This window comes from Marinobacter sp. SS8-8 (assembly GCF_030540945.1).
Lineage (GTDB): Bacteria > Pseudomonadota > Gammaproteobacteria > Pseudomonadales > Oleiphilaceae > Marinobacter.
The window spans coordinates 1-42,425 of the sequence record NZ_JASSVN010000025.1; the positions used below are offsets into that span (position 1 = coordinate 1).

50 protein-coding genes, 5 tRNA genes and 1 pseudogene are annotated in these 42,425 nt (G+C 55.9%); 55 read left to right on the top strand and 1 reads right to left on the bottom strand.

The window, feature by feature from the left end:
* Positions 1-203 precede the first annotated feature (203 nt).
* The 49 genes from QPL96_RS17685 (at position 204) to rplQ (ending at position 34,650) form a co-directional block, all read left to right on the top strand.
* Entirely contained in the window at positions 204-1,169 is a 966-nt protein-coding gene (locus QPL96_RS17685; protein ID WP_303288640.1) for a biotin--[acetyl-CoA-carboxylase] ligase, read from the top strand.
* Positions 1,166-1,897: a type III pantothenate kinase gene (locus QPL96_RS17690; RefSeq protein WP_303288641.1), complete on the top strand. Its 732-nt coding sequence runs from the start codon at positions 1,166-1,168 to the stop codon at positions 1,895-1,897. Before QPL96_RS17685 ends, QPL96_RS17690 begins: the two co-directional genes overlap by 4 nt.
* On the top strand, positions 1,897-2,571 hold the full coding sequence (locus QPL96_RS17695; RefSeq protein ID WP_303288642.1) for a hypothetical protein: 675 nt from the start codon (positions 1,897-1,899) through the stop codon (positions 2,569-2,571). Before QPL96_RS17690 ends, QPL96_RS17695 begins: the two co-directional genes overlap by 1 nt.
* A gap of 31 nt (positions 2,572-2,602) precedes the next feature.
* Positions 2,603-2,678, top strand: a tRNA-Thr gene (locus QPL96_RS17700).
* Between the two features lie 40 nt (positions 2,679-2,718).
* Positions 2,719-2,803: transfer RNA gene (locus QPL96_RS17705), tRNA-Tyr, on the top strand.
* A gap of 10 nt (positions 2,804-2,813) precedes the next feature.
* Positions 2,814-2,888: transfer RNA gene (locus QPL96_RS17710), tRNA-Gly, on the top strand.
* A 13-nt stretch (positions 2,889-2,901) separates the two neighbouring features.
* Positions 2,902-2,977, top strand: a tRNA-Thr gene (locus QPL96_RS17715).
* Between the two features lie 51 nt (positions 2,978-3,028).
* Positions 3,029-4,225 carry an elongation factor Tu gene (tuf, locus tag QPL96_RS17720; RefSeq protein WP_303288643.1) on the top strand — a complete coding sequence of 399 codons (1,197 nt, stop codon included), beginning with the start codon at positions 3,029-3,031 and terminating at the stop codon, positions 4,223-4,225.
* 37 nt (positions 4,226-4,262) lie between these two features.
* Positions 4,263-4,338 (top strand) — tRNA-Trp (locus QPL96_RS17725).
* 34 nt (positions 4,339-4,372) lie between these two features.
* A complete protein-coding gene (gene secE / locus QPL96_RS17730) occupies positions 4,373-4,741 on the top strand; it encodes a preprotein translocase subunit SecE (RefSeq protein WP_303288644.1) in 369 nt (122 codons plus the stop codon).
* Positions 4,742-4,753: 12 nt separating this feature from the next.
* Positions 4,754-5,287, top strand: coding sequence for a transcription termination/antitermination protein NusG (nusG, locus tag QPL96_RS17735; protein ID WP_303288645.1), 534 nt, complete (start codon positions 4,754-4,756; stop codon positions 5,285-5,287).
* Positions 5,288-5,427: 140 nt separating this feature from the next.
* Positions 5,428-5,859, top strand: a complete 432-nt coding sequence (gene rplK, locus QPL96_RS17740; RefSeq protein ID WP_048497730.1) for a 50S ribosomal protein L11 — start codon at positions 5,428-5,430, stop codon at positions 5,857-5,859.
* A 1-nt stretch (position 5,860) separates the two neighbouring features.
* Positions 5,861-6,559, top strand: coding sequence for a 50S ribosomal protein L1 (gene rplA / locus QPL96_RS17745; RefSeq protein WP_303288646.1), 699 nt, complete (start codon positions 5,861-5,863; stop codon positions 6,557-6,559).
* 225 nt (positions 6,560-6,784) lie between these two features.
* A complete protein-coding gene (gene rplJ, locus QPL96_RS17750) occupies positions 6,785-7,315 on the top strand; it encodes a 50S ribosomal protein L10 (RefSeq protein ID WP_064228578.1) in 531 nt (176 codons plus the stop codon).
* A gap of 40 nt (positions 7,316-7,355) precedes the next feature.
* Complete coding sequence (gene rplL / locus QPL96_RS17755) at positions 7,356-7,733, top strand: 50S ribosomal protein L7/L12 (protein WP_303288647.1); 378 nt, start codon at positions 7,356-7,358, stop codon at positions 7,731-7,733.
* A gap of 241 nt (positions 7,734-7,974) precedes the next feature.
* Complete coding sequence (rpoB, locus tag QPL96_RS17760) at positions 7,975-12,054, top strand: DNA-directed RNA polymerase subunit beta (protein WP_303288648.1); 4,080 nt, start codon at positions 7,975-7,977, stop codon at positions 12,052-12,054.
* Between the two features lie 76 nt (positions 12,055-12,130).
* A complete protein-coding gene (rpoC, locus tag QPL96_RS17765) occupies positions 12,131-16,345 on the top strand; it encodes a DNA-directed RNA polymerase subunit beta' (protein WP_303288649.1) in 4,215 nt (1,404 codons plus the stop codon).
* A 167-nt stretch (positions 16,346-16,512) separates the two neighbouring features.
* On the top strand, positions 16,513-16,887 hold the full coding sequence (rpsL, locus tag QPL96_RS17770) for a 30S ribosomal protein S12 (RefSeq protein WP_012139854.1): 375 nt from the start codon (positions 16,513-16,515) through the stop codon (positions 16,885-16,887).
* A gap of 114 nt (positions 16,888-17,001) precedes the next feature.
* On the top strand, positions 17,002-17,472 hold the full coding sequence (rpsG, locus tag QPL96_RS17775; protein WP_303288650.1) for a 30S ribosomal protein S7: 471 nt from the start codon (positions 17,002-17,004) through the stop codon (positions 17,470-17,472).
* A gap of 18 nt (positions 17,473-17,490) precedes the next feature.
* Positions 17,491-19,596: an elongation factor G gene (fusA, locus tag QPL96_RS17780; RefSeq protein ID WP_303288651.1), complete on the top strand. Its 2,106-nt coding sequence runs from the start codon at positions 17,491-17,493 to the stop codon at positions 19,594-19,596.
* 35 nt (positions 19,597-19,631) lie between these two features.
* Positions 19,632-20,828, top strand: a complete 1,197-nt coding sequence (gene tuf, locus QPL96_RS17785) for an elongation factor Tu (protein WP_303288643.1) — start codon at positions 19,632-19,634, stop codon at positions 20,826-20,828.
* Between the two features lie 184 nt (positions 20,829-21,012).
* Positions 21,013-21,324 carry a 30S ribosomal protein S10 gene (gene rpsJ / locus QPL96_RS17790; RefSeq protein ID WP_041341420.1) on the top strand — a complete coding sequence of 104 codons (312 nt, stop codon included), beginning with the start codon at positions 21,013-21,015 and terminating at the stop codon, positions 21,322-21,324.
* A gap of 77 nt (positions 21,325-21,401) precedes the next feature.
* Entirely contained in the window at positions 21,402-22,040 is a 639-nt protein-coding gene (gene rplC, locus QPL96_RS17795) for a 50S ribosomal protein L3 (protein ID WP_303288652.1), read from the top strand.
* Between the two features lie 11 nt (positions 22,041-22,051).
* Positions 22,052-22,657: a 50S ribosomal protein L4 gene (rplD, locus tag QPL96_RS17800; RefSeq protein ID WP_303288653.1), complete on the top strand. Its 606-nt coding sequence runs from the start codon at positions 22,052-22,054 to the stop codon at positions 22,655-22,657.
* On the top strand, positions 22,654-22,947 hold the full coding sequence (rplW, locus tag QPL96_RS17805) for a 50S ribosomal protein L23 (protein WP_117619470.1): 294 nt from the start codon (positions 22,654-22,656) through the stop codon (positions 22,945-22,947). Before rplD ends, rplW begins: the two co-directional genes overlap by 4 nt.
* A 17-nt stretch (positions 22,948-22,964) precedes the next feature.
* On the top strand, positions 22,965-23,792 hold the full coding sequence (gene rplB / locus QPL96_RS17810) for a 50S ribosomal protein L2 (RefSeq protein ID WP_303288654.1): 828 nt from the start codon (positions 22,965-22,967) through the stop codon (positions 23,790-23,792).
* Positions 23,793-23,815: 23 nt separating this feature from the next.
* Complete coding sequence (rpsS, locus tag QPL96_RS17815; protein ID WP_007154011.1) at positions 23,816-24,091, top strand: 30S ribosomal protein S19; 276 nt, start codon at positions 23,816-23,818, stop codon at positions 24,089-24,091.
* Between the two features lie 16 nt (positions 24,092-24,107).
* The gene (gene rplV, locus QPL96_RS17820) at positions 24,108-24,440 is read left to right on the top strand and encodes a 50S ribosomal protein L22 (RefSeq protein WP_048497742.1); all 333 of its coding nucleotides are present in this window, start codon (positions 24,108-24,110) and stop codon (positions 24,438-24,440) included.
* An 11-nt stretch (positions 24,441-24,451) separates the two neighbouring features.
* Complete coding sequence (gene rpsC, locus QPL96_RS17825) at positions 24,452-25,135, top strand: 30S ribosomal protein S3 (protein WP_048497743.1); 684 nt, start codon at positions 24,452-24,454, stop codon at positions 25,133-25,135.
* A 12-nt stretch (positions 25,136-25,147) separates the two neighbouring features.
* Positions 25,148-25,561 carry a 50S ribosomal protein L16 gene (gene rplP / locus QPL96_RS17830; protein WP_303288655.1) on the top strand — a complete coding sequence of 138 codons (414 nt, stop codon included), beginning with the start codon at positions 25,148-25,150 and terminating at the stop codon, positions 25,559-25,561.
* Positions 25,561-25,752: a 50S ribosomal protein L29 gene (gene rpmC, locus QPL96_RS17835; protein ID WP_048497745.1), complete on the top strand. Its 192-nt coding sequence runs from the start codon at positions 25,561-25,563 to the stop codon at positions 25,750-25,752. The genes rplP and rpmC overlap by 1 nt, the downstream gene beginning before the upstream one ends.
* A gap of 1 nt (position 25,753) precedes the next feature.
* Positions 25,754-26,020 carry a 30S ribosomal protein S17 gene (gene rpsQ, locus QPL96_RS17840; protein ID WP_008174879.1) on the top strand — a complete coding sequence of 89 codons (267 nt, stop codon included), beginning with the start codon at positions 25,754-25,756 and terminating at the stop codon, positions 26,018-26,020.
* 18 nt (positions 26,021-26,038) lie between these two features.
* Positions 26,039-26,407, top strand: a complete 369-nt coding sequence (gene rplN / locus QPL96_RS17845) for a 50S ribosomal protein L14 (protein WP_007154005.1) — start codon at positions 26,039-26,041, stop codon at positions 26,405-26,407.
* 17 nt (positions 26,408-26,424) lie between these two features.
* A complete protein-coding gene (gene rplX / locus QPL96_RS17850; protein ID WP_303288656.1) occupies positions 26,425-26,745 on the top strand; it encodes a 50S ribosomal protein L24 in 321 nt (106 codons plus the stop codon).
* 15 nt (positions 26,746-26,760) lie between these two features.
* Positions 26,761-27,300 carry a 50S ribosomal protein L5 gene (gene rplE, locus QPL96_RS17855; RefSeq protein ID WP_303288657.1) on the top strand — a complete coding sequence of 180 codons (540 nt, stop codon included), beginning with the start codon at positions 26,761-26,763 and terminating at the stop codon, positions 27,298-27,300.
* Positions 27,301-27,312: 12 nt separating this feature from the next.
* Complete coding sequence (rpsN, locus tag QPL96_RS17860) at positions 27,313-27,618, top strand: 30S ribosomal protein S14 (RefSeq protein WP_303288658.1); 306 nt, start codon at positions 27,313-27,315, stop codon at positions 27,616-27,618.
* 88 nt (positions 27,619-27,706) lie between these two features.
* Positions 27,707-28,099: a 30S ribosomal protein S8 gene (rpsH, locus tag QPL96_RS17865; RefSeq protein ID WP_117619474.1), complete on the top strand. Its 393-nt coding sequence runs from the start codon at positions 27,707-27,709 to the stop codon at positions 28,097-28,099.
* Positions 28,100-28,108: 9 nt separating this feature from the next.
* Entirely contained in the window at positions 28,109-28,642 is a 534-nt protein-coding gene (rplF, locus tag QPL96_RS17870) for a 50S ribosomal protein L6 (protein ID WP_303288659.1), read from the top strand.
* A 9-nt stretch (positions 28,643-28,651) separates the two neighbouring features.
* Positions 28,652-28,999, top strand: a complete 348-nt coding sequence (rplR, locus tag QPL96_RS17875) for a 50S ribosomal protein L18 (protein ID WP_303288660.1) — start codon at positions 28,652-28,654, stop codon at positions 28,997-28,999.
* Positions 29,000-29,011: 12 nt separating this feature from the next.
* The gene (rpsE, locus tag QPL96_RS17880; protein ID WP_303288661.1) at positions 29,012-29,512 is read left to right on the top strand and encodes a 30S ribosomal protein S5; all 501 of its coding nucleotides are present in this window, start codon (positions 29,012-29,014) and stop codon (positions 29,510-29,512) included.
* A gap of 4 nt (positions 29,513-29,516) precedes the next feature.
* The gene (gene rpmD, locus QPL96_RS17885; RefSeq protein ID WP_303288662.1) at positions 29,517-29,705 is read left to right on the top strand and encodes a 50S ribosomal protein L30; all 189 of its coding nucleotides are present in this window, start codon (positions 29,517-29,519) and stop codon (positions 29,703-29,705) included.
* A 1-nt stretch (position 29,706) separates the two neighbouring features.
* Positions 29,707-30,141 carry a 50S ribosomal protein L15 gene (rplO, locus tag QPL96_RS17890; protein ID WP_099619750.1) on the top strand — a complete coding sequence of 145 codons (435 nt, stop codon included), beginning with the start codon at positions 29,707-29,709 and terminating at the stop codon, positions 30,139-30,141.
* Positions 30,142-30,158: 17 nt separating this feature from the next.
* Entirely contained in the window at positions 30,159-31,481 is a 1,323-nt protein-coding gene (gene secY / locus QPL96_RS17895; protein ID WP_303288663.1) for a preprotein translocase subunit SecY, read from the top strand.
* A 30-nt stretch (positions 31,482-31,511) separates the two neighbouring features.
* Entirely contained in the window at positions 31,512-31,625 is a 114-nt protein-coding gene (gene rpmJ, locus QPL96_RS17900; RefSeq protein ID WP_008174902.1) for a 50S ribosomal protein L36, read from the top strand.
* 142 nt (positions 31,626-31,767) lie between these two features.
* On the top strand, positions 31,768-32,124 hold the full coding sequence (gene rpsM, locus QPL96_RS17905; RefSeq protein WP_048497755.1) for a 30S ribosomal protein S13: 357 nt from the start codon (positions 31,768-31,770) through the stop codon (positions 32,122-32,124).
* A gap of 13 nt (positions 32,125-32,137) precedes the next feature.
* Positions 32,138-32,527: a 30S ribosomal protein S11 gene (gene rpsK, locus QPL96_RS17910; RefSeq protein ID WP_007153992.1), complete on the top strand. Its 390-nt coding sequence runs from the start codon at positions 32,138-32,140 to the stop codon at positions 32,525-32,527.
* Positions 32,528-32,545: 18 nt separating this feature from the next.
* Complete coding sequence (rpsD, locus tag QPL96_RS17915) at positions 32,546-33,166, top strand: 30S ribosomal protein S4 (protein ID WP_099619753.1); 621 nt, start codon at positions 32,546-32,548, stop codon at positions 33,164-33,166.
* A gap of 47 nt (positions 33,167-33,213) precedes the next feature.
* Positions 33,214-34,218, top strand: coding sequence for a DNA-directed RNA polymerase subunit alpha (gene rpoA, locus QPL96_RS17920; protein WP_022989799.1), 1,005 nt, complete (start codon positions 33,214-33,216; stop codon positions 34,216-34,218).
* A 33-nt stretch (positions 34,219-34,251) separates the two neighbouring features.
* Positions 34,252-34,650 carry a 50S ribosomal protein L17 gene (gene rplQ, locus QPL96_RS17925; protein WP_117619479.1) on the top strand — a complete coding sequence of 133 codons (399 nt, stop codon included), beginning with the start codon at positions 34,252-34,254 and terminating at the stop codon, positions 34,648-34,650.
* A 131-nt stretch (positions 34,651-34,781) separates the two neighbouring features.
* Here the strand turns inward: rplQ and uvrA are convergent, their stop codons facing one another.
* A complete protein-coding gene (gene uvrA, locus QPL96_RS17930; RefSeq protein ID WP_303288664.1) occupies positions 34,782-37,604 on the bottom strand; it encodes an excinuclease ABC subunit UvrA in 2,823 nt (940 codons plus the stop codon).
* A gap of 187 nt (positions 37,605-37,791) precedes the next feature.
* Here uvrA and QPL96_RS17935 point away from each other — a divergent pair, with 187 nt between their 5' ends.
* The 6 genes and pseudogenes from QPL96_RS17935 to QPL96_RS17955 all read left to right on the top strand — a co-directional run bounded on the left by QPL96_RS17935 (position 37,792) and on the right by QPL96_RS17955 (position 42,319).
* Positions 37,792-39,162 carry an MFS transporter gene (locus tag QPL96_RS17935; protein WP_303288665.1) on the top strand — a complete coding sequence of 457 codons (1,371 nt, stop codon included), beginning with the start codon at positions 37,792-37,794 and terminating at the stop codon, positions 39,160-39,162.
* Positions 39,163-39,497: 335 nt separating this feature from the next.
* Positions 39,498-39,701: pseudogene (locus QPL96_RS19505) on the top strand (DUF6444 domain-containing protein); the annotation flags it as partial.
* A gap of 16 nt (positions 39,702-39,717) precedes the next feature.
* Positions 39,718-40,197: a transposase gene (locus QPL96_RS19510; RefSeq protein ID WP_368388923.1), complete on the top strand. Its 480-nt coding sequence runs from the start codon at positions 39,718-39,720 to the stop codon at positions 40,195-40,197.
* A 223-nt stretch (positions 40,198-40,420) separates the two neighbouring features.
* On the top strand, positions 40,421-40,906 hold the full coding sequence (locus QPL96_RS17945) for a DUF3592 domain-containing protein (RefSeq protein WP_303288666.1): 486 nt from the start codon (positions 40,421-40,423) through the stop codon (positions 40,904-40,906).
* Positions 40,907-41,701: 795 nt separating this feature from the next.
* Positions 41,702-41,869, top strand: coding sequence for a hypothetical protein (locus tag QPL96_RS17950; protein WP_303288667.1), 168 nt, complete (start codon positions 41,702-41,704; stop codon positions 41,867-41,869).
* Positions 41,870-41,887: 18 nt separating this feature from the next.
* On the top strand, positions 41,888-42,319 hold the full coding sequence (locus QPL96_RS17955; RefSeq protein ID WP_303288668.1) for a type II toxin-antitoxin system death-on-curing family toxin: 432 nt from the start codon (positions 41,888-41,890) through the stop codon (positions 42,317-42,319).
* Positions 42,320-42,425 lie beyond the last annotated feature (106 nt).

Below are 42,425 nucleotides of genomic sequence, written 5' to 3' on the forward strand. Positions count from 1 at the left end.
GAACTCAGAAGTGAAACAGACCAGCGCCGATGGTAGTGTGGCGTTGCCCATGTGAGAGTAGGTCATCGTCAGGCGCCTAATACCCAAACCCCAGTACCAACAGGTGCTGGGGTTTTTTATTGGCTGCGGGAAAGTGATTTTGTTTTTTCCGCCTCCCTGGTGTTTAATCCGGCCTTACCCAATCTTATGGCTGGATGCGTCCTATGAAATCCAAGGCACTTTTAGAACTTCTCGGTGACGGTCAGGTTCACTCGGGCGAGTCCCTGGCCACTCACCTTGGTGTCAGTCGCACCGCGATCTGGAAACAGATACGTCGCGCCATGGCCGACGGCGTTGAAATTGCCACGATTCGCGGGCGCGGATATCAACTGGTTTCCCGGGTTGACCTTCTTGACCGGGATTCAGTGCTCCAGTGTCTCGATCCGTGGCGCAGGGAAGCGCTATCTTTGAATCTGCTCGATGAAGTGGATTCAACCAATGCCGAGGTGATCAGACAGGCCGGGATGGGGAGCGGGAAAATCCCGGTAGTCATCGCCGATTGTCAGACTGCCGGACGCGGACGCAGAGGGCGAGTCTGGCAGAGCCCCCGGGGAGAAAATCTTTACTTGAGCATGGGGCTTACTTTCCATGGTGGGTTTCGCGTTCTCGATGGTTTGAGTCTGGTGTTGGGTGTTGCCGTGGCCAACGCGCTTGAGCAGCTTGGCGTGCCAGAGGTTGGGCTCAAATGGCCCAATGACATCTTTCTTCCGGGCGGCAAACTCGGCGGCATTCTTGTAGAGTTGCAGGGCGAACTTGAGGAAGGGGTTGTTCAGGTGATCGCTGGTATCGGGCTCAATGTTCACATGTCCCGGGCAGAAGGTGTTGATCAGCCGTGGAGCAGTCTCGCTAGCGCGTGTCCCGAGATTGCGTGGTCACGGAATCAGATTGCTGGCGCCATTATCGATGCAGTACTGGATGTGGTTCCAGTTTTTTCGGACCTGGGTTTCGGGGACTTTCGTGAGCCCTGGCAGCGTCGCGATATTTTTATGGGGAAGCCGCTTCGGGCGCGAGGTGGTGATGTTGAAGGCGTTGGTTGCGGTATTGATGACAATGGTAATTACCAGATACGGACTGTTGACGGAATCGTTCCGGTACGAGCCGGAGAGATCAGCTTGCGGGTAATGCAATGAAGCTCTACGTTGACGCCGGTAATACCCGGCTCAAATGGTGTCTCGAGGAAGCAGGGGAGACAGTAGCCAGCGGTGCCGGAGCCCTGGATGGGGAAAGCCCGTTAGCGGGCATTGCCGGCTTTGCATCCCGTATTCGCCGGATTGCAGTTTCAACGGTTGCCTCGGAGGAGAATCGCGAGAGACTGCTCGGCTATCTGGCGGGGCTGAGCAACGTGCCTGCCCGTTGTTATTGGTCGGAACCGGAGCGGGCTGGGCTTCAAAATGCCTATTCCGACTACCACAGGATGGGCGCTGATCGCTGGCATGCGATGTATGGCGCGTGGCTTGGCCACAAGCAGGGATTTGTTGTTGTGGACGCGGGTAGTGCGGTCACTGTGGATTTTGTGGATCAGTGCGGCCGGCACCTCGGGGGGTATATTCTCCCGGGCCTGCAGATGATGTTCCGGAGCCTCAAAACCGATGCGGCGCGTATCGGCTTCGATCCTGGGCAGGTTTGGGCTACCGGGCCTGGAAAGAGTACCGGCGAATGCGTTAACCATGGACTTGCGTGGCTGTCGGACGCCATGATTGTCCGTATCCTTCAGGATGCACAGGTGTTTGGCCTTGCCGATATTCTGGTTACCGGTGGCGATGCGGATCGACTCATCGGGCTCGGCCTGTGCGGAATTCATCGTCCTGATCTGGTGTTGGCGGGCCTCCGTGCCATTGCTGATGAGGAGGCGTCCTGATGCGATGGGTGGCGCTACTCCTGCTGCTTTTGAGCCTGGGGCTTTATTATCTTCCGGATTATCTTGGGCCCTCCGGTGGTATGGCAAACGTCGCCAGTGGGAGTCTCCCCAGGGTGGTCAGCCTGAAGTCACCAGATCCGGAGAGGGGGGAGATCAAGGTGGTTCCGCCTCAAGGGGCGCCTGTGTTGTCCTGCGTACGCCTTGGCTGGATAGACACCGCTGAGCGTGCCCGGGCACTGATCAACAGCCAGTCTTTTGTTGGCGAGGCCGTTTTCACCGTTGAAGAGGAAGGCCGGAACCTCCCTCCCTTATACTGGGTGCTTATCCCGCCTCAGCCCCGGGAGGTGGCGTTGCGCCAGTTTCGGGATATTCAGCGACAGGGTATGGATTCCTACCTGGTAACCGGAGGGGAGAACCGCAACGCCATTTCCCTCGGCCTGTTCGAGCATCGGGAATCTGCAATATCCATGCTGGAAGAAAAAAAACGTCAGAATCTTAATGCGGTACTGGTCAACTTCCCCCGAAATCAGATAAGCTACGCGCTCACTTTTGAGGCTGAGCCGAACCTCGCAGAGGAGCTGGTTCAGGCGGTGAAAACGGATTACGGCAACGATTTTGATTTCGTCGAGATCAGGCCTTGTGAAGGTGTTGCAACACCAGAAAAAAATCCGTAGTATACCGCCCTCGCTGAAGAGGCGATTGTGAGCTGGCGTAGCTCAGTTGGTAGAGCAGCTGACTTGTAATCAGCAGGTCGGGGGTTCGATTCCGTCCGCCAGCTCCATTTTTAAGTTTTGACGGATTTGCAGAGGTGAATCCGACTCGGAGGGGTTCCCGAGTGGCCAAAGGGATCAGACTGTAAATCTGACGGCATCGCCTTCGCAGGTTCGAATCCTGCCCCCTCCACCACTAATTGCTCGCGGGCATCGTATAGTGGCTATTACCTCAGCCTTCCAAGCTGATGACGCGGGTTCGATTCCCGCTGCCCGCTCCAATTTGCTTGCAGTGCTCATGTAGCTCAGTCGGTAGAGCACATCCTTGGTAAGGATGAGGTCACCGGTTCAATTCCGGTCATGAGCTCCATTATTTATCCGGTCAACGTTACGGTCCTGGTTGATTAGGGAGATTGGTCGAATGTCTAAGTCTAAGTTTGAACGTAATAAGCCGCACTTGAACGTGGGCACCATTGGTCACGTTGATCATGGCAAGACCACTCTGACAGCAGCCCTGACGCGCGTGTGTCACGAAGTCTGGGGTACGGGCGAGAGCCGTGCGTTTGACCAGATTGACAACGCCCCGGAAGAGCGTGCGCGTGGTATTACCATTGCGACCTCTCACGTGGAGTACGATTCCCCGGCCCGTCACTACGCTCACGTAGACTGCCCGGGCCACGCGGATTATGTTAAGAACATGATCACCGGTGCGGCCCAGATGGACGGCGCTATCCTGGTTTGCTCGGCAGCGGACGGTCCCATGCCGCAGACTCGTGAGCATATCCTGCTGTCCCGTCAGGTGGGCGTGCCTTACATCGTTGTGTTCCTGAACAAGGCGGACATGGTTGACGATGAAGAGCTGCTTGAGCTGGTCGAGATGGAAGTTCGTGATCTGCTGAGCCAGTACGACTTCCCGGGTGACGACACGCCGATCATTACCGGTTCTGCGCTGATGGCGCTGGAAGGCAAAGACGACAACGAGATGGGTACGACTGCGGTCAGGAAGCTGGTGGAAGCCCTGGACGAGTACATCCCTGAGCCGGAGCGTGCGATTGATCAGCCGTTCCTGATGCCGATTGAGGACGTCTTCTCCATCTCCGGTCGTGGTACGGTGGTAACCGGTCGTGTTGAGCGTGGCATCGTCAAGGTGGGTGACGAAGTGGAAATCGTGGGTATCAAGGATACCGTGAAGACCACCTGTACCGGCGTTGAAATGTTCCGCAAGCTGCTGGACGAAGGTCGTGCTGGTGAGAATGTGGGTGTTCTGCTGCGTGGAACCAAGCGTGACGACGTTGAGCGTGGTCAGGTTCTGTGTGTGCCGGGCTCCATCAAGCCGCACACCAAGTTCGAGTGTGAAGTGTACGTGTTGTCCAAGGAAGAGGGGGGGCGTCATACGCCGTTCTTCAAGGGTTACCGTCCGCAGTTCTACTTCCGTACCACCGACGTAACGGGTTCCTGTGAACTGCCGGAAGGTGTGGAAATGGTTATGCCGGGTGACAACGTGAAGATGAGTGTTACCCTGATTGCTCCGATCGCCATGGAAGATGGTCTGCGCTTCGCGATTCGCGAAGGCGGCCGTACCGTTGGTGCCGGCGTGGTCTCCAAGATCATCGAGTAAGTTACTCGAGAGTAAGTGCGCTGAGTTGTTTCGGTGCAGGCCAGTAGCTCAATTGGCAGAGCAGCGGTCTCCAAAACCGCAGGTTGGGGGTTCGATTCCCTCCTGGCCTGCCATTTTTTTAACATCCGGATACATAAGTTGATTCCTATGGAGTCAAAAGCCGTTCAGTCAACCAGCCGTTTCGATTCCCTGAAGTGGCTGGTTGTTTTCGTTCTGATCGCCATCGGTGTGGTGGGGAATCAGTATTATAGTGCCGAGTCTCTGCTGTATCGGGTTCTGGCTCTTGTAGGTCTCGCGATTGTTGCGGCGCTTGTCGCCCTTCAAACGGATCGTGGTCGTCGTTTTGCGACGCTGCTGAAGGAAGCGAGGGTGGAGATCCGGAAAGTGGTATGGCCCACCAGGCCCGAATTGGTTCAGACAACTGCAATTGTTGTGGTGTTTGTGCTGGTCGTTGCGCTGTTGTTGTGGGGTATGGATTCGCTGATCAGCTTGCTGGTCGCCGGGTTTATCGGTTAACAGGAGTGGGCAATGGCTAAGCGCTGGTACGTCGTTCATGCGTATTCTGGCTTTGAAAAGCAGGTAATGCGCACCCTGAAAGAGCGTGTTTCTCTTGAAGGCATGGAAGACAGGTTCGGCGAAATCCTGGTTCCGACCGAGGAAGTTGTCGAGATGCGTGAAGGGAAGAAGCGCAAAAGTGAGCGCAAATTCTATCCCGGGTACGTACTGGTCCAGATGGAAATGGATGACGCAACGTGGCACCTTGTAAAAAATACGCCACGGGTTCTGGGTTTTATTGGTGGTACCAAGGATAAACCGGCACCCATCACCGAGAAAGAGGCGGAGGCAATTCTGCGTCGTGTCGAGAGTGGTGCGGACAAGCCCAAGCCCAAGACTTTGTTTGAGCCAGGTGAGGTTGTTCGTGTTGTTGAAGGGCCTTTCGCTGACTTCAATGGTGTTGTAGAGGAAGTTGATTACGACAAGAGTCGTGTCAAGGTTGCCGTTTTGATCTTCGGCCGTTCAACTCCGGTAGAGCTGGAGTTTGGGCAGGTTGAGAAAGACTGATCGGCAATACGAAAGCTGAAAGCTCGCGCGCTGTGGCGACGCGGGCTTTTTGTGTCTGCCTTTTGCGGTTGTTTTTTCAGTGGTTATTAATTGTTGCTAAAGGGGAGCCGAAAGGCGTCTGAACCCACAGGAGATGTATCATGGCTAAGAAGATCGAAGCCTATATCAAGCTTCAGGTTGCTGCCGGTAAGGCCAATCCAAGTCCCCCCGTTGGCCCCGCACTGGGTCAGCGTGGCGTAAACATCATGGAGTTCTGTAAGGCGTTTAACGCAAAGACCCAGGATATGGAGCCGGGCCTGCCGATTCCTACTGTTATCACGGTCTACAGTGACCGCAGCTTTACCTTTATCACCAAGACTCCGCCTGCTCCGGTTCTTCTCAAGAAGGCCGCTGGCATCAAGAGTGGCTCTGGTCGTCCGAATACCGACAAGGTGGGTACCGTGACCCGTGAGCAGCTTGAAGAAATTGCCAAGACCAAAGAGCCGGATCTGACTGCTGCCGATATGGACGCAGCGGTACGTACCATTGCAGGAACAGCCCGCAGCATGGGCCTGAACGTGGAGGGCCTGTAACATGGCAAAGCTGAGCAAGCGTCAGAAGCTTATTCGTGAAAAGGTAGACTCTACCCGCTCCTACTCTGTTGACGAAGCAGTTGCGCTGCTGGTCGAGCTGGGTCAGAGCGTGAAGTTCAAAGAGTCACTAGACGTGGCTGTAAACCTGGGCGTTGATGCACGTAAATCCGATCAGGTGGTTCGTAGCAGCACTGTTCTGCCACACGGCACCGGTAAGACTGTCCGGGTGGCCGTCTTTACCCAGGGCGCCAATGCCGAGAAAGCGACAGCTGCCGGTGCAGACATTGTCGGTATGGACGATCTGGCGGACGAAGTTAAAAAGGGCAACATGGACTTCGACGTGGTTATCGCCACTCCGGACGCCATGCGTGTCGTTGGTCAGCTTGGCCAGATTCTCGGCCCCCGTGGCCTGATGCCGAACCCGAAGGTGGGTACTGTGACTCCTGACGTTGAGACTGCGGTCAAAAACGCCAAGGCCGGTCAGGTTCGTTACCGCACCGACAAGAACGGCATTATCCATGCTCCGCTGGGTAACGTTGAATTCTCTGCCCAGAATATCAAGGAAAACCTTGAAGCTCTGGTGGCAGATCTGAAAAAGGCCAAGCCCTCGTCGGCGAAAGGCGTGTATCTCAAGAAGATCACCATTTCCTCGACTATGGGTCCTGGCCTGACTATCGATCAGAGCGGTCTCGCTATTTGATCCTTTGATCGGTGGTTACTTTGTAGTCTGGGCGGAAGCCAAGGCTGTCAAAGACCGCAGGCCCCCGAAGCACTTCCGGTCTGACTGGAAGTGCTGGAAGGGTTAAAGCAACGCCTGCGCAGACGGTGTGAAGACGTTCTCTCTGAACCCAAACACCGTTAGGAGCCCCGTGAGGGGTATATGTGGGTTTGCCGGGAATGCCCGGCGAAATCGAGGAGAAATCCAGTGGCAATTAGACTCGAAGACAAGAAAGCGATCGTCGCTGAAGTCAACGAGACTGCCGGTGGTGCTCTGTCTGTGGTGATGGCTGACTACCGTGGTGTGACCTCTGGTGACATGACGGCGCTTCGTGCCAAGGCTCGTGCCGAAAACGTGCGTCTGAAGGTTGTTCGTAACAACCTGGCGAAGATCGCGATTCGCGGTACCGAGTTCGAGTGCATTGACGAAGCCCTGGTCGGCCCGACCATTCTGGCATTCTCTATGGAAGATCCGGGCGCGGCAGCGCGTCTGCTGAAGGATTTTGCCAAAGAGAAAGAAGCGTTCGAGATTAAGGGACTGGCCGTCGGCGGAGAGCTGATGGGTGCAGACCAGATCGACCGTCTTGCCAAGCTGCCAACACGTCACGAAGCGCTGACAATGCTGGCCGCTGTAACACAGGCACCGATCACCAAGCTGGCACGGACACTGAACGAAGTTCCTTCGAAGGTGACTCGTGCTGTAGCGGCAGTTCGCGACCAGAAGCAAGAAGCTGCTTGATTCTGTTGAACACCATTTTTTATATTTTTGGGAGAAAGTCATGGCTCTGTCTAACGAAGACATTTTGAACGCAATCGCTGAAATGAGCGTAATGGACGTTGTTGCGCTGGTTGAAGCAATGGAAGAAAAATTCGGTGTGTCTGCCGCTGCTGCAGTTGCTGCTGCGCCGGCCGCTGCTGCTGGTGGCGAAGCCGCCGCGGAAGAGCAGACCGAGTTTGACGTTGTACTTACCGGTCCTGGTGAGAAGAAAGTAAACGTAATCAAGGCCGTTCGTGAACTGACCGGCCTGGGTCTGAAAGAAGCCAAGGAAATGGTTGACAGCGCGCCTTCCGTTATCAAGGAAGCAGCTAGCAAAGGCGACGCTGAAGCAGCCAAGAAGAAGCTCGAGGAAGCAGGCGCTTCTGTTGAGCTCAAGTAAGAGCCGGCTGTTGATCGAAACCGTGCGATAAGCATGGACAGGCTGGTGGCTTTGGGCCACCGGCCTTTTTCTGTTGTATATGCTATAGAGTCTGGTGAGCAATTGCAGGTTGATGTCAGATCGATAACCTACAGCCAGAGTCTTGTTCAAGACGGCGCGATAAGCCGAGCAATTCGGCCCCGAAGCAGAACATTGGTTGCTTCTTGATACCAGGTATCAGGTCTAAAGCTGGGGAATGCAGATGACTTACTCCTACACTGAGAAAAAGCGGATTCGCAAAGATTTTAGTAAATTGCCTTCCGTGATGGACGTCCCCTATTTGCTGTCTATTCAGCTGGATTCGTTCCGGGACTTCCTGCAAATGGAAGCCGCTCCTGAAGACCGCCGGGAAACCGGTCTTCACGCAGCATTCAAATCCGTATTTCCGATTGTCAGTTACTCTGGCAATGCCGCGCTCGAATACGTGAGCTACCGTATTGGCGAGCCGGTTTTTGATGTCAAGGAATGCCAGCTTAGGGGCGTAACCTATGCAGCGCCGCTGCGGGTGAAGGTCCGCCTTATCATTTACGATAAGGAATCCTCCAACAAGGCGATCAAGGACATTAAGGAGCAGGAAGTCTACATGGGCGAAATGCCCCTGATGACCGAGAACGGTACCTTCGTTATCAACGGTACCGAGCGCGTTATTGTTTCCCAGCTCCACCGGTCTCCGGGTGTGTTCTTCGATCACGACAAGGGCAAAACCCATTCCTCAGGCAAGCTGCTGTATTCTGCCAGGGTGATTCCTTACCGTGGTTCTTGGCTGGACTTCGAGTTCGATCCGAAGGACTCTGTGTTCGTTCGTATCGACCGCCGTCGCAAACTGCCGGCATCTATTCTGCTGCGGGCACTTGGCTATACCTCCGAGCAGATGCTCGAGATGTTCTTCGAGACCAGCAAGTTCAGCCTGGGCGCGGAAGTGTGCAAGCTGGAGCTGGTGCCGAGCCGTCTGCGTGGCGACATTGCGACCTTCGATATCAAGGGCAATGACGGCAACGTGATTGTCGAGGAAGGCCGCCGGATTACCGCCCGTCACATTAAGCAACTGGAAAAAGCCGGCATCAACGAGCTCGAGGTACCGACTGAGTACCTTTACGGCCGAGTACTGGCCAAGGATATGATCGATCAGGCGTCCGGTGAAGTCCTGGTGGAATGTAACTCCGAGCTGACCGAAGAACTGGTTGCCAAGATTCTCGACGCCGGCGTGAAGGATATCGAAACCCTTTACACCAACGACCTGGATTGCGGTCCGTTCATGTCCGACACCCTGCGCATCGATCCGACCCGCACGCCGCTGGAAGCGCTGGTCGAGATATACCGGATGATGCGCCCGGGCGAGCCGCCCACCAAAGAGTCGGCTGAGAACCTGTTCAATAACCTGTTCTTCTCCGAAGAGCGATATGACCTGTCAGCGGTTGGCCGCATGAAGCTCAACCGTCGTCTGCGCCGCGAGGAAAGCACCGGTGAAGGCACCCTGACCCACGAAGACATCATCGATGTCCTCAAGACCCTGATCGATATCCGTAACGGCCAGGGCAATGTGGATGACATCGATAACCTGGGTAACCGTCGTGTTCGCTGCGTCGGTGAAATGGCCGAGAACCAGTTCCGTGTGGGTCTCGTTCGGGTTGAGCGCGCGGTTCGCGAGCGTCTGAGTCTGGCGGAAAGTGAGGGCCTGATGCCTCAGGACCTGATCAATGCCAAGCCAGTGGCGGCAGCGGTTAAGGAGTTTTTTGGTTCCAGCCAGTTGTCCCAGTTCATGGACCAGAACAACCCGCTTTCGGAAGTAACCCACAAGCGGCGTATCTCGGCTCTTGGGCCAGGTGGTCTGACCCGTGAGCGTGCGGGCTTTGAAGTTCGTGACGTACACCCGACCCATTATGGCCGCGTGTGCCCGATCGAGACACCGGAAGGTCCCAACATCGGCCTGATCAACTCGCTGGCGACTTACGCTCGTTCCAACTCCTACGGCTTCCTGGAGAGTCCGTACCGGAAGGTCGAGAACGGCGTGGTTACCGACGAGGTGGTGTATCTGTCCGCCATCGAGGAAAGCAACTACGTCATCGCCCAGGCCAGCGCGGCCATGGATGAGAAGACCAAGCGCCTGACCGATGAGCTGGTTACCGTGCGTCACCAGAACGAGTTCACCGTCACCCCGCCGGAAAGCGTCAACTTCATGGACGTGTCTCCGCGCCAAGTGGTGTCGGTGGCGGCGTCACTGATTCCGTTCCTGGAGCACGACGACGCCAACCGCGCACTGATGGGTGCAAACATGCAGCGTCAGGCGGTCCCGACCCTGCGTTCACAGGTGCCGCTGGTTGGTACCGGTGTTGAGCGCACGGTGGCCCAGGATTCCGGTGTCTGTGTAACGGCCCGTCGCGGTGGCGTTATCGAGAGTGTTGACGCGGCCCGTATCGTGGTCCGTGTTAACAACGAGGAAACCGAAGCGGGTGATGCCGGTGTGGATATCTACAATCTCACCAAGTACACCCGTTCGAACCAGAACACCTGCATTAACCAGCGCTCCATCGTGCGTCAGGGTGATGTCATTGCCCGCGGTGACGTGTTGGCTGATGGTCCGTCCGTGGATCTGGGTGAGCTGGCGCTGGGGCAGAACATGCGCATCGCGTTCATGCCCTGGAACGGTTACAACTTCGAGGACTCCATCCTCATCTCCGAGAAAGTGGTTCAGGAAGACCGCCTGACCACCATTCACATTCAGGAACTGACCTGTGTGGCCCGGGACACCAAGTTGGGCAGCGAAGAAATCACCGCGGATATTCCGAACGTTGGTGAGAGTGCGCTGTCGAAGCTCGACGAGTCCGGCATTGTGTACATCGGTGCGGAAGTAGGGCCGGGCGATATCCTGGTTGGCAAGGTGACACCGAAGGGTGAAACCCAACTGACGCCAGAGGAAAAGCTGCTGCGTGCCATCTTCGGTGAGAAGGCGTCCGATGTTAAGGACACTTCCTCACGGGTGCCGACCGGTACCCGCGGTACGGTCATTGATGTTCAGGTATTTACCCGCGACGGTATCGAGAAGGACCAGCGTGCCCAGTCCATTGAGAAAGAGCAACTGGACCAGTACCGCAAGGATCTGAAAGACGAATACCGCATTGTTGAGGGGGCTACTTTCGAGCGTCTCATGAGCGCCCTGAAAGGCCAGGTAGTGATCAGTGGTCCGGGCCTGAAAAAAGGCGCAACTCTTGATGAGGGCTACCTGGCTGAGCTGCCGCGTTCCGACTGGTTCAAGCTCCGGATGAAAGACGAGAGCCTGAACGAGCTGTTGGAGAAATCCGAGCAGGGCCTGGAAGATCGCAAAAAAGAGCACGAAGCTCGCTTTGATGACAAGAAAGGCAAGCTCCAGCAGGGTGATGACCTTGCCCCGGGCGTGCTGAAAATTGTCAAGGTGTACCTGGCGATCAAGCGCCGCATCCAGCCGGGTGACAAGATGGCCGGCCGTCACGGTAACAAGGGTGTTATTTCTTCGGTTATGCCGATTGAAGACATGCCTTACGACGAACACGGCAATACGGTTGATGTTGTTCTGAATCCGCTGGGTGTCCCTTCGCGGATGAACGTAGGCCAGGTGCTTGAGACCCATCTGGGGGCGGCGGCCAAGGGTCTGGGTGAGCGAATCAGCCAAATGTTGGATGAGCAGCGCAAGGTGGCGGAATTACGCAAGCTGCTGGATGAGATCTACAATCATTCGGACGAAGTGTTCAAGGTGGACCTGGATTCCCTGTCTGACAAGGAAATCCTGGAGATGTGCCATAACCTCCGTGGCGGCGTTCCCATGGCAACGCCGGTGTTCGACGGTGCCAAGGAGGCCGAGGTCAAGCGCATGCTTGAGTTGGCGGGAATGAGCACCACCGGCCAGACCAGGCTTTACGATGGTCGTACCGGTGATGCCTTTGATCGCCCTGTGACGGTTGGTTACATGTACATCCTGAAGCTGAACCACCTGATCGATGACAAGATGCACGCTCGTTCCACCGGTTCCTACAGCCTGGTTACCCAGCAGCCGCTGGGTGGCAAGGCTCAGTTCGGTGGCCAGCGCTTCGGTGAGATGGAAGTGTGGGCCCTTGAGGCCTACGGTGCAGCCTATACGCTGCAGGAGATGCTCACCGTCAAGTCTGATGACGTGAACGGTCGGACCAAGATGTACAAGAACATTGTCGATGGAGACCATCGTATGGAGCCGGGCATGCCCGAGTCCTTCAACGTTCTTGTCAAGGAGATCCGCTCGCTGGGTATCGACATCGAGCTGGAATCCGAGTGAGCCGAATTGTTTTTGGCAGCGTGAGCGGGCACAACCTGTGCCCGCCCGAGATTAACGCCATCCGGAGCTTTTACTGATGAAAGATTTGCTGAATCTTCTCAAGAGCCAGAACCAAAGCAAGGAATTCGACGCCATCCGTATTGGCCTGGCGTCGCCTGATATGATCCGTTCCTGGTCCTTTGGCGAAGTGAAGAAGCCTGAGACCATTAACTACCGTACCTTCAAGCCGGAGCGTGACGGTCTTTTCTGTGCCAAGATCTTCGGCCCGATCAAGGACTATGAGTGCCTGTGTGGCAAGTACAAGCGCCTGAAGCACCGCGGTGTCATCTGCGAGAAGTGTGGCGTTGAGGTGGCCCTGGCCAGTGTGCGTCGTGAGCGCATGGGCCACATTGAGCTCGCCAGCCCGGTGGCACACATCTGGTTCCTGAAGTCACTGCCGTCCCGTATTGGCCTGATGCTGGACATGACGCTGCGTGACATTGAGCGGGTCCTGTACTTCGAATCCTTTATTGTGATCGATCCGGGGATGACCACCCTGGAGAAGGGGCAGTTGCTGAACGACGAGCAGTACTACGAAGCCCTGGAAGAATTCGGTGACGAGTTCGACGCCCGTATGGGGGCTGAAGCGGTCAAGGAGCTGTTGGAAGGTATCGACCTGCAGGAAGAGGTTGATGCGCTGCGTGAAGAAATCCCGCAGACCAACTCCGAAACCAAGATCAAGAAGTTCAGCAAGCGTCTGAAGATTCTCGAGGCCTTCCTTTACTCCGGCAACAAGCCTGGCGACATGGTCATGACCGTGCTGCCGGTTCTGCCGCCGGATCTGCGGCCGCTGGTGCCGTTGGACGGCGGTCGGTTTGCGACGTCAGACCTGAACGACCTGTACCGCCGGGTAATTAACCGGAACAACCGCCTCAAGCGCTTGCTGGAGCTCAATGCTCCGGACATCATCGTGCGCAACGAGAAGCGGATGCTGCAGGAAGCCGTGGACGCGCTGCTGGACAACGGCCGTCGTGGCCGGGCCATCACCGGCACCAACAAGCGCCCACTGAAGTCCCTGGCCGATATGATCAAGGGCAAGCAGGGCCGGTTCCGTCAGAACCTGCTGGGCAAGCGTGTGGACTACTCCGGTCGTTCCGTGATCGTGGTTGGTCCGTACCTGCGCCTGCACCAGTGTGGCCTTCCGAAGAAAATGGCGCTGGAACTGTTCAAGCCGTTTATTTTCTCCAAGCTCGAGCACCGTGGCCTGGCGACCACCATCAAGGCCGCCAAGAAGATGGTCGAGCGCGAGGAAGGCGTGGTCTGGGATATCCTGGACGAGGTCATCCGCGAGCATCCGATCATGCTGAACCGTGCGCCGACCCTGCATCGTCTGGGTATCCAGGCGTTCGAGCCGGTGCTGATCGAAGGCAAGGCGATCCAGCTGCACCCGCTGGTGTGTGCGGCTTACAACGCCGACTTCGACGGTGACCAGATGGCGGTACACGTACCGCTGACCATAGAGGCCCAGCTCGAAGCCCGTGCGTTGATGATGTCCACCAACAACGTGCTGTCGCCGGCCAACGGCGAGCCAATCATTGTGCCGTCCCAGGATGTGGTGCTTGGTCTGTACTACATGACCCGTGAGCGCAAGAGCGCCCTCGGTGAAGGTATGGTGTTCTCCGACGTCAAAGAGGCGCACCGGGCCTACGGTGCCGGCAAGGTTGATCTTCAGGCTGTTGTCAAGGTTCGGGTGAAAGAAGTTGCGATTGCCGAGGACGGTTCGCGCACCGAAGAGTACAGGATCGTTGATACCACGGTCGGTCGCGCGCTGCTGTTTGATATCGTGCCGGACGGCCTGTCTTACGACCTGGTGAACAAGCCCATGGTCAAGAAGGCGATCTCCAACCTGATCAACACCTGCTACCGTGATGCCGGTCTGAAGGATACCGTTATCTTTGCGGACCAACTGATGTACATGGGTTATCACTACGCCACCGTGTCCGGTATCTCAATCGGTTTCAACGATTTCGAGATTCCGCCGGAGAAGTACGAGCTGGTTGATGCGGCATCCGCCGAGGTAAAGGATATCGAAACCCAGTACGCGTCCGGTCTGCTGACCCAGGGCGAGAAGTACAACAAGGTGATCGATATCTGGTCCCGTGCCAACGATAAAGTGTCCAAGGCCATGATGGAGCGTCTTTCCAGGGAGCAGGTAATCGGTCCTGATGGGCAGCCTGTCAAGGGCGAAGACGGCGAGTATGAAATGCAGGAGTCGTTCAACTCCGTGTACATGATGGCCGATTCCGGTGCCCGGGGCTCCGCGGCCCAGATTCGTCAGTTGGCCGGTATGCGTGGCCTGATGGCCAAGCCCGATGGCTCCATCATCGAAACGCCGATCACCGCGAACTTCCGTGAGGGTCTGAACGTACTCCAGTACTTCATTTCAACTCACGGTGCCCGGAAAGGTTTGGCGGATACCGCACTGAAGACAGCGAACTCGGGTTACCTGACCCGTCGTCTGGTTGACGTTTCCCAGGATCTGGTTGTTACCGAGGACGATTGCGGTACTGACGAAGGCCTGCTGATGACGCCGCATATCGAAGGCGGCGACGTTGTTGTGCCTCTGGGTGACCGCGTGCTGGGGCGTGTTACTGCCCGTGATGCATTTACTCCGACAGACAAGGACAACGCCGTTGTTGCGGCGGGCACCCTGCTGGACGAGAAAGCGGTTGAAGCCCTTGAACAGGCCGGTGTTGACGAAGTCTGGGTTCGTTCTGCAATTACCTGTGAGACCCGTCACGGCATCTGCTCGAAGTGCTACGGTCGTGATCTGGCCCGTGGCCACCGGGTGAACGTTGGCGAGGCCGTAGGTGTTATTGCTGCCCAGTCCATCGGTGAGCCGGGTACCCAGCTCACTATGCGGACCTTCCACATTGGTGGTGCTGCGAGCCGGGCATCGGCCGTTGACAACATCCAGGTCAAGCATGGCGGTACAGTACGCCTGCATAACCTGAAATCGATTGAAAAGAGCGACGGTTCTCTTGTCGTCGTATCCCGTTCCTCTGCACTGGCCATCGCGGATGATCAGGGGCGTGAACGTGAGTGGTACAAGCTGCCCTACGGTGCCGTGCTGTCCGTGAAGCACGGTGACACGGTTGAAGCGGGTGTTGCGGTGGCCAAGTGGGATCCACACACCCACCCGATCATCGCCGAAGCCGAAGGTACCGCCAAGTTCGTCAACATGGATCAGGGCATTACCGTCCGCACCCAGACCGACGAACTGACCGGCCTGTCCACCATGGAGGTCATCGATCCGAAAGAGCGCCCTGCGGCGGGGAAGGATATTCGTCCGGCGATCCAGTTGATCGACGCCACGGGAGAAGAGGTGGAGCTGCCAGGGGGTGGCACGGCAATCTTCTTCCTGCCCGCGAACGCCCTGGTGACCATGGCCAATGGCGCCAAGATCGAGCTTGGTGACGTGGTTGCCCGGATTCCGCAGGAAAGCTCCAAGACACGGGATATCACCGGTGGTCTGCCGCGGGTTGCCGATCTGTTCGAGGCCCGTCGCCCGAAAGAGTCTTCCATCCTTGCAGAGATTAGCGGCATAGTGTCCTTCGGTAAGGAAACCAAGGGTAAGAAGCGTCTGGTGATTACGCCGAAGGATGGCGATGCCTACGAAGTGCTTATTCCGAAGCATCGTCAGATGAACGTGTTTGAAGGCGAGACGGTTGAAAAGGGTGAAGTGATTTCCGATGGCCCGTCCAACCCGCATGACATCCTGCGCCTGCTGGGTGTTGTCGCGCTTGCCAAATACATCACCAACGAGATCCAGGACGTGTACCGTCTGCAGGGCGTTGTCATCAACGATAAACACATTGAGGTTATCGTCAGGCAGATGCTGCGCAAGGTCGAAATTACCGATCCGGGCGATACGACCCTGCTGTCCGGCGATCAGGTGGAAATCACCCAGGTGCTGGAAGAAAACGAGAAGGCCGAGGTGGCAGACAAGGAGCCGGCGCGGTTCGAGCGTCTGCTGCTGGGGATCACCAAGGCGTCCCTGGCCACCGAGTCCTTCATTTCAGCGGCGTCGTTCCAGGAAACCACCCGGGTACTCACCGAAGGTGCGGTTACCGGTAAGCGGGATTACCTCCGGGGCCTGAAAGAAAACGTTGTGGTTGGCCGGCTGATTCCGGCAGGTACCGGCCTGGCCTACCACGCCGAGCGTCGTCGCAAGCGCGAACTGGAAGCGCAGGGCGTTACTGCGGCAGACGTGGAAGAAGCTCTGAGCGCCGAGCTCAATCGCGAAAGCTGAGTTGGGCCGGTGTGCCGCCTCCGGGTAGTTACCTACCTGTGAGGTGGTCAAAAAGAGACCAGTCGTCTTGACTGTCCGGGGGCGCAGGCTTACACTTGCGTCCCTTAAATTTTACCCCCTGCACAGGGGGTAAGTTTCATTGATATGGTTTTTTGGAGTTTGCTTACATGGCAACGATTAATCAGTTGGTGCGTAAGCCTCGTAAACGCAAGGTAGCCAAGAGCGATGTCCCTGCTCTCCAGGCCTGCCCTCAGCGCCGTGGTGTGTGCACTCGTGTGTATACCACAACGCCGAAGAAGCCGAACTCAGCACTGCGTAAAGTGTGCCGTGTTCGCCTGACCAACGGCTTCGAGGTTTCCTCATACATTGGTGGTGAAGGTCACAACCTTCAGGAGCACAGTGTTGTGCTGATCCGTGGCGGTCGAGTAAAAGACCTTCCGGGTGTGCGCTATCACACTGTTCGCGGAACACTGGACACCCAGGGTGTGCAGAACCGCAAGCAGGGCCGCTCCAAGTACGGTGCAAAACGACCCAAGTCCTGATCTCCCGGACGGGTGCCTTTTATCGTTGCTTGTCAGAACGGTAAGAGTAAGGCTGAGTAGCATTTGCTATCTCAGGGGTTCCTGAAGACCTTTTGGATATATAAGGGCTTATCGATGCCTAGAAGAAGAGTTGCAGCAAAACGGGAAATTATCCCGGATCCCAAATTCGGCAGCGCACGTCTTGCCAAGTTCATCAATCATGTGATGGAAAGTGGCAAGAAGTCGGTTGCAGAGCGCATTGTTTACGGCGCGCTGGACATTGTTGCCGAGAAATCAAAAGAAGAGCCGATCAACATGTTCGAGAAGGCCCTGGAAAACATCCAGCCGATGGTTGAGGTCAAGTCCCGTCGTGTGGGTGGTGCTACCTACCAGGTGCCGGTAGAGGTGCGGCCTTCCCGTCAGAACGCGCTGGCGATGCGCTGGCTCGTCGAATATTCTCGGAAGCGCGGTGAGAAGTCCATGGCGCAGCGTCTGGCTGGTGAAATTCTGGACGCCGCTGACAGCAAAGGCTCCGCTGTTAAGAAGCGCGAAGACGTTCACCGCATGGCAGAAGCCAACAAGGCGTTCTCTCACTTCCGTTTCTAATCAGCCGAGGTTTATACAGTGGCACGCAAGACTCCTATCAAGCGTTACAGAAACATTGGTATTTGTGCGCACGTTGATGCGGGCAAAACCACAACCACCGAGCGGGTCCTGTTCTACACAGGTATTTCCCACAAAATCGGTGAGGTTCATGATGGTGCGGCTACCATGGACTGGATGGAGCAGGAGCAGGAGCGTGGTATTACCATTACCTCAGCTGCGACGACCTGTTTCTGGCAGGGCATGGACAAGCAGTATCCGGAGCACAGGATCAATATCATCGACACCCCGGGGCACGTTGACTTTACCATCGAGGTAGAGCGTTCCTTGCGCGTACTCGACGGTGCTGTTGTGGTGTTCTGCGGCTCCTCCGGTGTTGAGCCTCAGTCCGAGACCGTGTGGCGTCAGGCCAACAAGTACGAAGTTCCCCGCATGGTGTTCGTCAACAAGATGGACCGTGCCGGTGCCAACTTCCTGCGGGTTGTTGACCAGATCAAGAACCGTCTGGGTGCAAGCGCGGTTCCCATTCAGTTGCCGATCGGTTCCGAAGACAAATTCGCCGGAATCGTCGACCTGATCCGTAACAAGGCGATCTACTGGAATGAAGACGATTCCGGTGCTACTTATGATCAGAGAGACGTTCCCGAGGATATGGTCGAAGAAGTCGCCATGTATCGCGAGCAGATGATGGAAGCTGCGGCGGAAGCCAACGAAGAGTTGATGGAGAAGTACCTCGAAGAAGGTGAGCTGTCTGTCGACGAGATCAAGAAGGGTCTGCGCCTGCGCACCCTGGCCAACGAAATCGTTGTTGCCACCTGCGGCTCCGCGTTCAAGAACAAGGGCGTCCAGGCGGTTCTGGACTCCGTTATCGAATTCCTGCCGGCTCCGGACGAAGTAAAAGCCATTCGGGGTGAGGTAGACGAAGACGGCACCGAAGAAACCCGTCCGGTCGATGACGAGGCGCCGTTTGCGGCTCTGGCCTTCAAGATTGCGACTGATCCGTTTGTGGGTACCCTGACCTTTTTTCGGGTGTACTCTGGCAAGCTGGAATCCGGCAATGCCGTCTACAACTCTGTGAAGGGCAAGAAGGAGCGTGTCGGCCGTATGGTTCAGATGCACTCCAAAGATCGCCAGGAGATCAAAGAGGTTCTGGCGGGTGATATAGCTGCGGCCATCGGCCTGAAGAGTGTCACCACGGGTGACACTCTGTGCGACGAAAATCACAAGATTGTCCTTGAGCGTATGGAATTCCCTGAGCCGGTAATTTCTGTGGCGGTTGAGCCGAAGTCAAAGGCGGACCAGGAGAAGATGGGTGTTGCTTTGGGCAAACTGGCCCAGGAAGATCCGTCATTCCGGGTGCGTACCGACGAGGAATCCGGGCAGACCATTATCTCTGGCATGGGTGAGCTTCACCTGGATATCATCGTTGACCGCATGCGTCGCGAGTTCAAGGTTGAAGCCAACATTGGCAAGCCGCAGGTGGCGTATCGTGAGTGCATCCGCAAGCCGGTAGACGTCGAAGGCAAGTTTGTTCGGCAGTCTGGTGGTCGCGGTCAGTATGGTCACGTCAAGATCAAGCTTGAGCCGCTGCCGCTGGACGATGAAGATGGCGAAAACTTTATCTTCGTGAATGAGATTGTTGGTGGTGTGGTTCCGAAGGAATACATCCCGGCAGTCCAGCAGGGTATTTCCGAGCAGATGCAGAACGGCTGTCTGGCCGGCTATCCGCTGCTGCGCATTAAGGCGACCCTGTATGACGGCTCGTATCACGATGTTGACTCCAACGAGATGGCTTTCAAGGTCGCCGGCTCCATGGCGATGAAGAAAGGTGCCCTGGAAGCCAATCCCGCGCTTCTCGAGCCCATCATGAAAGTTGAAGTCGTCAGCCCTGAGGATTACATGGGCGATGTCGTCGGTGATTTGAACCGTCGTCGCGGCCTGATTCAGGGTATGGATGAAGGCCCTTCGGGTAAAATCATCCGCGCAGAAGTTCCGTTGTCGGAGATGTTCGGTTACGCCACTGACCTGCGTTCAGCGACTCAGGGTCGGGCGTCTTATGCGATGGAGTTCTCCCGCTATATGGAAGCTCCTTCGAACATTGCCGAAGCGATCATTAAAAAGGGTTGATCCCCAGGACTTAAGAAACAGGAAGAGGTGTAACCGTGTCTAAATCTAAATTTGAGCGTAATAAGCCGCACTTGAACGTGGGCACCATTGGTCACGTTGATCATGGCAAGACCACTCTGACAGCAGCCCTGACGCGCGTGTGTCACGAAGTCTGGGGTACGGGCGAGAGCCGTGCGTTTGACCAGATTGACAACGCCCCGGAAGAGCGTGCGCGTGGTATTACCATTGCGACCTCTCACGTGGAGTACGATTCCCCGGCCCGTCACTACGCTCACGTAGACTGCCCGGGCCACGCGGATTATGTTAAGAACATGATCACCGGTGCGGCCCAGATGGACGGCGCTATCCTGGTTTGCTCGGCAGCGGACGGTCCCATGCCGCAGACTCGTGAGCATATCCTGCTGTCCCGTCAGGTGGGCGTGCCTTACATCGTTGTGTTCCTGAACAAGGCGGACATGGTTGACGATGAAGAGCTGCTTGAGCTGGTCGAGATGGAAGTTCGTGATCTGCTGAGCCAGTACGACTTCCCGGGTGACGACACGCCGATCATTACCGGTTCTGCGCTGATGGCGCTGGAAGGCAAAGACGACAACGAGATGGGTACGACTGCGGTCAGGAAGCTGGTGGAAGCCCTGGACGAGTACATCCCTGAGCCGGAGCGTGCGATTGATCAGCCGTTCCTGATGCCGATTGAGGACGTCTTCTCCATCTCCGGTCGTGGTACGGTGGTAACCGGTCGTGTTGAGCGTGGCATCGTCAAGGTGGGTGACGAAGTGGAAATCGTGGGTATCAAGGATACCGTGAAGACCACCTGTACCGGCGTTGAAATGTTCCGCAAGCTGCTGGACGAAGGTCGTGCTGGTGAGAATGTGGGTGTTCTGCTGCGTGGAACCAAGCGTGACGACGTTGAGCGTGGTCAGGTTCTGTGTGTGCCGGGCTCCATCAAGCCGCACACCAAGTTCGAGTGTGAAGTGTACGTGTTGTCCAAGGAAGAGGGGGGGCGTCATACGCCGTTCTTCAAGGGTTACCGTCCGCAGTTCTACTTCCGTACCACCGACGTAACGGGTTCCTGTGAACTGCCGGAAGGTGTGGAAATGGTTATGCCGGGTGACAACGTGAAGATGAGTGTTACCCTGATTGCTCCGATCGCCATGGAAGATGGTCTGCGCTTCGCGATTCGCGAAGGCGGCCGTACCGTTGGTGCCGGCGTGGTCTCCAAGATCATCGAGTAATTCGCTCGTTTGGTCCGGAAAAAGGGGCTGAAATATCAGCCCCTTTTTCTGTTAAAGCCGCATATGTCACCCAACCGTGTCAATCTGCGTGGCAGTTGACACGGTTGGGCATTATGCATACAATGCGGCTCCTTTTTTTGAAGGTCGGCTAACAGTAGCTGCTACGAGTGGAGTTTGGTGCATCATGCAAAGCCAAAAAATTCGAATCCGGTTGAAGGCGTTTGATTATCGCCTTATCGACCAGTCCACGCAGGAGATCGTCGATACCGCCAAGCGGACCGGTGCTCAGGTGCGTGGGCCTATTCCTCTGCCGACGCGGAAGGAAAAGTACACAATATTGGTCTCTCCGCACGTTAATAAAGACGCGCGAGATCAATACGAAATTCGTACTCACAAGCGTCTGCTCGACATCGTCGAGCCGACGGAGAAGACAGTGGATGCTTTGATGAAGCTGGACCTGGCAGCAGGTGTAGACGTTCAGATCAGCCTCGGCTAATACCTGCCCGGTATCAGTCTGTGTAACTGTCATAAGGCCATAGAGGGTGAGAGCCCCGTACACTTAAGAGGTGAAACATGGCAATTGGTGTTGTCGGTCGCAAGGCCGGTATGACCCGTATTTTTACGGAAGACGGGCAGGCGCTGCCCGTGACGGTAATCGAGGTTGAGCCCAACCGGATTACCCAACTTAAGACTCTTGAAAGCGATGGCTACCGTGCCGTTCAGGTCACCGTGGGCACTCGTCGTTCCTCCCGTGTAACCAAGAGTGAAGCTGGCCACTTTGCCAAGGCAGGCGTTGAAGCCGGTCGTGGTATATGGGAATTCCGCCTGGCTGATGGCGAAGGTGATGACCTGGCCGCCGGTGGCGAGATTACAGCTTCCGTCTTTGCAGACGGTCAGGTAGTTGACGCCACCGGACAGTCCAAAGGTAAGGGTTTTCAGGGCGGCGTCAAGCGCTGGAACTTCTCCATGCAGGACGCTACCCACGGTAACTCCCTCTCTCACCGTGCTCCGGGCTCCATTGGTCAGAACCAGACTCCGGGTAAGGTATTCAAGGGCAAAAAGATGGCGGGCCAGATGGGTAACGCGCAGGTTACCGTGCAGAACCTGAAAATTGTCCGTGTCGACGCCGAGCGCAACCTGCTGCTGGTGAGTGGTGCCGTACCCGGCGCAACTGGCGGCGATGTTGTCATCAAGCCTGCAGTTAAAGCCTGAGGAGCGGTGCGATGGAATTGACTATTACAGGTAGCGGCAAGGGAATCTCGGTTTCCGACGCCGCGTTCGCCAAAGATTTTAACGAGTCGCTGGTTCACCAGGTTGTTACTGCTTACATGGCAGCTGGCCGCCAGGGTACCAAGGCTCAGAAGACGCGTTCCGAAGTTAGCGGTGGCGGTAAAAAGCCATGGCGTCAGAAGGGTACCGGTCGTGCCCGTGCCGGTACGATTCGTAGCCCGATCTGGCGCTCCGGGGGCGTTACCTTCGCTGCAAAGCCCCGTAGTTTCGAGCAGAAGGTTAACCGCAAGATGTACCGCGCAGCGATGCGCTCCATTTTTTCCGAGCTGGTTCGCCAGGAGCGGCTGGTTGTTGTTGACGACATGAGCGTTGACAGCCCCAAGACCAAGGCATTCAACGCCCGGCTGAAGGACATCGGTGTGACCAATGCACTGATTCTGTCCGACAATGTCGAACAGAATCTGCACCTGGCATCACGCAACATTCCGCACATTGACGTGCGCGATATTGCTGGCCTGGATCCGGTTAGCCTGGTTTCCTTCGAGAAGGTCGTTGTCACTGTTCCCGCTCTGAAGAAGATCGAGGAGATGCTGGGATGAATCAGGAACGCATTTATCAGGTCCTGCTTGGGCCGCACGTATCGGAAAAAGCTTCTCTGGTGGCCGAGCACGGCCAGGTTGTTTTCCGGGTTGCCCCGGATGCCACCAAGCCCGAGATCAAGAAAGCCGTTGAGCAGCTGTTCAACGTCACCGTCGAAGGTGTTCAGGTTCTGAACCGAAAGGGTAAGCTCAAGCGCACCACCCGCGGGTTCGGCAAGCGTAATGACATTCGTAAGGCTTACGTAAAGCTGGCTGAAGGTCAGGACATCGATTTTCTGGATGTGGAATAAGGTAAAGGGGTCGTAATATGCCGATCGTCAAAACCAAACCAACATCTGCCGGACGCCGTCACGTTGTAAAGCTTTACAACCCGGACCTGTACACTGGGCGCCCTTACGAACCGTTGGTAGAAAGAAAGAACAAGACGGGTGGTCGTAACAATGTAGGCCGAATTACAACCCGTCACGTGGGTGGTGGCCACAAGAAGCACTACCGTGTTATCGATTTCAAGCGGACCAAAGATGGTATCCCGGCGGTCATTGAGCGCCTGGAATACGATCCTAACCGCTCTGCGCACATTGCACTGCTGAAGTACGCCGATGGCGAGCGTCGCTACATTATCGCTCCCAAGGGTGTCCAGATCGGTGATCCTGTGCGCTCCGGTATCGACGCGCCGATCAAAGTGGGCAGCACGCTGCCGCTCCGGAATATTCCGGTCGGTTCCGTGGTTCACTGCGTCGAACTCAAACCTGGTAAAGGTGCACAGCTGGCCCGTTCTGCGGGCGCATCCGTACAGCTGGTTGCCCGGGAAGGTGCTTATGCCACCATCCGCCTGCGCTCAGGTGAAATGCGAAAGGTGCTTGTAGATTGCCGTGCCACGCTGGGTGAGGTATCCAACAGCGAACACAGCCTCAAGCAGCTTGGTAAAGCGGGTGCATCACGCTGGCGCGGCAAACGGCCAACCGTACGTGGTGTTGCTATGAACCCAGTTGACCACCCGCATGGTGGTGGTGAAGGGCGTACCTCTGGCGGGCGTCACCCGGTTACTCCGTGGGGTGTTCCGACCAAAGGACATAAGACTCGTAAGAACAAGCGTACTGACAAGATGATAGTACGTCGTCGTTCGGCCAAGTAAACGACTACATAGAGGTAATTGCTGTGCCACGTTCTTTGAAGAAAGGTCCTTTTATAGACCTGCATCTGTTGAAGAAGGTCGAGGCAGCTCTGGAAGCTAATGACAAGCGGCCGATCAAAACCTGGTCGCGTCGGTCAACAGTTTTTCCGGAGATGGTAGGCCTGACCATTGCAGTCCACAACGGCAAGCAGCACGTGCCGGTTTATGTCACCGAAGATATGGTTGGGCATAAGCTGGGTGAGTTCGCGGCAACGCGTACTTATCGTGGTCATGCGGCCGACAAGAAAGCTAAACGCTGATTGTGAGGTAATAGAAATGGAAGTAGCAGCCAAGTACAAGGGCGCTCGCCTCTCAGCTCAGAAAGCACGTCTTGTCGCTGACCAAGTGCGCGGCAAGGCGGTTGAGGACGCCCTGAACATTCTGACTTTCAGCCCGAAAAAGGCGGCAACAGTCATCAAGAAAGCTCTTGAGTCTGCCATCGCCAACGCTGAGCACAACGAAGGTCTGGACGTTGACGAACTGCGGGTTTCCACTGTGATGGTGGATGAGGGTCCGACGCTCAAGCGAATCAAAGCTCGAGCCAAGGGGCGCGCTGACCGGATTTTCAAGCGCACCTGCCATATCACCGTCAAGGTCGCCGACAAGTAGGAGATGCTCAGATGGGTCATAAAGTAAATCCAACCGGCATGCGTCTGGGTGTGATAAAAGAGCACAACTCAGTCTGGTATGCCGACAAAAAGGAATACGCGAAAAACCTGCTGAATGACATTCAGGTTCGTGAATTCCTCGACAAGCGTCTGGTGAAGGCGTCTGTCAGCAAGATTGTGATCGAGCGCCCTGCTCAGAACGCCCGTATCACGATCCATACTGCCCGTCCCGGTATTGTTATCGGTAAGAAGGGTGAAGATGTTGATCGTCTGCGTCGCGAAGTCAGCGACATGATGGGTGTGCCTGTGCATATCAACATCGAAGAAGTCCGCAAGCCGGACCTGGATGCCCGCTTGGTAGCGCAAAACGTTGCCGGCCAGCTGGAGCGTCGTGTGATGTTCCGTCGCGCTATGAAGCGTGCGGTACAGAACGCCATGCGCCAGGGCGCCAAGGGTATCAAGATCCAGGTGGGCGGTCGTCTCGGGGGTGCTGAAATTGCGCGTTCCGAGTGGTATCGCGAAGGTCGTGTACCTCTGCACACTCTGCGTGCAGATATTGATTACGCAACCTACGAAGCGCATACCACTTACGGCGTAATCGGCGTCAAGGTATGGATCTTCAAAGGTGAGATTCTTGGTGGTATGGAGCAGGTCCGTGCTGACAAGAAAGCCTCTGGGAAGAAAGGTTCTAAGTAAAGGGGCACTCTTATGCTGCAACCAAAACGCACCAAATTTCGCAAGGTAATGAAAGGCCGCAATACCGGTCTTGCTCACCGCGCCAACAAGGTGAGCTTCGGTGAATACGGATTGAAGGCCACGAGCCGTGGGCGTATAACTGCGCGCCAGATTGAAGCGGCGCGTCGTACCATGACTCGTCGCATCAAGCGGGGCGGTAAGATCTGGATCCGGGTCTTCCCGGACAAGCCGATCACCGGAAAGCCGCTTGAAGTTCGAATGGGTAAAGGTAAGGGTTCTGTCGAGTATTGGGTGGCTGAAATCCAGCCAGGCCGCATGCTCTACGAGATGGAAGGTGTCGCCGAAGACGTGGCACGTGAAGCCTTCTCACTCGCTGCGGCCAAATTGCCGGTACAGACCACCTTTGTAACGAGGACGGTGATGTGATGAAAGCAACAGAGCTGCGTGAAAAATCCGTCGAGGAGCTGAACAAAGAGTTGATCGACCTCCTGAAGGAGCAGTTCAACCTGCGCATGCGCAAGGCGACAGGTCAGCTGAATCAGTCTCATCTTCTCGCCAAGGTGAAGCGCGACATCGCTCGCGTGAAAACAGTATTGAATGACAAGGCAGGACAGTGACATGACTGAAGCTACCCAAACTGCCAGAACTCTGAGCGGCAAGGTCGTGAGCAACAAGATGGAGAAATCCATTGTGGTGCTGGTCGAACGTCAGGTGAAACACCCGCTGTACGGTAAGTACATGAAGCGTTCAACCAAGATCCATGCTCACGATGAGAGCAATCAGTGCAACATCGGCGACACTGTGACCATCCAGGAAACCCGTCCGGTCTCCAAGACCAAGAGTTGGGCCCTGGTGGAAGTCACCGAACGTGCATCCAAGGTGTAATTCGCCCGGAGAACAACCATGATTCAGACTCAAACAATGCTTGAAGTCGCGGATAACAGCGGTGCGCGTCAGGTGATGTGCATCAAGGTCCTGGGCGGTTCACATCGGCGTTATGCCAGCGTAGGGGATATCATCAAGGTGACCGTCAAGGAAGCCATCCCCCGCGGTAAAGTGAAGAAAGGCCAGGTCCTGAAAGCTGTCGTGGTGCGCACCCGCAAGGGTGTTCGCCGTCCCGACGGTTCGCTGATCCGTTTCGACGGAAACGCGGCAGTACTTCTGAACAATCAGGACGCTCCTATTGGTACCCGTATCTTCGGACCGGTTACCCGTGAACTGCGTAATGAAAAGTTCATGAAAATTATCTCACTGGCACCCGAAGTACTTTAAAGGACCAGAGGCCGGTTATGAAAAAGATCAAACGAGATGACGAAGTAATCGTCACTACGGGGAAAGATAAAGGCAAACGTGGTAAAGTCCTGAAGGTTCAGGACGATGGTCGTATGGTTGTTTCCGGGATCAACATGATCAAGAAGCACACCAAGCCGAACCCGATGCTGGGCTCCCCAGGTGGCATCGTCGAAAAAGAAGCACCTATCCAGGCTTCCAACGTGGCTATTTTTAATCCGCAGACCGGCAAAGCCGATCGTGTAGGCTTCCAGACCAGGGAAGACGGCGCGAAAGTGCGGATCTTTAAGTCCACGAACGAAGCTGTCGATAACCAGTAAGCGGTGGTGGTTACGATGCTTAACAGTAAAGAGCAGTACAGTAAGGAAGTGGTACCCGCCCTGCAGAAAGAGTTCGGTTACAAGAACGTGATGCAGGTGCCGCGTATCGAAAAGATCACCCTTAACATGGGTGTCGGCGAAGCGGTTGGTGACAAAAAGCTGATTGAAAATGCCGTGGCGGATCTTGAGCGCCTGGCAGGTCAGAAAGTGGTTGTTACCAAGGCACGTAAATCCGTTGCGGGTTTCAAGATCCGTGAAGGTTGGCCTATCGGCTGTAAAGTCACCCTGCGTGGCGAGCGTATGTGGGATTTCTTTGATCGCCTGGTTCACATTGCGGTTCCCCGCATTCGTGACTTCCGGGGTCTGAATCCCAAGTCGTTCGACGGTCGCGGTAACTACAGCATGGGTGTGCGTGAGCAGATCATTTTCCCCGAGATCGAGTACGACAGAGTCGACAAGATCCGTGGTCTGGACATCACCATTACCACCACTGCCGGTACCGACGATGAAGGTCGCGAACTGTTGAAAGCCTTTGGCTTTCCGTTCAGGAAATAAGGAACGAGTGTAATGGCTAAGGTTTCCATGAAGAACCGTGAGCTTAAGCGCGAGCAGACTGTTGCGAAATTTGCAGCAAAGCGTGCTGAACTCAAGGCGATTATCAAGAACCCGAATACCAGCGATGGTGACCGTTGGAATGCACAGATGAAGCTTCAGCAGCTTCCTCGCGATGCATCCCCTTCGCGTCTTCGTAATCGTTGCCAGGTGACTGGTCGGCCCCACGGCGTTCTGCGCAAGTTCGAGCTTTCACGGATCAAACTCCGTGAATACGGCATGCGCGGTGACGTTCCGGGCCTGACCAAGGCAAGCTGGTAAGATAGGCACTCTGACCCCGGTCAGGTGCCTGTTGGTAAGCGGTGCGGCACGCCGCTGCACAACTAAAAAGATCAGGAGCCTCATACCAATGAGTATGCAAGACACGCTTGCGGATATGTTTACCCGTATCCGTAATGCACAGATGGCATCAAAAGCAGACGTTGCGATGCCGTCTTCAAAGATGAAGATCTCCGTAGCCCAGGTCCTTAAGGACGAAGGTTACGTTGACGATTTTTCCGTTTCAGCCGACGCGAAGCCCGAGCTGACGATCACTCTGAAGTACTTCGGTGGCAAGCCGGTTATTGAAGAGATCAAACGGGTCAGCCGTCCGAGTCTGCGCCAGTACAAAGGCGCTGGGGAACTGCCGAAAGTATCCGGTGGTCTGGGAGTCGCGATTGTCTCAACGTCCAAGGGCGTTATGACAGACCGCGCCGCACGTGCTGCCGGCGTGGGTGGCGAAGTCATCTGCACCGTATTCTAGGAGAACCACATGTCCAGGGTTGCCAATAATCCTGTCGTGCTGCCTTCCGGTGTTGAGGTTAAGCTGAACGGACAGGAAATCAATGTGAAGGGCGCCAGGGGAGCGCTTCAAATCACCATTCACCAGGCGGTTGAAGTAAAGCAGGAAGAAAACCTTCTGCGCTTTGCGGCTCGCGATGGTGCTAAACAGTCCCGCGCTCTTGCTGGTACTACTCGTGCACTGGTCAACAACATGGTGACCGGTGTCTCCACAGGCTGGGAACGTAAACTTCAGCTGACGGGCGTAGGTTACCGTGCCCAGGCGCAAGGTAAGAAGCTCAACCTGACACTGGGTTTTTCCCATCCGGTCGAGTATGAGCTGCCCGAGGGGATTACCGCAGAAACTCCGTCCAATACGGAAGTTGTGATTCGCGGTATCGACAAGCAACAGGTTGGCCAGGTCGCTGCGGAAGTCCGCGCGTTCCGTCCGCCCGAGCCATACAAGGGCAAGGGTGTTCGTTATGCGGATGAGCAGGTCAGACGCAAAGAAGCCAAGAAGAAATAAGGCGGGACTATGAGCGCGAATAACGAAAGATTGCGTCGCGCACGCAAAGTGCGCATGAAGATCCGTGAGCTGGGTGCCAATCGCCTGTGCGTGCATCGCACACCGCGTCACATGTACGCCCAGGTCACGACTGCAGATGGCAGCAAGGTTATTGCCACTGCCTCCACGTTGGATAAGGAACTGCGCCAGGGTGCAACCGGTAACGTGGACGCTGCCAAGAAGGTCGGTCAGTTGATTGCTGAGCGTGCCAAGGCGGCAGGTGTTGAGCAGGTTGCTTTTGACCGCTCCGGTTACCGTTATCACGGCCGTGTCCAGGCGTTGGCCGACGCAGCCCGTGAAGCTGGCTTGCAATTCTAAGAGGTGGAGAAGATGAGCGTTAACGAACAGAAGGCGCCTGAGCTCCAGGAGAAGCTGGTTCAGGTCAATCGCGTCGCCAAGGTAGTTAAAGGCGGCCGTATTTTCGCCTTCACCGCACTGACTGTAGTGGGTGATGGTAAAGGTCGCGTTGGTTTCGGTCGTGGCAAGGCGCGTGAAGTGCCGGTTGCTATCCAGAAAGCCATGGAAGCTGCACGCAAGAATATGATAGAGGTTCCGCTGGACGGCACCACTCTGCAATACCCGGTCAAGGCTCAGCATGGCGGCTCCAAGGTCTACATGCAGCCTGCGTCCGAAGGTACGGGTATCATCGCCGGCGGTGCGATGCGTGCGGTACTGGAAGTTGCGGGTGTTCAGAACGTACTGTCCAAGTGTTACGGGTCTACCAACCCGGTGAACGTAGTACGTTCCACCATCAAGGGGCTCCAGGCGACACAGGCGCCTGAAGATATTGCAGCCAAGCGCGGTAAGACCGTGGAAGAGATTCTGGGTTGAAGTCATGGTGAACGCAAACACGATCAAAGTAACTCTGACCCGCAGCCCCATCGGCTGCCAGCCCAAGCACAAACTGTGTGTGAGGGGCCTGGGTCTTCGTAAAATCGGTCACACCGTGGAAGTGGAAGATACACCTTCCATCCGCGGCATGATCAACCGGGTTGATTACCTGGTTCGGGTTGAGGAGAACTAAGATGCGTCTGAACGAACTTAGTCCAGAACCCGGTTCACGTCCGGCCGCCAGGCGCGTTGGTCGTGGTATCGGTAGTGGTCTCGGTAAAACCGGTGGTCGCGGTCACAAGGGTCTGAAGGCCCGGTCCGGCGGCAGCGTAGCGCCTGGTTTTGAGGGCGGTCAGCAGCCGTTGGCCCGTCGTCTGCCGAAGTTCGGCTTCACGTCTCGCCAGCAGCGTTATGTTGCCGAAATTCGCCTGAACGAACTGGCGAAGGTTGAAGGCGATGTGGTTGATCTCGAGGCCCTGAAGAAGGCAGATATCATTCGTGAAGAAATTCGCGAAGCCAAGGTTATCCTGTCCGGCGAACTGAGCCGTGCGGTAACCGTCAAGGGACTTCGGGTAACCAAAGGCGCGCGCGAGGCAATTTCTGCCGCGGGTGGTAAAGTCGAAGACTAAGGCGAGTCGAGGACTAAATGGCCAAGAACGCATCGTTGCCTGCGGGCGCGGGTAAAGGACTGGCAGAGCTGCGATCACGGCTCTGGTTTGTCTTCCTGGCATTGCTGGTGTACCGGATCGGTGCCCACATTCCGGTGCCGGGTATCAACCCGGACCGTCTGGCGGCACTGTTTGAACAGAATCAGGGCACAATCCTGAGCATGTTCAACATGTTTTCCGGTGGTGCGCTTGAGCGCATGAGTATCTTCGCTCTCGGTATCATGCCGTATATCTCGGCCTCGATTATCATGCAGCTCATGACTGCGGTCAGTCCGCAGCTTGAGCAGCTGAAGAAAGAGGGAGAAGCTGGTCGTCGCAAGATCAGCCAGTACACGCGGTACGGTACGGTTATCCTCGCCCTGGTTCAGGGCGCTGGTATCTCTGTCGGTCTGGCATCGCAGGGTGTCACTTTCAATGATAGCTTCAGCTTCCACTTTGTGGCGGTTGTGTCCTTTGTCAGTGGCGCCGTGTTCATGATGTGGCTGGGTGAGCAGATCACCGAGCGGGGCGTAGGCAACGGCATTTCACTGCTGATTTTTGCGGGGATCGTGGCTGGCCTGCCCGGAGCAATCGGCCAGACGCTGGAGCAGGCGCGGAACGGTGAGATGAGCGTGCTGCTGGTTCTTGGTATTGGCGTTCTGGCGATTGCTGTCATTGGCTTCGTGGTCTTTATGGAGCGTGGGCAACGTCGGCTGACCATTAACTATGCCAAGCGGCAACAGGGTCGTCGGGTGTTCGCCCAGCAATCCAGTCACTTGCCGCTCAAGGTGAACATGGCCGGTGTTATTCCGCCCATTTTCGCGTCTTCCATCCTGCTGTTCCCGGCGTCGATCGGCCAGTGGTTTGGTCAGGGTGAGGGCATGGAATGGCTCAGCGATGTGTCGCAGGCGCTTGCTCCCAGTCAGCCGTTGTACATTATCCTGTTTGCAGCAGCAGTGGTCTTTTTCTGCTTCTTCTACACAGCCCTGATGTATAACCCGAAAGAAGTTGCGGATAACCTCAAGCGCTCTGGCGCCTTTATTCCGGGCATCCGTCCTGGTGATCAGACCGCCAAGTATATTGATGGTGTGCTGACCCGCCTGACGCTGTTCGGTGCAATGTACATTGCAGCAGTGTCCCTGTTTCCTCAGTTCCTGATGGTGGCCGGGAATATACCGTTCTATCTGGGTGGTACCTCACTGCTGATTGTTGTAGTCGTGGTGATGGATTTCATGGCGCAGGTTCAGTCGCACCTGATGTCCCATCAGTATGAATCGCTGATGAAGAAGTCCAATCTCAAGGGCTATGGTCGGAACGGTTAACCCCGTTCCCCTTGAAAACTGGAGTCGACAATGAAAGTACGCGCTTCGGTAAAGAAAATTTGCCGTAACTGCAAAGTAATTCGTCGCAATGGCTCGGTACGGGTCATTTGCTCGGAGCCTCGCCACAAGCAACGCCAGGGCTGATCCGCATCGGATCCGGAACTGACATTGTAGAGGGTACGAATAATAGCGCTTGACCCCAGCGGGGGTCAGGCGCTATTATTTCGCGCCCTTTTATAGTGGCGGAAAATTCACACAGCAAAGCTTTGAACGCGGAGTAATTTGGATGGCACGTATAGCCGGTGTCAATATACCCGATCACAAACATGCTGTTATCTCGCTGACCTACATCTTTGGTGTTGGCAAGACAACAGCCCAGAAGCTTTGCGACGCAACCGGTGTCAAACCGGACGTCAAGGTCAAGGACCTGAGCGACGAGCAGCTTGAAGCACTTCGTACGGAAGTGGGCAAGGTGTCTGTCGAGGGCGACCTGCGTCGTGAAGTACAGATGAACATCAAGCGTTTGAAGGATCTCGGATGTCACCGTGGTCTGCGCCATCGTCATGGCCTTCCGGTCCGTGGCCAGCGCACCAAGACCAACGCACGCACCCGTAAAGGTCCTCGCAAACCTATTCGTAAGTAACAGGTAGGCAATCATGGCAAAGCCAGGTACACGTACCCGTAAAAAGGTGAAAAAGACGGTTGTTGATGGCGTCGCGCACATTCACGCGTCCTTCAACAACACTATCGTGACCATTTCCGACCGTCAGGGCAACGTCCTGTCCTGGGCCACCTCCGGTGGTTCCGGTTTCCGTGGGTCACGCAAGAGTACACCTTTTGCTGCGCAGGTAGCAGCTGAAAGAGCCGGTAATGCGGCTGCTGAATACGGCCTTAAAAACCTGGACGTAGAGGTTAAGGGTCCTGGGCCTGGACGTGAATCCGCAGTTCGCGCGCTGAATGCGTGTGGCTACAAGATCACCAACATCACAGATGTGACGCCGATTCCCCATAACGGCTGTCGTCCGCCCAAAAAGCGCCGCGTCTAACACAGGAGACAGTGAATTATGGCTCGTTATATAGGCCCGAAGTGCAAGCTGTCTCGTCGTGAAGGGACAGATCTTTTTCTGAAGAGCGGTGTTCGCGCGCTCGATTCCAAGTGCAACATCGAGACTCCGCCGGGTATGCACGGCGCGCGTCGCGGTCGTCTGTCCGAGTACGGCGTGCAGCTTCGTGAAAAACAGAAAGTCCGTCGTATCTACGGTGTACTGGAGAAGCAGTTCCGCAACTACTATAAAGAGGCAGCCCGAATCAAAGGTGCAACCGGTGAAAACCTGCTGCAGCTTCTGGAAGGCCGCCTGGATAACGTTGTATACCGCATGGGCTTTGGTTCTACCCGTGCAGAGTCCCGTCAGCTCGTTTCTCACAAAGCGATCCTGGTAAACGACAAGGTAGTGAATATCGCTTCCTACCAGGTCAAGCCGGGTGATGTTGTGAGTGTGCGTGAGAAGGCCAGGAACCAGCTGCGTGTCAAAGGCGCACTGGATCTGTCTGCAAGTCGTGCACCGGTGAGCTGGGTAGAGGTCGACGCCAACAAGATGTCCGGCGTTTACAGGTCAGTACCCGAGCGTACTGAATTGCCGGCCGACATCAACGAGAACCTCATCGTCGAGCTTTACTCCAAGTAAAGCCTGATTTGCAACGTAAGTAGCAACGATAGCAGATAGGGGCGTCTATGCAGCGTTCAGTACATGAGTTATTGACACCTCGTACCATTGACGTGAAGGAATCAAGCGCCACACGTGCCAAGGTTACGCTTGAGCCTCTGGAAAGGGGCTTTGGCCATACCCTGGGCAGTGCACTGCGCCGGATTCTCTTGTCTTCGATGCCGGGCTGCGCCGTGACTGAAGCGCAGATTGACGGTGTCCTGCACGAGTACAGTGCCATTGAGGGTGTCCAGGAAGACGTGATTGAGATCCTTCTGAATCTCAAGGGCGTCGCCGTAAAAATGCACGGTCGGGACGATGCCGAGCTTACGCTCAGCAAGAAAGGCCCGGGCGTTGTGACAGCCGGTGATATCAAGCTGGATCATGATGTCGAGATTGCTAACCCGGAGCATGTGATCTGTCACCTTAGCGAGAATGGTGAAGTGAACATGCGCCTGCGTGTTGCCCGTGGTCGCGGCTATGAGCCGGCAGACCAGCGTGGTCTTGACGAGGACGAAACCCGTGCCATCGGGCGCCTGCAGCTGGATGCAACGTTCAGCCCGGTTCGTCGTGTGGCTTACGCCGTGGAAAGTGCACGGGTAGAGCAGCGGACCGATCTGGACAAGCTGGTTATTGACCTGGAGACCAATGGCACCATCGACCCGGAAGAAGCCATTCGACGGGCGGCTACCATTCTCCAGCAGCAACTGGCGGTGTTCGTCGATTTTGATCATGAGAAAGAACCCGAGCGCGTTGAGGAAGAGGAAGAAATCGATCCGATTCTGCTGCGTCCGGTTGATGATCTGGAGTTGACAGTGCGTTCAGCGAACTGCTTGAAGGCTGAGAACATTTACTACATCGGCGATCTTATCCAGCGCACAGAAGTTGAGCTGTTGAAGACGCCTAACCTTGGTAAAAAGTCGCTGACCGAGATCAAGGACGTATTGGCGTCCCGTGGTCTGTCACTGGGTATGCGTCTTGATAACTGGCCACCGGCTAGCCTTCGTGGCGACGACCGGGTTCTGGGCGGTTAATCGCCGATTAGTTTAAGGTAAGGAATCAGAGCAATGCGTCATCGTAAGAGTGGTCGTAAGTTCAGCAGGACCAGTGCGCATCGCAAGGCCATGTTCCGTAACATGACTGCGTCACTGGTTGAACACGAGCTGATCAAAACAACGCTGCCGAAAGCCAAAGAGCTTCGCCGGGTAGCTGAGCCTTTGATCACGCTCTCCAAGAATGATTCGGTCGCGAATCGTCGTCTGGCGTTCTCACGCCTGCGTGACGATGCAGCGGTTGCCAAGCTGTTTGGTGAGCTTGGTCCCCGTTACAGCGAGCGTCCGGGTGGATACCTTCGTATTCTGAAGTGCGGTTTCCGTGCCGGCGACAATGCCCCGATGGCATTTGTTGAGCTGGTCGGTCGCCCACTGGATATTGAGGCGGAAGAGGTGGACGAAGACGAGGATTAATTGCCTCGGCTCGGTTCGTAAAAACCGGAAGGGTCAAGTCTTCCGGTTTTTTTGTGCCTGGAATGAAAAAGGGGTCAGATGAAAGCTTTCATCTGACCCCATGTTCATGCCCCGTGTTCATGACCCCATGTTTATCTCCCCAGCATCGGTTTCAGGTAACGACCCGTGTGGGAAGCCGGGTTATCTGCAACTTCTTCGGGTGTACCCTCCGCGATAATCAGGCCGCCGCCCGATCCGCCCTCCGGGCCCAGGTCGATGATCCAGTCAGCGGTCTTGATCACGTCCAGGTTGTGTTCGATCACCACTATTGTATTGCCGTGATCCCGCAGGCGTTCCAGTACATTGAGCAGTTGCTGGATGTCATAGAAGTGTAGGCCGGTGGTCGGTTCGTCCAGGATGTACAGGGTCTTGCCGGTATCCCGCTTGGACAGTTCTTTGGCAAGTTTTACCCGTTGGGCTTCGCCGCCGGAGAGGGTGACAGCGCTTTGGCCCAGGCGAATGTAGGACAGGCCCACATCCATCAGGGTCTGGAGTTTTCGGGCGAGGAACGGCACGGCGTCGAAGAATTCCCGGCCCTCCTCAACGGTCATTTGCAGGACTTCGTTGATGTTCTTGCCCTTGTACCGGACTTCCAGGGTTTCACGGTTGTAGCGCTTGCCCTTGCAGACGTCGCAGGGAACATACACATCCGGCAGGAAGTGCATCTCTACCTTGATTACGCCATCACCCTGGCAGGCCTCGCACCGACCGCCCTTGACGTTAAAGGAGAAGCGACCGGGCTTGTACCCCCGGGAGCGAGACTCCTGGGTGCCGGCGAAGAGTTCCCGAATAGGGGTAAACAGGCCGGTGTAGGTGGCGGGGTTGGAGCGTGGAGTTCGGCCGATGGGGCTCTGGTCAATATCGATGACCTTATCTAGCTGGCCCAGGCCCTTCAGGGACTGATAGGGCGAGTGGTTCAGGCTGGTGGCCTTGTTCAGCCTGGCGGCAGCCACCGGATACAGGGTGCTGTTGATCAGGGTTGACTTGCCCGAACCCGACACACCGGTGATGCAGGTCATCACCCCTAGGGGCAGGGTAAGGGTGACATCCCTGAGATTATTTCCTGTTGCCCCGGTCAGGACCAGTGTTTGACCGTTGCCCTTGTGCCGTTTTTTGGGAATTGCAATTTCCCGGGTGCCATTAAGGTACTGGCCTGTGAGCGAGTCAGGATTGTCGATGATCTGCTGGGGAGTGCCCTGTCCGATGACGTTCCCCCCGTGGATGCCGGCACCCGGGCCTATGTCGATCACGTGATCGGCGGCACGGATGGCGTCCTCGTCGTGCTCAACCACAATAACGGTGTTGCCCAGATCCCGGAGGTGGGTGAGGGTGGCCAGCAGCCTGTCGTTATCCCGCTGGTGCAGGCCGATGGAGGGCTCGTCGAGAATGTACATGACACCCACCAGCCCGGCGCCAATCTGGCTGGCCAAACGGATCCGCTGGGCTTCCCCGCCGGACAGGGTGTCCGCACTACGCTCGAGGGTCAGGTATTCCAGGCCGACATTTACCAGAAACTGAAGGCGTTGCCGCACCTCCTTCAGGATTTTCTCGGCGATTTCCCCTTTCCGCCCGGGCAGAGCCAGGGTCTCGAAGTAATTGTGCGCGTCGCCCACTGGCAACCGGGTTACGTCTGAAATGTTGTGATCTTCGATAAAAACATGGCGGGCACTGCGGCGCAGGCGTGAGCCGTGACAGTCCTTGCAGGGCTGGGTGCTCAGGTTGCGGGCAAGTTCCTCCCTCATACTCTGGGAGTCCGTCTCCCGGTAGCGGCGCTCCAGGTTTGGCAGAATGCCCTCGAACGGATGAGCCTTTTCCATGATATGGCCCCGGGAATTCACATAACGGAATGGAATGGCTTCGCTGCCGGAGCCGAACAGTAACAGGTTGCGGAATTCCTCAGGCAACTCCGCCCAGGGCGTTTCCAGATCGATGCCATAATGCTCTGCGACGCTGCCGAGCATCTGGAAGTAGTAGACAGCTCTCCGGTCCCAGCCCTTGATGGCCCCGGAGGCCAGCGTTGCTTCCGGGTGCTGGACAATCTTTTCCGGGTCAAAGAACTGCTTTACACCCAGGCCGTCGCAGGTCGGACAGGCGCCGGCCGGGTTGTTGAATGAGAACAAGCGGGGTTCCAGTTCACTGAGGGCATAGCCACACTGGGTGCAGGCGTAGCGGGCGGAGAAGGTGTGTTCTTCACCCTCACCAGTCATCGGAGCGACCAGCGCAATACCATCGGACAGCTCCAGACCGGTTTCAAAGCTCTCGGCAAGGCGCTGCTCCAGACCGGGCTTGACCTTGAAGCGGTCGACCACCACATCAATCTGATGCTTGCGTTTCTTGTCCAGGGCGGGCACGTCGTCGATGTCGTAAACCGCGCCATCGACCCGAAGGCGGATAAACCCCTGGCTGCGCATGGTTTCGATCACCTGGAGGTGCTCGCCTTTCCGGTCACGGATTATTGGTGCCAGGATCATCAGTTTGCTGTCCTCCGGCATCGCCAGCACTTGGTCCACCATCTGGCTGATGGTCTGTGCCTCCAGGGGCTGGCCGTGGTCCGGGCAACGGGGTTCGCCGGCCCGGGCGAAGAGCAGACGGAGGTAGTCGTAAATCTCGGTAATGGTGCCCACGGTGGAGCGGGGGTTGTGGGAAGTGGATTTCTGTTCGATGGAAATGGCCGGTGACAGGCCCTCGATGTGGTCCACATCCGGTTTTTCCATCATGGACAGGAACTGGCGGGCATAGGTGGACAGGGATTCCACGTAACGTCGCTGGCCTTCGGCATAGAGCGTGTCAAACGCCAGGGATGATTTGCCCGAACCGGAAAGGCCGGTTATCACAATCAGCTTGTCCCTAGGCATATCCAGGTCGATGTTCTTCAGGTTGTGGGTTCGTGCCCCTTTGATCTGGATATGGTCCATAACACCTCGCTCGGATAAAAACGAAAATTATACCGCGTTGGGCCTGCTGCGGCGAAAATGATGGAGAGGCAAGACGCGGTGGCGGGAGTCCCCCGCTGCGGCGCCTTCTGTTACAATGCGCCGCCTGCGAGGGATATGTGCCCTCAATCTGACCGCTTTCAACCCCCGGCTGAGGTACGTAACTGCCATGAACACGCTGGAAAAACGCTCCGTATCGGCCCTGGCGTCTGTCTACGCCATGCGCATGCTCGGACTGTTCATGGTGATGCCGGTGTTCATGCTGCTCGGTAGCGAGCTTGAAGGTGCCACGCCCGCCTTGCTCGGTTTTGCCATGGGCGCCTATGGCCTCAGCCAGGCCTTGCTACAGATTCCTTTTGGCATGCTCTCAGACCGGGTCGGGCGAAAGCGCATGATCTATATCGGTCTGGTGCTGTTTGCCACGGGTAGTCTTTTGGCTGGCGCCACGGATTCCATATACGTTGTGATTGCCGGTCGGATTCTTCAGGGGGCGGGGGCGATTGCCAGTGTGCTGATGGCCTTGCTCAGCGACCTGACCCGGGAAGAGGAGCGAACCAAAGCCATGGCTACGGTTGGGATCACCATTGGGTTGTCGTTTTCTGTCTCGCTGGTCCTTGGGCCTCTTCTTGGCGCCTGGTGGGGGCTGTCCGGTATTTTCTATGTGACGGCGGCGCTTGCTGTGGTGGCTCTGGTGATCGTTAACCGGCTGGTTCCCACCCCACACCAGCACAAAACCAGTGCCGATACTCATCCGGCCAGGGATATGCTGGGCCGTGTGGTTTCCGATGGCCGTCTGCTCAGGCTGGACTTCGGGATCTTTGCCCTGCATCTGGTGCTGACGGCTCTGTTCCTGGTATTTCCTTCGATGTTGCGGGATACCCTGGGGCTTGCCAGCAGTTCGCACTGGTGGTTTTACCTGAGCGTGATGGTAACGTCTTTCTTTGCCATGGTGCCGTTCATCATTATTGGTGAGAAAAAGCGCAAGATGAAACCGGTTCTGTGCGGGGCGATTACCCTGCTGACCCTGGCCACCGCCGGCTTGACAGGGGTGTCCGCCAGCCTAGTTGCTGCATGGGTCGGGCTGTTTTTCTTTTTCATGGCGTTCAATCTGCTGGAAGCCAGCTTACCCTCGCTGATCAGCAAGGAGGCGCCAGCCGCCAGTAAAGGGACGGCGATGGGTGTCTATTCCACTTCCCAGTTTATGGGCGCATTTCTCGGGGGCGCGCTGGGTGGCTTCCTGCTGGAGGTTGTCGGAACTGGGGGGGTGCTCTGGTTTATGGTTGCGGTGCTTGGCCTGTGGTTGCTGGTGGCGTTCACTATGCCTGCTCCCGGTTACACCACCAGTTTCGTGTTACAGCTGCAGCAGGTTATGAACGACCAGTACGACGACATCGATGACAATCTCCGTCGCCTGCCAGGGGTACGGGATGTGGTTATTGTGGAAGACGCTGCCACCGCTTATCTTAAGGTAGATCGTCAGCAATTTGATGAAGCGTTACTTGCGGACTTTTCCTTTGTCCGGCAGGCTGGCAGTTCTTGAAATCCGGAAGCCCGCACTCCCTGCGGGCTGTCCCTGAAAGCAGGACCAGGAGCGGAAGATGGCGCGAGGCGTAAACGTAACTATTCAGCTCACTTTTTCTCAAAAAGTGCTTGACAGGGTTTTTTCTCAAATCCTGGGAATTTCGGCCACGTCCGGGGCATTGCGGTAAAGGGGCGCTCAAGTCGCCTGTCATCCCGTCAGTGGTGTTTAAACGGACAGGCATCCCCGGGCAGGTCGCCAACAGGGAAAGTCCCGCACACACCTGCTCAGGAGGAAAAATCCGGCCTGGAAAAGTCGTGCGATAATGGCCGCACCAAACGACCGGGCTCAGGTTCATGAAGATCAATAACAGGGATGTCGATGACATCCTGGCAAACGTCAGGCAACAACTCCAGGACGACCCGACCCTGTCGGTGTCGCTGCGCACGACCATTGAGTTGCTGATTGCGCTGATCCAGATCTTGCTCGGCCGGGTCAGCGCCAATAGTAGCAACAGCAGCAAGCCGCCCTCCCAGGATCCGAACCGGCCTCCTGCCCCAGGGCAACCAATTCCGAGTGGTCGGCTACGAGAAGCGCCAGGTCTTCGACCTGGACATCAGCCGCTTCGTCACCGAGTACCAGGCCGGGATCCTGGAGAACGAACAGGGACAGCGCATAGTGGCGACGTTCCGCTATGAGTGCGGGCATGCGCTCTGCAATGCCCACCATCTGCGGGAACTGCAGCGCGCCTGGGAACAGGACAAGCAGGCCTGGGCGCAGCGCATGCAGACCCTGCTGTGCACCATGAATGATGCGGTCAAGAATGCCTGCGGCAGCCTGCCGCCGGACAAGGCGGAGGATTGGCGCAAGGCATACCGGCAATGCCTCAAGAAAGCGGAAGAAGAGTGTCCGCCCCCGGATGAAAGCCAACGGCAGGGCAAACGCGGCCGGCTCAAACGCACACGGGCTTTATCATTCCATTCAACCACAACCGGGGTAGGAAAGCGCTTTAATAAAAACCGTGACAGATTCGTTGTCTGCCTATCGCAGAGATAAATCAGGAGGAAAGAATGCCTGGTGTAGATCCAACCCGGTACGCATGACACGCCCTGCCTCAAACGGAGGCCTTCGGACTACGGTCAGAATGTTCGCTTTGCGACCAACGTACCAGTGGTCGCCGTTGATTGATTTCGGCCAGTAAAGGGAAACGATTCGTTTTATCCCCTCAGAAAATATGGAGAATAGGAAAGCGGATTCGAAGCTAACTAAAGCGAATTACATGGAATACCTGACTGCGATGTGGGAGCTGGCTGTAGCCGGTGAAAAGCAAGGAATTGTGTTTTTTATTGCGCTCTATTGCTTTCTGGCCATGAGTATTTCGCTAATTGGCCAGTGGCGTATGCGGCAATGGCCATCCACTACTGGCAAACTGTTAAAGGCAGGCACGCGAACCTTCGGCGCATACGATACCTCACCTTCGGAAACTCAGTACATGATTGATGTGCTGTATGAATACGAGGTGCGCGGGAAAAAACATCGAGGCAAACGCGTCTCACCGTGGATTTTTATTACCAATCACAATGCCAGTGCAATCTTAAATCATCAGTTTAAAAGCATTGATCGGAGAGGCGACCAAGTGCGGATTTTCTTCAACCCAAATAACCCGAAAAAGAGCACGCTACTGAGACCGGGTTGGTTCGGGATCTGCGTGAGCGTTGCGATTTGGATTGGTCCACTGATTGGCTACTGGGCGTCTTATCATTGAATCCCGCGACTGAAGCCAGAAGGTTGTAATACTGGTGTCAATGTTCGCTTTGCGACCCTAGCTGCCAAGTTACGTCGTCAATTTCCTACCACAGTAGTTTGGCGCGATCATGGCTATCTTTCGCAGCAACATTGGTTAAAGGAGTTGCTTCTTCAAAAGGTCTCGTTCGAATAAAGACGATTAGGCCGTTTGGCCAAGCAAAATTGGCTGGGTAGCAACTTTGTGGTTGAATGGAATGGCAGAACAGGCGGTTACGGAAGGTTTGGTTATACAGAGCTAAATTCGTGAAGGAGTACGGAAAGATCACGCTCAGGCAATGTTTGAGCGTTTTCTAAGCAAATCTGGGATGTGGAGACTAATGATGGGACAGCTCTTAAATCCCTCCTAAGTTATTGATTGGAAGGGAAGAGTGGTGCCCGGTGGCGGAATCGAACCACCGACACGGGGATTTTCAACCCGATGCCGCACCTCTTTTCTGGCCCACAGAAAACCACAATAGCCCATAAAACAGCCACTTGCAAAAATAGCATTCCACACATAACCACTCAAAAACACAGTTACGTTGACACTTTGTGGACACTTTGGAAACGACGATTTTGTGGAACGAATCGATACGAACCGTGACCAACTACGTATTGTTAACTGTGGTAAACAGGTCTAGTGTTAGTGGTAGGGGTTGTGAATACGTGGTTATAAGTGGTTTCTAGTGGTTGTTTTTTGAACCGCAAACCTTCAGAATCGTCAACCCGATTTAGCATTGTGCTAATTCTGGCGCAATCGTAAGGAGGAGCAGTCATGTCAGTAGCTAAGCAAATCGACTGCCAGGCAATGGACGCCAGGAAGCGGCGCCCGTTTAAGAATTCCAAGCCGCTTTCAGGTGATCACCTGGCTCTCATCAAAGCGGCGTCTGCAAAGTCTCAGGAGCAATACGCAGAGGCTTATAAGGAATTGGCGACCCGCTAATCTCTGCCGGAGGCAACATTGGAAGTTCGTTACCTCACGGTAGAGCAAGTCTGCGCACTTCATGATGAACAGATAGACTCATACACCCCAGCCGAGCAAAAACATGTTGCTGACTGGCGTGGTCTTGAGTCTGCTTGTGCTCGCCCCAGTCTCACCCATTACTATTGTCAAGGCAGCGATATTTGCGACTTGGCGGCCTCTCTAGCATTTGGCCTGGCCAAAAATCATGCCTTTGCAAATGCCAACAAAAGAACGGCTGCTGTATGCACGCATGTTTTCCTGCTGCTTAATGGTTATCAGCTTGAGATTAGCCACCGACAGCTGGTGGATCTCTATGTCGATCTTGCCAAGGACGTAATCGATCAGGACGGCATCGCTGATATTCTCGCCGAACATACCCGTGAGCTGACCGATTCCGAAAGGGCGTGGCTTGAGTGCGTAAACCGCTGAAGGTTGCCACCCATTCCACGTGAAGCCTGCCACCCGGACCGGAGCAAGGCTGCCACCCATCGGAGCGTAGCGACGCGGGGTTTCTCTTCTTACTCCGAACTCGCAG

Excerpts from the sequence above, each read along its gene's own strand:
- QPL96_RS17685 (WP_303288640.1), top strand. The coding sequence starts at position 204 with ATGAAATCCAAGGCACTTTTAGAACTTCTCGGTGACGGTCAGGTTCAC.
- QPL96_RS17690 (WP_303288641.1), top strand. The coding sequence starts at position 1,166 with ATGAAGCTCTACGTTGACGCCGGTAATACCCGGCTCAAATGGTGTCTC.
- QPL96_RS17695 (WP_303288642.1), top strand. The coding sequence starts at position 1,897 with ATGCGATGGGTGGCGCTACTCCTGCTGCTTTTGAGCCTGGGGCTTTAT.
- tuf (WP_303288643.1), top strand. The coding sequence starts at position 3,029 with ATGTCTAAGTCTAAGTTTGAACGTAATAAGCCGCACTTGAACGTGGGC.
- secE (WP_303288644.1), top strand. The coding sequence starts at position 4,373 with ATGGAGTCAAAAGCCGTTCAGTCAACCAGCCGTTTCGATTCCCTGAAG.
- nusG (WP_303288645.1), top strand. The coding sequence starts at position 4,754 with ATGGCTAAGCGCTGGTACGTCGTTCATGCGTATTCTGGCTTTGAAAAG.
- rplK (WP_048497730.1), top strand. The coding sequence starts at position 5,428 with ATGGCTAAGAAGATCGAAGCCTATATCAAGCTTCAGGTTGCTGCCGGT.
- rplA (WP_303288646.1), top strand. The coding sequence starts at position 5,861 with ATGGCAAAGCTGAGCAAGCGTCAGAAGCTTATTCGTGAAAAGGTAGAC.
- rplL (WP_303288647.1), top strand. The coding sequence starts at position 7,356 with ATGGCTCTGTCTAACGAAGACATTTTGAACGCAATCGCTGAAATGAGC.
- rpoB (WP_303288648.1), top strand. The coding sequence starts at position 7,975 with ATGACTTACTCCTACACTGAGAAAAAGCGGATTCGCAAAGATTTTAGT.
- rpoC (WP_303288649.1), top strand. The coding sequence starts at position 12,131 with ATGAAAGATTTGCTGAATCTTCTCAAGAGCCAGAACCAAAGCAAGGAA.
- rpsL (WP_012139854.1), top strand. The coding sequence starts at position 16,513 with ATGGCAACGATTAATCAGTTGGTGCGTAAGCCTCGTAAACGCAAGGTA.
- rpsG (WP_303288650.1), top strand. The coding sequence starts at position 17,002 with ATGCCTAGAAGAAGAGTTGCAGCAAAACGGGAAATTATCCCGGATCCC.
- rpsJ (WP_041341420.1), top strand. The coding sequence starts at position 21,013 with ATGCAAAGCCAAAAAATTCGAATCCGGTTGAAGGCGTTTGATTATCGC.
- rplC (WP_303288652.1), top strand. The coding sequence starts at position 21,402 with ATGGCAATTGGTGTTGTCGGTCGCAAGGCCGGTATGACCCGTATTTTT.
- rplD (WP_303288653.1), top strand. The coding sequence starts at position 22,052 with ATGGAATTGACTATTACAGGTAGCGGCAAGGGAATCTCGGTTTCCGAC.
- rplW (WP_117619470.1), top strand. The coding sequence starts at position 22,654 with ATGAATCAGGAACGCATTTATCAGGTCCTGCTTGGGCCGCACGTATCG.
- rplB (WP_303288654.1), top strand. The coding sequence starts at position 22,965 with ATGCCGATCGTCAAAACCAAACCAACATCTGCCGGACGCCGTCACGTT.
- rplV (WP_048497742.1), top strand. The coding sequence starts at position 24,108 with ATGGAAGTAGCAGCCAAGTACAAGGGCGCTCGCCTCTCAGCTCAGAAA.
- rpsC (WP_048497743.1), top strand. The coding sequence starts at position 24,452 with ATGGGTCATAAAGTAAATCCAACCGGCATGCGTCTGGGTGTGATAAAA.
- rplP (WP_303288655.1), top strand. The coding sequence starts at position 25,148 with ATGCTGCAACCAAAACGCACCAAATTTCGCAAGGTAATGAAAGGCCGC.
- rpmC (WP_048497745.1), top strand. The coding sequence starts at position 25,561 with ATGAAAGCAACAGAGCTGCGTGAAAAATCCGTCGAGGAGCTGAACAAA.
- rpsQ (WP_008174879.1), top strand. The coding sequence starts at position 25,754 with ATGACTGAAGCTACCCAAACTGCCAGAACTCTGAGCGGCAAGGTCGTG.
- rplN (WP_007154005.1), top strand. The coding sequence starts at position 26,039 with ATGATTCAGACTCAAACAATGCTTGAAGTCGCGGATAACAGCGGTGCG.
- rplX (WP_303288656.1), top strand. The coding sequence starts at position 26,425 with ATGAAAAAGATCAAACGAGATGACGAAGTAATCGTCACTACGGGGAAA.
- rplE (WP_303288657.1), top strand. The coding sequence starts at position 26,761 with ATGCTTAACAGTAAAGAGCAGTACAGTAAGGAAGTGGTACCCGCCCTG.
- rpsN (WP_303288658.1), top strand. The coding sequence starts at position 27,313 with ATGGCTAAGGTTTCCATGAAGAACCGTGAGCTTAAGCGCGAGCAGACT.
- rpsH (WP_117619474.1), top strand. The coding sequence starts at position 27,707 with ATGAGTATGCAAGACACGCTTGCGGATATGTTTACCCGTATCCGTAAT.
- rplF (WP_303288659.1), top strand. The coding sequence starts at position 28,109 with ATGTCCAGGGTTGCCAATAATCCTGTCGTGCTGCCTTCCGGTGTTGAG.
- rplR (WP_303288660.1), top strand. The coding sequence starts at position 28,652 with ATGAGCGCGAATAACGAAAGATTGCGTCGCGCACGCAAAGTGCGCATG.
- rpsE (WP_303288661.1), top strand. The coding sequence starts at position 29,012 with ATGAGCGTTAACGAACAGAAGGCGCCTGAGCTCCAGGAGAAGCTGGTT.
- rpmD (WP_303288662.1), top strand. The coding sequence starts at position 29,517 with ATGGTGAACGCAAACACGATCAAAGTAACTCTGACCCGCAGCCCCATC.
- rplO (WP_099619750.1), top strand. The coding sequence starts at position 29,707 with ATGCGTCTGAACGAACTTAGTCCAGAACCCGGTTCACGTCCGGCCGCC.
- secY (WP_303288663.1), top strand. The coding sequence starts at position 30,159 with ATGGCCAAGAACGCATCGTTGCCTGCGGGCGCGGGTAAAGGACTGGCA.
- rpmJ (WP_008174902.1), top strand. The coding sequence starts at position 31,512 with ATGAAAGTACGCGCTTCGGTAAAGAAAATTTGCCGTAACTGCAAAGTA.
- rpsM (WP_048497755.1), top strand. The coding sequence starts at position 31,768 with ATGGCACGTATAGCCGGTGTCAATATACCCGATCACAAACATGCTGTT.
- rpsK (WP_007153992.1), top strand. The coding sequence starts at position 32,138 with ATGGCAAAGCCAGGTACACGTACCCGTAAAAAGGTGAAAAAGACGGTT.
- rpsD (WP_099619753.1), top strand. The coding sequence starts at position 32,546 with ATGGCTCGTTATATAGGCCCGAAGTGCAAGCTGTCTCGTCGTGAAGGG.
- rpoA (WP_022989799.1), top strand. The coding sequence starts at position 33,214 with ATGCAGCGTTCAGTACATGAGTTATTGACACCTCGTACCATTGACGTG.
- rplQ (WP_117619479.1), top strand. The coding sequence starts at position 34,252 with ATGCGTCATCGTAAGAGTGGTCGTAAGTTCAGCAGGACCAGTGCGCAT.
- uvrA (WP_303288664.1), bottom strand. The coding sequence starts at position 37,604 with ATGGACCATATCCAGATCAAAGGGGCACGAACCCACAACCTGAAGAAC.
- QPL96_RS17935 (WP_303288665.1), top strand. The coding sequence starts at position 37,792 with ATGAACACGCTGGAAAAACGCTCCGTATCGGCCCTGGCGTCTGTCTAC.
- QPL96_RS17945 (WP_303288666.1), top strand. The coding sequence starts at position 40,421 with ATGGAATACCTGACTGCGATGTGGGAGCTGGCTGTAGCCGGTGAAAAG.
- QPL96_RS17950 (WP_303288667.1), top strand. The coding sequence starts at position 41,702 with ATGTCAGTAGCTAAGCAAATCGACTGCCAGGCAATGGACGCCAGGAAG.